The sequence below is a fragment of the Meiothermus sp. CFH 77666 genome (assembly GCF_017497985.1).
Classification (GTDB): Bacteria; Deinococcota; Deinococci; order Deinococcales; family Thermaceae; genus Meiothermus.
On the sequence record NZ_JAGDFV010000004.1, the window covers coordinates 1 to 55577 of the forward strand.

Here is a 55577-nt window from a genome sequence, read left to right on the forward strand (position 1 = left end):
TCGCCAGCAGGTTGGTGCGTCCACTCCCCAGCCCCATCAGCACCAGCATGAACAACAAGCGCCAATCGTAGGTGGTGTTGTGGGCTCGCAGATCGGGTACTTCCATCAGGTAGGGAATCGGGCTGGGGATCTGTATGGTCGTCTTCATGCAGAATTATGATAAAAGCCTGACCCTGCTGGTACTGGCTTGTTTCATGGCCTTATTATGCTGGAATATTGATTAACAGACCACTCAGCCAGTCCTGAGCCACTTTCCAACTGCTTCTTCGACAGTTCAGCCTCAAACTCCTGGCAGAAATCATCCACATCACAGAACAACTCGAGTAGAGATATGCTCATATTGACCTCCTCGTTGGCTTGGGCAGTTGCCAGATTGCACCCTTAGCCTACTTGGAGGTCTTTCTTTTCTCTACCTGCACGACTTTTTCTTCTCTTCTCTATCTCCGAACTGGCGCTATGATGAATGTATCTGTACCGGCATTTGTACAACTATGTGCTAATCCTGCGGCGCAATCACGAACGCCGAGGCGATTTCGTCTTTATCGCTCAGGTTCATCACCTTTACGCCACTGGTGGCCCGTCCGTACTGCGCGATGCTGGCAACATTGGTGCGGATGGCGATGCCCCGGCGTGAGAGCACCAGCAGGTCTTCGTTGCCCTGTACGCGCATGAGGGCTGCCAGTTGCCCCACTTTTTCGTTGGTGTTGAAGGTGATGACGCCCATACCACCCCGGCCTTGCAGGGGATATTCCGAGACCGGGGTGCGTTTGCCGTAGCCGTAGGTGCCCACCGCCAGCACCTCCCCTTCCTCGCCTTTGGGCAGAATGACCAGCGAAACCACGCGGTCGTCGCGGCCTTCTTTGAAGCGGATGCCCGTAACGCCCTGGCTGGCCCGCCCGGTAGCGCGCACATCGGAGAGCTCGAAACGGATGGCCTGGCCGCTTTGCGTGGCGAGCATAACCTGGTCGCCCTCCTGGGCTATGGCCACCCCCACCAGCGCGTCGTTTTCCACCAGATTTATGGCAATAAGCCCGGCGCTGCTCAGGTTCTGGTACTCCTTAATCTCGGTTTTCTTTACCAGGCCATCCCTGGTGGCAAACACAAAGTAGCCTTCCTGGGTCAGGTCGCGTACGTTTAGGAGAGCTGCCACCTCTTCGCCTTCTTGCAAGGGCAGCAGACTGACCACGTGGGTACCCCGGGCCTGGCGGCCGGCCTCGGGTAGCTCGTGAACTTTCTCGCCATAGACCCGGCCCCGGTTGGTAAAGATCAAGAGGGTGTCGTGCATGGAGGCCACAAACACCGAGATGGCCTCGTCTTCTTCCTTGGTTTTGCCGGCCTGGGCCCCCACCCCGCCACGCCCCTGCGCCCGGTAGGCCTCGAGGGGGGTGCGCTTCATAAAGCCCTGGCTGGTCAGGGTGATGACCATAGGCTCATCTTCGATCAGGTCTTCGATGCTGAAGCCCTCCTCGAACTCGGTGATCTGGGTGCGGCGCTGGTCACCGTACTTCTTCTTGATGTCCAGGAGCTCGCTCTTAACCACCCGCCACAGCCGTTTCTGATCGCCCAAAATGGCCTCGAGGCGGCCAATTTCCTCCATCAGCTCGCGGTACTCCTCTTGCAGCTTGTCGCGCTCCAGACCCACCAACCGTTGCAAGCGCATGTCCAGGATGGCCTGGGCTTGAATTTCGGTCAGACTGAACCGACTCATCAAGCCGCTGCGGGCCTCGGCGGCATCCTGCGAGGCGCGAATCAGGGCGATGACCTCGTCAATGTGGTCGAGGGCAATCAGCAGCCCTTCCAGGATGTGGGCGCGCTCTTTGGCTTTGCGCAGCTCGTACTCGGTGCGCTTGCGCACCACCTCGCCCCGGTGCTCGAGGTAGTAGCGCATCATCTCGAGCAAGGTCAGCACCTTGGGCTCGCCCTTCACGATGGCCAGCAGGTTTACGGTGAAGCTGGTTTGCAGCCGGGAGTGCTTGTACAGCTTGTTGAGCACCACCTGGGGGTTGCTACCCCGCTTCAGCTCGATAGCAATGCGCAAGCCCTGGCGGTCGGACTCATCGCGCAAAGCCGAGATTTCGTCAATCACCTTATTTCGTACCAGTCCTGCAATTTGTGCAATGAGGTCGGCTTTGTTGACCTGGTAAGGAATCTCGGTGAAGACCAGCATGGCCCGCCCGTTCTTGTCCTCGTTGCGAACCCTGGCCCGCACCTTGAGGCTACCGCGCCCGGTGGCGTAGGCTTCCTTGATGCCCCGGCGGGAGAGCTTGGCTCCGGTCGGAAAGTCCGGCCCCGGCAGCACCTTCATCACTTCCTCGAGCGAGACCTCGGGGTTGTCAATCATCAGCACCAGCGCATCCACCACTTCGTTCAGGTTGTGGGGGGGAAGGCTGGTGGCCATCCCGACTGCAATCCCGGCGGAGCCGTTTACCAGCAGGTTGGGCAGGGCAGCGGGGAGCACCTCGGGCTGTTCCTGGGTGCCGTCGTAGTTGGGTACGAACGGTACGGTCTCTTTGTCGAGGTCTTGCAAAAGCTCGAGGCCAATGTTTGAGAGTCGTGCTTCGGTGTAGCGCTGGGCTGCAGGGGGGTCTCCGTCGAGCGAGCCAAAGTTGCCCTGCCCATCAATCAGCGGGTAGCGCAGGTTCCAGGGCTGGGCCAGGCGCACCAGGGTGTCGTAGATAGCGGCGTCGCCGTGGGGGTGAAACTTACCCATCACCTCACCCACGATTTTGGCGCTCTTGACGTGTTTGCGGTTGGGGAGCACGCCGTCCTGGTAGGCCCCATACAGGATGCGCCGCTGCACCGGCTTGAGGCCATCGCGCACATCCGGCAGGGCCCGGTCTACGATGACCGACATGGCGTAGTTAATGAAGCTTTGTTTGACTTCGTCGGTGATTTCAATTGGTAGGACTTGGGACATTCAATATCTCCTGTTTCGTTTTCGGCACAAAAAAAGCGCCTTGGACGCGCTTTATATCCAACAAATTATTATACCCTATTGAGGCTGTTATGTCAAAAACATAATTTCTTGACCCAGGCTTTTATCATTTACCTGGGCATCGTCGCTTCAACCCCCCACACGGCGACACCGGGTTGCCGCCAGAACTGTTATATTCGGCAAAAGGAGCACCAAACTGGCTGACGGTGTCGCCACCCACTCCCGCAAAGGGAGAGGGAAAGGGGAAACGATAAAAGCCCGATTTCGTGGCCAAATGGGGCACTTTGCCCGGATAGCTGCGGAGAATGGCGCAATGAACGGCACATTTGTTGCTCTGATATCGTCCAATCCGTTTCCCTCCGCTCCTACCCTCTCACAGTGAGAGACGGTTTTCGCTGACCATTCTGGGTTATGTCCTGCGTGCCCCTCAAAGCTCTGCTACCCAGGTTCATATCAAGGCTACTGGACTAAAATCGCCTCCCAGCACCTGGCGCGGGTTGGCGGCAATCCACTGCAAGGCCGAGGCGTAGACGTTGCGGAAGTCGGTCTGGTATTTGAGCGCGTTCAGCTCGAGATCCTCGAGGTCGGGCTCGCTCCCGAACAGCCCACCCTTTACGCCCCCTCCGAGTACAAACATCAGCCCACCCTCCCCGTGATCGGTGCCATAGGAGGCATTCTCGGCGACTTGTCGCCCAAACTCGCTAAACACCATAATCATTACGTCTTTATCCCGATCGATGGCCTTCATATCCGCACGGAAGGCGGTGATGGCCTGGGCCACATAGCCCAGTAGCTCGGCCTGGCGGGGGGGCTGCCCGGCGTGCGTATCCCAGCCGCCGAGGGTGGTGTAGTAGACGCTGCTGCCCAGCCCCCCGGCAATCATGCGGGCGATGTCGCCCATGCTTCGGCCAAAGGCATTATCGGGGTACTGGGCGCGATTTTTCACCTCGCGCAGTCGCCCGATTTTGTCCAGGGCCCCCTTCAGCGAGAGCATGGCCTTTCGAACTTCCTCCGCGGTGCCGCTGCGGACTAAGCGGGCCTCCTGGTTAAAAGCCTCCTCGAACTGCCGGGGCAGCCGAATGCTGAAGGCATCAATGCTGCTGATGGCGGGTGCGCTGCGCCGTTCCCCTACCAGGGCCTGGGGGGTGGCTCCGCCCAGAAAGGTGTCGCAGAAAGGATCGTCCTGGAGGTCGCCCCAGCGGCCCAACCAGCCGGTTTCTTGCCTGCGGCTGGGGTCGGCGGTGTGCCAGATGGAGGTGGAAATAAAGTGGCTGCGGTTGGGGTTGGGGTAGCCTACTTGTGGGATGATGGCCAGTTCGCCGTTGTTCCACATCGGCATCAGCGGCCTTAGTTCGGGGTGAAGGCCCAGTTTTTGCCCATTGGCTCCCAAATCCAGCACTTCTTCGCGCTTGATGGCGATATTGGGGCGCAGGCGGTAGTAGAGTTCGTTGCGGTAGGGAATCAGGGTGTTGAGCTGGTCGTTGCCGCCGAACAGGTTGACGACTACCAGGATTTTGTCCCTGGACTGCGCTGCCAGAGCAGTTTTGGAAAGCAATGAGGGCGCACCCTGCCCCAGGGCCAGTGTCAACAGGGATTTTTGGATGAAATCGCGTCGGTTCATGGGAACCTCGTCTGGCTAGAGTAGCTGGGCCTCCGGCTTGACCAGGGCCAGCGCACCACTGCCGTTGTCCATAAAGACTTCAAGATCGAGCTTATACTCCCGGCCCGCAAAGCCCGCCAGCAGATTGAGGCGGTTCAGGAAGGGCGACTCGGCCAGCCAGGATAGGCCACCATCCCAGCCCGCTACGGTGGGGGGGTCGAAGGGGATTTGCCCCATAGCGGCCAGGGCCTGGTAAAGCCCACGCCCAGGCCGCCCCTCGAAATCCAACGCCGTAACCCCGGCGGCGTACCACAGCCCCACCAGGTATTCCAGGGGGCTTTTGATGATGGCGTTGCGGTATTGCGGGCTGTAGAACTCGTCGCGGGTGAAGAGCCAGCGCAAGAACTCGCGTGTGCCGCCGCTGTGGAAAACCCGTGCGGCTTCCTGTACCAGCGGCTCGGGCGGTTCGGGGCATAGATAGAACTTCAGCAGCTTTCGTCCGACAAACTCGTAGGTTTTGGGGTGGGCGATCAGGATTTCCAGCACCTCATCGCCGGTTTTGATGCGCTTACCCAGGAAGGTTTTCTCGCCCGGGTCGTGCCAGTTGCGGTTGAAAACAAACTCGAAGGCCACATTGGCGCTGGCCTCGCGGGGGCGCTGGCCGCCGGGTAGGCGCACCGTCCAGCCGGTGAAAGCCCGGGCCGCTTCCAGGATGTCCTGCTCGGTGTAGTGGCCGGGGCCGATGGTGTAGAGCTCGAGCAGCTCCCGCGCCCAGTTCTGGTTGGGGTGCTCCTTGCGGCTCTGGGCGTTGTTGAGATAAAGGAGCATGACCGGGTTTCTGGCGATGGCCTTCAGGAGTTCGCCATAGGGCCCGTAGCCCAGTTGCCGGAAGGTGGCAAACTGGTTCCAGAAGTCTATGCCCTGGGCACCCATGGTTTCGCGGAACTCCGAGGTCAGGTGGCCGTGCCAGAACAGCACCAGGCGCTCGGCGGCGGGGGTGGGGGTGGTGAGCCAGTGGTTCAGCCAGCGCTGGCTGATTTCGCGGTGCTGCTGGCCGCGCTCGTTGCGAGTGGCGGCGGTGGTGTAAGCAGGGGCGGGGGCCGGGTCGCGCAGCAAATAATCCACTGCGGCCTCGAGGCCCATCTCCACCAGCTGCTGGGCCTCCTGCTTTCGCCCTCTTGCGGCGGCCCGGCGCAGCAGGTGGGTGGCTTGGGGGTAGGTCAGTGCTCGAGCCATCATGAATTTCCTCTTGATTTGAAAATAGCCCGCCTACCTGAAACCAGCCTTAAGGAGGCACCGATGGCAAATGGTCACCGATGCCTACGGGACTGATTATCGTTACCGGGGGTATGGCGCCCTCGCCTTTGCGAGGCCCGCTTAATCTGGCATAGAATCGCCTGCAAAGGAGCGTTATGAAAAAGTATCGTGTTGAACCCGGTAACTCATTTCGCCTCGAGCATTTCGACCCCGATGACACCAGCGCCTTCAAAGGCGGCAAACAGGAAGCCCTGGTGGCGCTGGAAGGGCTGAACAAAAAGCTGGAAAAGCTGCAAGAGCTGCTCTTTGCCGAAGGCAAGCACAAGGTGCTGGTAGTGTTGCAGGCCATGGACGCGGGCGGCAAGGATGGCACCATCCGGGTGGTCTTCGACGGGGTAGACCCCAGCGGGGTGCGGGTGGCCAGCTTTGGCGTGCCCACCGAGCACGAGCTGGCCCGCGACTACCTCTGGCGGGTGCACCAGCAGGTGCCGCGCAAGGGTGAGCTGGTTATTTTCAATCGCTCGCACTACGAAGATGTGCTGGTCGTGCGGGTCAAGAACCTGGTACCCAAAGCGGTCTGGCAGAAGCGCTACCGCCACATCCGCGAGTTCGAACGAATGCTGGCCGACGAGGGTACTACCATCCTCAAGTTCTTCTTACACATCTCCAAAGACGAGCAGCGCGAACGCCTGCAAGAGCGGCTGGACAACCCCGAGAAACGCTGGAAGTTCCGCAAGGGCGACCTCGACGACCGCAAACTGTGGGATCAGTACCAGGAAGCCTTCGAGGATGCCATCCGCGAGACCAGTACCGAGTACGCCCCCTGGTACGTGATACCGGCCAATAAGAACTGGTATCGCAACTGGCTGGTGAGTAGCATCCTGGTCGAAACCCTGGAAAGCCTCGAGATGCAGTACCCCAGGCCGGAGATTGGCCTCGAGAAAATCGTGATCGAGTGAGCCCCTTACCAGGGGTTGGGGGCGCTCCAGACCCGCTTGCGCCACTGCTCCCGCGCTGCCTCGACCTGCGCGGGGTCGTCCTCGTCGAGCGGCATCAGGCCGGTCTTGCGCCAGTAGGTCAGGCGGCGGCGCACCGACGGGTCGAAATCGTCCTCGCTGACCGGGCCGATGGGCTGGTACTCGCGGCCATCGTAGCGCCACAGCCAGCCGTGCCAGTACACCGTGGCGTCGTAGGGGGACACTCCGTAGCGGCTGGCTGCCTCATTGGTCAGGGGGTCGTCCACCACCCAGTCGCGCCAGACGAATTTGGGGGGTTTGGGTTTTTGCATGGTTTTGACCTCCGTACAGGAAGGCTTCCGTGAATCCTGGTGCGGGTTCAGCAGCCCTCCTGAGCTGGAGATTAGGCGGGTTCAATTGTCCGTCGAACGGAAATCACTCGAGCGGCAAAATGAACCTGTATGCCAAAGGCTTATCAGGTTTACCAGAGGGTTTTAGAGGTGGGCCGGGACTATCTGGGCCGGCCCAAAGCCAGCGACCCGGAGACCGCAGCGACTCTGCTGGGGCTGGATCAGGCTTCCTTTGCGGCATTTACCCACCGGCTCGGGCTGGGCAGCGCCAAGCACCTGCGCTACACGGTGCTGCCCCTGGCCTGTGCAAAGCCGCCCCTGGGCCCCATCCTGCGCGAGATGCTGGCTGCCGGGGCCAGCTTTGCCGAGCTACAAAAGCTGCAAAGCCGCTACCGCAGGCGCGAACTGGAACTGGCCCAGCTCCAGGAAGCAGCCAAAGCGCGGGCCTGGCGCAGCCTGCTGGTCAAGCGGCGGGCGCTGCCCGACTGGGCGACCCGGCCGGTCTGGATTTTCCCTGCCGATGTGCGACTGCGTGAGCTCGAGGGTCTGAACCCCACAATTGCCGAGGTGCTGGTGGAGCGGTACAGCCAGCCGGGAGAGTGGGTGGTAGACCCCATGGCCGGCAAGGGAACGGTGGTGCAAAAAGCCCTCGAGCTGGGCCGCCGGGCCTGGGGCAGCGACCTGAAGGGCGATAATGATCTGGTTAAGCGGCTCGACATTGCCGACCTGGTCGAAGCCCTGGGTGAAGAAGTGGCCGATTTGCTGGTACTGCACCCCCCCACCTTTGCCTGGTTTGCGCAGAACGTCTTTGACCCGAAAACGCACGAGCACCCCGAGACCGATTACGCCAACTGGCTTTCGGGCCACCTCGAGCACGCCCTGCCCGTGCTCAAACCGGGGGGGCGGCTGGTGCTGATCGTGCGGCCCGACCACAAGCCGCGAGGGCTCATCCGCCAGGACGGGCTGCTTCGGTGGGCGTTTGTAGCCCCTGTGGAATATCTGCTGAGTGAGAAGGACCTCGAGCCCGTTCACTACCACCTGGCCGTTTCGGAAGATGGCGAGGAGGACTGGAGCATATTTGTAGGCAAAAAACCTGTGCTAGACGACTGACCCCAAGCCCTCGCGATCGAACCAAGAAACTGAACCCCCAGAATTCCGCCGGACGAAAAAGTGGATATCGGGATACTGCCTTTGGAGGTAAACATGACGCAGATTCATACACAGCGGGCTTTGATAGATGGCCAGGATCTCTTGCGGGTGGAAATTAAGGCTCCCCAGGAAGGGGTGCAGGCCCGCCGGCTCGACCTGGCGCTGGTGATAGACCGCTCAGGCAGCATGTCCGGCCTGCGCCTGCGGGCGGCCCGGGAAGCCGCCGAGGGAATCCTCAAAACCCTGGCCGGTCAGGAGGTGCGTCTGGGCCTGGTTGCCTTTAACGATGGGGTCTTACGCTCTGAGGGTTGGGCGGGGCCTGCGGAGGCCCGGTTTTTCCTGGATGCCCTGGTGGCCCAGGGGAGCACCGACCTTTTTCGAGGCTGGCAGGTGGGCCAGCAGATGCTGACCCCGCAAAAAGGGCGACTGCGGGCGGTGCTGCTGCTAACCGATGGACGGGCTAATCGAGGCCTGACCCAGCCCGAGGCCATTGCGGCCGAGGTGCTCCAGGCGGCACAACGAGGGGTGTACACCAGCACAGTTGGCATTGGGCTTGGCTACAACGAAGCCCTCCTCTCGAATATGGCCGAGGTAGGCGGCGGCACCCATCTGTTTTTGCCCGATGAGGCTGCTCCAGAGCTTACCCAGGCGCTCCTGGAAGAGTTGGCCTTTTTGCGGGGAACAGTGCTGGATGGGGTTGAACTGAAACTCCTGGGGGCCAGGGCGACCCCTTTGCTGGGGGTATGGGAAGGAGGGCAGGGCTACCTGGGCCCGATGGCGCCGGGCGAGGTGCGCACCCTGCTGCTTCAGCTCGAGCCCCTTTCGGACGTGGCCACCCTGGAAGCCGAGGTGCAACTGCCCGGGGGCCGCGAGAAGTATCGTTTGACCTTGCCCGAACCCGCGCCGACAGGCTCCGATTATCGGCAAGTGGCCTTTGAGCGAGCTGTGGCCCAGCTGCGGCTCCTGTATGCCAGGCTAAGCGATCTGGAGGGCCCCGGTCAGGCCCAGGTTCTGCTCGAGGCTGTCCAGCCAATCCGGGCTGCCTTGCAGGGTCACTCCGATGCCCGCACCCCCCAGTTGCTAGCTCAGCTTGAGCAGCTCGAGGCCCGCCTGAAGCGGCTCGCAACTTCCTTTGAGTTTCACGAAGCCCGCTGGTTTTCCAAGGCTTTTTTTACCGAGGCCGACAGCCTCAACTCCTCCAGCCGCAAACCCCGCAATTCTCGCACCGGTCGGTAGGAATGTGCCGAAAGTGCATGTGCTTGGGGCCGCCTGACCGCCACCCCCGAGGGCGTGCACTACGTCTCGCACGGCCTGAGCAAGCCCGGCCCGCGCCTGGTGATGACCCCCGACATCGCCCCCTGGATTCAATACTCAAAGGTAGCCGCTGATGATGTTTTCGACGCGGAATGATTGTTTGCTACGCTGAGGGTGTATGTTACGCGGTATCATCCCCCCTACGCCGAGCAACAGTAACGTTGCCTCGTCAGCGGGGTTTCCGGGGAAGGTTCGCCAAGACCAGCTCAAACGAGGGCTTTTGTGCGCTGGCATAGAACTGCTGCAAAACGGATCCCGTTTCCTGGAAACATAGGTGTTGAAGACGCACAGCTTTCCCAATCACTGTATCGAAGGATATGCTGCTACCATGCGACTTCCGATTGGTTTTCGTGCGGGTGCAACCCGGGCCGGTATTAAGCCCTCGGGCAAGCCTGACCTGGCTCTTTTGGTTTCCGGAACCCCTTGCAACTGGGCCTTTGTTGGAACCCTGAACAAGGCTGCCGCTCCTTGTGTGACTCGAGGCCGTGAGCTGCTGGCAAATGGTCAGCCTCTACAGGCCATTGTGGTCAATGCAGGCAATGCCAACTGCGCCACCGGCCCGCAGGGTTTCCGGGCCGACCGGCAGATGGCCGAACTGGCCGCAGCCCAGCAGCGCATCGCCCCCGAGGCCGTCCTGACTGCCTCCACGGGGGTCATCGGCCAGCCCTTGCCGGTAGAGAAAATCGAAGCAGGTCTGCCCAATATTCATCTGGGCCTGGACATTGACCCCTTTATGGAAGCCATCATGACCACCGACCTGGTGCCCAAAATGGCCGAGGCTACCCTATCGAGCGGGGCTCGAGTAGTCGGGGTTTGTAAGGGGAGTGGCATGATTGCGCCCAACATGGCCACCATGCTGGCCTACATCGTCTCTGATGCCGAGGTTTCCCAAACAGAGCTGCGGCGGGGCTGGCAGGGGGTGGTGGACAGAAGCTTCAACCAGGTCACGGTGGACACCGACACCTCTACCAACGATATGGCCGTTCTGATGACCAATGGCGCGGCAGGGCCGGTGGATCTGGGTGAGTTCTGGCAGGCCATTGAACAGGTCTGTGTGGAGCTGGCCCGCAAGCTGGCCCGCGACGGCGAGGGCGCTACCAAGCTGCTCACGGTGAAAGTAACCGGGGCCGCTAGCGACGCGGAAGCCCGCAAAGCCGCGCTCTCGGTGGCGGCCAGCCCTTTGTGGAAAAGCGCCGTCTACGGCAACGACCCCAACTGGGGTCGGGTCATGATGGCGCTGGGGAAAGCGGGGGTGGCACTTGAGGTAGACCGGGTTCGGATTGTCCTGCAAGGTATTCCCCTTTACGCCGGTCGGGTACTAGACTTCGACCGCACCGCAGCCAGCCAGGCCATGCAAACCGAAGAGGTGCTGGTAGAGGCCGACCTGGGACTGGGCGAGGGACAAGGAATGGCATGGGGATGCGACCTTACCGAAGGCTATGTGCGAATTAACGCGCTCTATACCACCTAATACCAACTCTACGACGATGTGACACATAACGCCTCTTGAATCCAGGGCCAAAAGCAAAGCTGCTTGACCCTGGTCGGGTCAGCCGCAAGCTGTGAGAAACTGCTCGGCAGCCAGGCGTTTGTGCTCCAGCGAAGGGTACACCTTGCCTTCAATAGCCCGCCTGACCTCCTCAAAAACCCGCTCGGCGGGGTTGAGCTCGGGCGAATAGGCCGGTTGAATGATCCGACGGCCCGAAAGCTCGGATAGGGTACGACCCCGGTGAACCCCCGCCCCATCCCAAACGTTGATCGCTAAGGCCCATTGCTCCAGCACCGGTTTGAGCTGTTCTTGTTTCATGCGCGGGATCCAATGCCACCTCAACTGGCCGATGGCCGGTATCACCGCCAGCAGCAGGTAGGCATACCGGTATGCCCGCTGTACCCTCTGAACCACCTTCACCCCACGAGGCGCCAGCACCCGTCGAACCTGACCCAGCAGTCCCAGCCGCATCTCATCGCTAGGGCCAGGGCCTCCCCCAGGTTCTGACCCAGTCGGTGAAGCGCTTCGCCTATCAGGGCTTTGAGCCCCCCTTTTTCCAGCGCCCTAGCGCTGCCGCATCGGCCTTGGCGGAACTCGGTCGCGGTGCTTTGGGGTGAACCTTCCAGCGAGCCATCAGCCCATACAGGCCTTTATAGCTGTACTGTACCCCAAAGCGTTGTTGCACCCACTGCTGCGCTTCTTCGTAGGTGCGAAAGCTTCCCTTGGCGCACTCATCTTTCAGTTCCAGCTGTTGGCCTTCATCCAGCCAGGCTCGACGGACTTTAACCCCCCAGCCCGGTACGCGCTTCAGAACCTCCCCCAATCCCCCGCCCGGTACCAGTCCAGCCACCTGCTGAGGGTTTTACGTCCAATCCCCACCTCTTTGGCCGCCTCCTGCGCCGCTTTGCCCCGACGTACCAACCACATCGCCTGCAGCCGTTTGCGTCGTTCCAGGTGCTTCTCTCTTCTGTACAGCTCCTCCAACTCCTCTGCGCTTTCGACCCAATCGATTGGGGCAATCCTTCGACTCATTCCCCAATCCTACCTTAGGGGTCATCTTCGGTGAGATTTGGTATTAGCAGCGGGCAGTACCAACGGTCCCTGACACCAGACACCCATACAGGGCGTCTTGCCCCGCCCAGATCCACGCTGAGACTACCAATCTATTGACTACTTCCGTAACGTCGGTCATGTTCCTATCTCATGGCAAAGCCGGTCTTTGCGACGGCAATACTGGCACAGGTGGGTCTGGCTCATAGCGAATACGGCTCGGCCAGTGGTTTTGTGCACGGTTGGATGCACCCATTGGGTGGTCTGGATCATTTGCTGGCCATGGTGGCCGTCGGGCTATGGGCGGCACAGCTTGCCAGCGGGGGCGATCGCCGGGCCTTGTGGGGCGTACCCCTGGCCTTTGTAGCAGTGATGGCGCTGGGTGGCCTGCTGGGGATGCTTGGCCTGGAAGTGCCCCTTGTCGAGACCGGGATTCTGCTGTCGGTGTTCTTGCTGGGGGGCCTGGTGCTATTTGCAGCCCGAATGCAGCTGGGTTTCGGTGCAGTGCTGGTGGGATTGTTCACGTTGTTCCATGGCCACGCCCACGGTGCAGAGATGCCCGCCAGCGTCTCGGGCCTCGAGTACGCACTGGGCTTTGTGCTGTCCACGGCCCTTTTACACCTGATGGGTATCGGAGCCGGACTGCTCTCCGGCCAGGCCACCACCCTGCCCGCTTTGCATAAACTGCCCTTGCTGCGGCTGCTGGGGGCACTGGTGGTGCTGGGCGGAGTGATGGTGATGCAAGCCTGACCTGAACCGCTCAAACCAGCGGTATCAGTGCTGGCTTCGCTTGGCTTTCAGGGCACCCTCGAGCCGCTCCAGCCAAGCCGCCATGCCGGTACCACGCTTGCCCGAAACCTCCAGGATCTCGATGCCCGGACGTATCTCACGCAGGTTCCGGTACATGGCTTCGTGGTCGAACTCCACTGCCTCGGCCAGGTCAATTTTGGTGATCAGGGCTATGTCGGCGGTGTTGATGAGGGTGGGGTACTTGAGCGGTTTGTCCTCGCCCTCGGTAGTGGAGAACAGTGCTACCCGCAGGTCTTCGCCCAGATCCCAGCTCGAGGGGCAGACCAGGTTGCCCACGTTCTCGATAAAGAGGAGGTCAATCTGGCGCAAGTCCCAGCCCTCTAGGTGTTCCTCAATCATGCGGGCCTCGAGGTGGCACAGGGTTTTGGTCTCGATCTGCCTTACCGGCGCGCCGCTCTCGGCCAGCCGTCGGGCATCGTTGTCGGTGGCCAGGTCGCCTACTAGGGCCGCAACCCGGTAGCGCGGGCTTAGCTCCAGCAGGGTCTGGCGCAGCAAAGTGGTCTTGCCCGAGCCAGGGCTGCTGACCAGGTTCAATACCAGCGTCCTGCTCTGGGCAAAGCGTTCGCGTAGTGAGCGGGCCAGCAGGTCATTGTCCTTGAGCACGTTGGCCCGCACCTCGAGGATTCGTGGCGTTTTGGTCATGGTCAGTCCTTTACCTCCAGGGCTACAATTTCCAGCTCCTTACCACGTCGGATCTCGCCCGAAAGCTCACCACAGCGAGGGCAGCGCAGGCTCTGGATGCCTGCCAACTCCACTTCGGCCTCGCAGGTGGGGCAGTAGATGGTCAGGGGCACCTCCTCGATCAGGAGACGGGTGCCCTCGAGGGGGGTGCCCTGGCTGGCTATCTCGAAGCCGAACAAGAGCGAGTCCACCACCACCCCCGAAAGTGCCCCTAATCGCAAGTGCACAGCCTCCACCTCTACCCCGCGTGCCGTTGCCTCCTCCTGGGCAACCGCAACGATATGGGTAGCGATTGAGAGCTCGTGCATAGGCTCCACCTAGGGTGTTAAGATGATAGGGCAAGTCCAGAAACCCTCTTAAGCCTGACCGAAATGCATGGGTACAGGTGTCCTGAGCTAGCTCATATAATCTAGGTAGCGTCGCCTATTTTTGAAAGGAGTCCAGAATGTGCCTTGCCATTCCTGGCCAGATTGTAGAGTTTGAAAGCGCCGATAAGCACATGGCGACCATTGATGTGTCGGGGGTCAAGCGGCAGGTCAACCTGGATTTGCTGCGCGGTTCCCCCTTGGAGGTGGGTGACTGGGTGCTGATTCACGTGGGCTTTGCCATGAGCAAGATCAGCGAGGCCCAGGCCCGCGAGCAGCTCCAGCTTTTGACCATGCTGGGCGAGGCCGAGGAAGCCCTGGAAGAACTCGAGGGCTACCAGTTTGCTGAGGAGCGAAGTCCCCATGCCCCATAACCTCGAGTTCTACGCTAGTTGCACCCTTGATGCCGACGGCTGCACCACCTGCGGCGACGTGGCGGTGCCCACTTTTGTGATTGAAGTGGTCGGCAGAGATGCAGTGGTACGAGACCGTCTCGGTCAGCAAGCGACCATCGCAGTGGACTTTTTTCCTGAGGTCAGAGTGGGTGATGTGCTCCTGGTGCACATGGGCGTTGCCATCGCAAAACTTCCTGCCCCTGCCGCGGGAGCGGGCCAGGAGGGGGTAGCGTGAAATACGTTGATGAGTTCCGCGATCCCAAGCTGATCGAAAAAGCCGCTGAGGAAATCCGTCGCCTGGCCGACCCCAAGCGCCACTACCGCATCATGGAGGTCTGCGGCGGGCATACCCACTCCATCTACCGCTTCGGTTTGCAAGACTTGCTGCCGGAGAACCTCGAGCTCGTTCACGGCCCCGGCTGCCCGGTCTGTGTGCTGCCTATGGGCCGGGTAGATGACGGCCTCCGGCTGGCCCAGAACCCCCAGGTAATCCTGACCGCCTTCGGCGACATGATGCGCGTACCGGGCCAGATGGGCACGCCTCTGGAGATGAAAGCCAGGGGTGTCGATATTCGTATGGTGTACTCGCCGCTGGACGCGCTCAAGCTGGCCGAGAAGAACCCCGCCCGCGAGGTGGTCTTCTTCGCCATCGGCTTCGAGACCACCGCTCCTTCTACGGCCCTCACGCTGCTGCGGGCTAAAAAGATGGGCATACCCAACTTCACCGTCTTCAGCAACCACGTCAACATCATTCCGGCCATGCGGGCCATCCTGGACTCGCCCGACATGCGCCTGGACGGCTTTGTGGGGCCGGGGCACGTCTCCACCGTAATCGGCTGCCGCCCCTACGAGTTCGTGGCCCGGGAGTATAGCAGGCCGGTGGTGGTCTCGGGCTTTGAGCCCTTGGATTTGCTGCAGAGCCTGGTGATGCTGCTGCGGCAGCTCAATGAAGGTCGGGCCGAAGTGGAAAACCAGTACGAGCGCGTCGTACCCTGGGACGGCAACCAGGCCGCACTGGCCGCCATGGCCGAGGTGTTTGAACTGCGCCCCTTCTTCGAGTGGCGCGGCCTGGGTTTCATCTCCCAGTCTGCGCTCAAACTGCGCCCGGAGTATGCCCCCTGGGATGCCGAGGCCCGTTTCGAGGTGGCCGGGGTGCGCGTGACCGATCCCAAGGCCGCGCAGTGTGGCGAGGTCTTGAAGGGGGTGCTCAAGCCCCCTCAGTGCAAACTATTCGGCAAGGAGTGCACCCCCGAAAAGCCCGTGGGCGCCCTGATGGTTTCTTCGGAAGGGGCCTGTGCCGCTTACTACAACTACGTCCACCGCGCCGAGCTGGTCTCGGGCGACTGAAAACCTATGGTCAAACCAACTGCCATCCGCTTCAAGGACACCCAGATCGAGCTGGCCCACGGCTCCGGCGGCAAGGCCAGCCGTCGTCTGGTGGAGGGGCTGATTGCGCCCATCCTGGGCAACCCTGCGCTGGACGATGCGGCCCTGCTGAGTCTGGGCAGTGCATCCCTGGCCTTTACCGCCGATAGCTTTGTGGTCAAGCCGCTGCGGTTTCCCGGCGGCTCCATTGGGGAGCTGGCCGTCAACGGTACGGTCAACGACCTCGCGGTCTCGGGGGCCAGACCGGTAGCCCTCCTTTCCACGCTGATTCTGGAGGCCGGTCTTTCGGTTCAGGTTTTGCAAGCCGAACTCGAGGCCCTTCAGCAAGCGGCCCAGCGGGCCGGGGTGCAGGTGGTGGGCGGCGATACCAAGGTGGTGGAGCACGGCAAGGCCGATGGGCTTTTCATCAGCACCAGTGGGATTGGGCTGGTAGACGCACGGGTTAAGCTGGCTGCTGCCTCGGTACGCCCCGGCGACCAGGTGCTGCTCTCGGGCCCTATTGGCGACCACGGCATCACCATTCTGCTGGCCCGTGGCGAGCTTGACCTCGAGGCCAGCCTCGAGTCCGACACCCGCTCGGTCTGGCCCTTGGTGGAGGCGCTGATTGAGGCCGCCGCGCCCGGCCTGCGCTGGATGCGCGACCCTACCCGGGGCGGGGTGGCCACCGCGCTCAACGAGCTGGCCAGGGATGCCCGGCTGGCCCTCAAGCTCTATGAAGAGCGCATTCCCATCCGCAACGAAGTGCGAGGGGCCTGTGAGATTCTGGGCCTCGACCCCCTGCACATTGCCAACGAAGGGCAGTTCATCGCCATTGTGGCCCCGGAGTACGCCGAAGCTGCGCTGGCGGCGGTGCAGGGTGTGGCCGGGGGTCGGGAAGCCAGGCTGGTTGGGGAGGTGGTGGAAACCCCCGCCGGCGTGGTCTACACCGTCAGTGGGTACGGCTCGAGCCGGGTGGTGGATATGCTGGTGGGCGACCCCCTGCCCCGCATCTGCTGACCCAGACCCAAAAATACGCCAATCAGCCATGAACCAGGCGGGGGCGATAGACCAGATCCAGGCCGCGATGCAGGCACGCAATACGCTGTCGAAGGCTTTTTTTGACCAGGAGGCAGCGCGTCTGGCCGAGGTCTGCCGACAGATGTCCGAACGGTTTCTGGCCGGGGGCCGCCTGCTGGCTTTCGGGCAGGGGCCCTACGCCACCGATGCACAACACGTTTCGGTGGAGTTTGTGCATCCGGTTATTGTGGGCAAGCGGGCCCTGCCGGCGCTCGACCTGTCCCTTTACTTCCGGCCCTGGTTAGAAGCCCTGCTCCGGCCCGAGGACATGGTCATGGGGTTTGCCCCTGCGTCGGGCGATGCCGAGGTCGAGGCAGCCCTGGCCTTCGCGCGGCAGAAAGGGGCCCTGACGTTTGCGCTCACGGGCCAGGGGGCCGACTACGCAGTGGAGGTCGCCACCCACCCTTTCATCCACCAGGAAATAGTAGAGATGCTCTATCACGTGCTGTGGGAGACCGTCCATGTTTTTTTCGAGCACCGCGAGAGCCGTCATGAACTGGGAGCGACCTCGTTTTTGTACCCATTCCTGGGCACAGAAAAGCAGGACACAGCAGCCCTGCTGGCCGAGGCCGCCGAATCCATTCGCCTGAAGGTGGCCGAAGACGCCCGCTTACGGCTGGTGGTAGCCGAGCAGCAGTCAGAGGCCATCGCCAGTGCCGCAAGCAGGATTGCCGAGCGGTTGGAGCGGGGTGGCAAGCTGATCCTCTTTGGCAACGGGGGTTCGGCCACCGACGCCAACGACCTTGCCCTGGACTGCGTGGCTCCACCGCTGGGCTGGAAGCCGATTCCGGCCATCTCGCTGGCCCTCGAGCCTGCCAACCTCTCGGCCATCGCCAACGATGTGGGCCCCGAGGTGGTTTTCCTCCGTCAACTGATTGCCCAGGCCCGCCCGGAGGATGTGGTGGTGGGCATCTCTACCAGTGGGGGCTCCAGAAACATTCTTCTGACCCTGGGGGAAGCCCGCAAACGAGGGCTCCTGACCCTTGCGCTGCTCGGCTACGATGGGGGAGAGGTGGTGCGGCAACACCTGGCCGACCTGGCCATTGTGGTACCTTCAGACCACATTCCGCGCATCCAGGAAGTGCAGGCCTCGGTCTATCACGTGATCCGCGAACAGTTGGGAGTGTTATGGCATTAGAGTTGTTTGGCACCCGGAGCTGCCCCTTTACCGCCGAGTTGCGGGAAGACCTCGAGTGGCGGGGAGTGACGTTTGTTGAGTATGACGTAGAGGTGGATGAACAGGCCCTCGAGCGGATGCTCGCCCTTACCCACGGCCAGCGCACCGTGCCCGTGCTGGTCGAGGGTGGGAAGGTCAAGCAAATCGGCTGGCAGGGGCGTGGCTGCGTGGTGGGGCAGGGGCCGTCGTAGAATACCCTCGTGCCCTGGAACCCCGATCAATACAACCAATTTCGAGCCGAGCGCTTGGCCCCTTTTTCGATCTGCTGTCGTTGATGAAGATACGCCCCAATCTCAAAGTGGTGGATCTGGGCTGTGGAACAGGAGAGCTAACCCGCAAACTGGCAGACAATCTGCCTGGCTCCGAGGCCTTGGGTTTGGATTACTCGACAGATATACTGTCTAAATCGGCAACCTTTGTCAGATCGTGGCTGTACTTTGAACAAGGCGATACCCGGGCGCTGAAGAGTGGGTGAGATTTGATTTTTTCTAATGCTGCCCTGAAATGTCTGGAAGACCATGCCCGACTGATCCCAACGCTCTGGAGTCGTCTCAAACCGGATTGTCAACTAGTGATGCAGATGCCTGACAACCACGACCATCCTTCCTGCCGGCTGACCAGCGAACTGGTCGAGATGGAGCCATTCTGTACTTTTTCACTGGGGCTGCGACCTTACAGAAGGCTATGTGCGAATTAATGCGCTCTATACCACCTAAAGTAACGCAAAAATAACGCAAAGGTGCTAGACTACGTTTGGAGGTGAGCAAAAGATGAAACGTTTAGCGCCCTTGATCGTCTTGTTTGCGTTGATGTTTGGCTCTCTAGGCAAAGCTCAGTCGGAAGGTTTTGGCCTCTACTCGGGCTTCCCGACCTGGATCGGTGTGCAATACCAGGTCAGCAGCTTCCGTGTAGGCGCTGGTCTTGCATTCGCTGGGCTGGGGGCGGGAGCCGATTACATTATTTTGGAGCAAGCCATCCCTGCTGCCCCGGGCTTTGATCTGAGCTGGTATGCAGGCGCAGGAGCTTCGCTGGGCCTGTGGTCCTTCAGCGGTGTGGGCGGCATCTACATCTTCCCCCACGGCCTGGCTGGGATCGAGTATGCCTTCCCCGGACAACCCTTCAGTGTATATGGTGAACTCCAGGTGGGCTTTGGTATTTTCACGGGTAACGTGCCTGGGGTAGGTGGTCTGGACTTCAACGCGCGGGCTGGCCTAATTTTCAGACCCTGAGCAACTGCTAGGATGAAGGGGTGCGTTTCATGCCCCTTCTTTTTTTGTTGCTGCTTTCGGCTTGCCAGCGGCCTGGCGATACCCAGCCGCCGCTGATTGGCATTACCCAGCCCAAAAGCGGGGTGCTTTCGCAGCGTTCGTTGCAGGTACAGGGGTATGCCCTGGATGACGTGGGGGTTCAGAGCGTGAAGGCAGGCGGAAAAGAGCTGCTTTCAGAGGCCAACCGGGGGCAGAAGCTGGTGCGCTTTAGCTTCCGGGTGCAGGCCCCCCAGTCGGGGCAGGTGGAAATCAGGGTAGATGCCACCGACATGAGCGGCCAGATCCGCACAGTTCGCTTGCCGATGGTGCTGGATGCGCGTCCCCCGCAGGTTGTGATTGAACGGGCCGAGCGGGTGGTGACGGTGGTGCAACCGGCCCGCAAACGTACCCTGCCCGATGGCACCGAGGAGGAAATCCCCGCCCGTACCGAGTCTACCCTGCAAATTTCCGGGCGCGTTCTAGACGATACCGGGGTGGATCGGGTGACCTTGCAATACGACCGAACCTTCAACCCCCTGTCGCTGCCCAAGGGCAAGGAAGTTAATTTCTACGTGGAGGTTCCGGTGCGCCGCGTGACCCTCATTGCGGTGGATGCGGCAGGCAACCGTACCAGCGTGGAGGTCAGTCGCTGAGCGACACCGGCAAATGAAGCCAAGCTAGCGTAAATCCTGTGCAGAACGGGTTTTGCTGGTGGCAAGGCCGCTTGGGGTGGGGCGCAAGCCGTCCCTCAAGACCTCGAGCCAGCCCTCCCGCAGGGCTTTATTCCTGGCCTGACGCAGAAAGGCTGGTTTCCAGCCAAACTCCGCTAGCACCTCCTGCTCGGAAACCGGTTGGTCGTGGTGGGCCAGGTGGGCCACCAGGAGGCGAGCGGCGACCTCGAGGCGCTCTCGTTCACGGCGCAGCCGGGTGGTCAGGTAGCCCCCCAGGGGCGAGAAAAGGAAGGCCAGCGCAAAGCAGATTCCGGCTACCGTGGCCATCATGCCGGCAATCGAAGCATCGAGCCAGATGGCCAGCCCGTAGCCCGCCAGGCTGGACACCACACCCACCCCCACCGCCAGGCCGATCATGACCGGCAGGCGCTGGGTAAGCAAGTAAGCCGTGGCGGGGGGAATGATCAGGAAGGCTACAATCAAAATGGCCCCTACCGACTGGAAAGCCCCCACCGAAGTGAAGGAAACCAGGGTCATGAGCGCATAGTGCAGTACGCCGGGTGCAAAGCCCAGGGTGGCGGCCAGGCCTGCATCGAAGGTGGAGAGCTTGAGTTCTTTGTAAAACAGCAGCACGAAGAGCAGGTTGAGCAGGGTCAGCGAACCCATCACCAGCCACGACTCGGGAATTTCACGGCCCCACAGGGCCAGGGTGTTGAAAGGCGCATAGGCAATTTCACCGTAGAGCACCGCGTCCATGTCCAGGTGCACATGGCGGAAATAAAGCGATACCGCCAGCACCCCCAGGCTAAACAGGGCCGGGAATACGATGCCGATGGCGGCGTCGTTCTTGACCCTGCCGGTGCGGGTGAGCCACTCCACCAGGGTTACGGTGACCAGGCCCGCTGCGGCGGCCCCCAACAAGGCGGGCAGGGAAGCCCGCTCGCCCCCCGAGAGCCAGTAGGCCAGCACAATCCCCGGCAGCACCGCATGGGCGATGGCATCGGACAGAAGGGCCATGCGCCGCAGCACCAGAAAGGTGCCTACCAGGGCCGAGGCCACCGAAACCAGGATGGCCGTGACGATGATGACCAGGTCGGCGTTCATATCACCCCACCTCAAGCGTTTTCGGCAGAACCCGCATGGCCTGTTCTAGTTCGTGGGCTTTTTCATGGCCTGCCGGTGTCAGCGCGTAGCCTTCTCGGCTTGACTGTACCCAGCCTCGAGCCTGCAACATCTCCAGATGCCGCTGGGCGGCTGCCGGCGACTCGCGGCGACGATGGGCCAGGGTTTGGGGGGTCAGGACATCGTGGTTGTGCAGCACATGGGCGTCCAGCAAGAGGCGCTCGAGGAAAATCCGGCGGCGGTTTTGCCCGGTACGAACCCAGTCCCACACCAGCCCGCGTAAAGGGGCCAGGAACAGCGAAACCAGCAGAATTACGCTGATAGAGAGAATCACCAAGGGGCCCGTGGGCAGGTTCTCGCGGCTGGCCGAGACCAGAGCCCCGCTCACCCCGGCCAACGCACCAAACAGCGCCGCAAGCCCAATCATGGCGCTGAGCCGATCCGTCCACTGACGGGCTGCCGCTGCTGGCGCAATCAGCATGGCCGCCATCAAGACCACCCCCACGGTTTGCAGCCCCACCATCACGGCCAGTACCGTGAGCGAGGTGAGCAGGGTGCCCAGGCCGCGCACCGGCAGGCCCAGGCTATGGGCATAATCGGGGTCGAAGGAGAGCAGCTTGAACTCTTTGTAGAAAAGGCCTACGGTGAAGAGGGCAATCCCCCCCAGCACGGTAAAGTTCAACACATCCGAGGCCACGATGGTAGCGGCCTGCCCGAAGATGAACTGATCCAGCCCCGCCTGGTTGGCGTTGTTGCCGTGCTGGATGAAGGTTAGGAGGGCAATGCCAAACCCAAAAAAGCTGCTGAGTATCACGCCCAGGGCCGAGTCTTCAGGTAGCCGGGTATGGCGTAACACGGCCAGCACCCCCAAAGAAGCCAGCCAACCGGCCAGGCCCCCACCCAGGAGCAAAATGAGGGGTACTTTGGAGCCCGTGAGGATGAAGGCCAGGCAGATGCCCGGCAGCGCCGCATGGGCCAGCACATCGCCCAGCAAACTTTGCCGACGCAGCATGGCAAAAGCCCCCAGCACCCCCCCAATCACGCCCAGCAGAGCCGAACCCAGGGCTACGTTTCGCAGGGTGTAGTCGGTAAAAACCTGGGATATGAGTTCCATCTCGAGCATTCGGTGTTTAGCTTCAAGCGCAGGGACTGTTTTACTGCTCTGGATTTTCTAGCTCCAGGCAGTTGGCGTTTGGCTATCTATTCTGGACTACCGGCAAAGAAGCCCCCACCATCCGTTCGCCATACGTTCGTTTCAGGTTCTCAGCGGTGAAGGTCTCGTCCATCGGCCCGCTAGTAATGACCTGTACGTTGAGCAGGGTCAGGTGGTCGAAGTAGGCCCGCACGGTTTCCAGATCGTGATGTACGACCACCACGGTTTTGCCATGCCGTTTAAGCTCATGCAGCACCTTCAAAATGGCGTCTTCGGTGACGGCGTCTACCCCTGCAAAAGGCTCGTCCATGAAGTAGAGGTCGGCGTCCTGGGCCAGAGCACGGGCCAGAAAGACCCGTTGCTGCTGTCCGCCCGAAAGCTGGGAGATTTGCCGATTGGCGAAGGCCTGCATCGAGACCTGCTCTAAGCAGCGCAAGGCTGCCTGGCGCTCTGGCCTGCCGGGCCGCCTGAACCAGCCCAGCTTGCCGTAGAGGCCCATCATTACCACATCCAGCACACTGGCAGGGAAATCCCAGTCTACTGTGCCCCGCTGGGGTACGTAGCCAATGCGGGCTCGAGCCTCAGCCAGGCTTTGTCCGAAGAGCCAAACCTGCCCGGAGGCTCTGGGTACCAGCCCCAGCACGGCCTTGAGGAGCGTTGATTTGCCCGCTCCATTAGGGCCGACGATGGCGCATAGCTGCCCGGCCGGCACCTCCCAGTCGATGTCCCACAGCACGGGTTTTTCACGGTAAACCACGGTCAGGTCGCGCACGACCAGGGGGGGTGGGCCGTGTGGGGTAGGGGAGGGGGTCATAGCGACCTCCCCAAGAGCCCGCTCACAATGGTACGGGTATTGTGTTCCATCATGCCCACATAGGTTCCTTCGGGGGTACCGGGGTTGCCGGCGGCATCGGAGAAAAGTTCGCCTCCCACCGCAACCGTCCAGCCCCGGGCCCGCACGGCGGCCACCACTGCCTCTATGGCCCGCCGGGGCACGCTGGACTCCACAAAGACGGCCCGAATCCGTCGCTGGACAATAAAATCGGCCAACTGCTGCACGTCGCGGGTGCCGGCTTCGGAGAGGGTGGAGATGCCCTGCAGCCCCCGCACCTCGAGGCCATAGCGCCGCCCAAAGTAGGCAAACGCATCATGGGCCGTGATCAGTACCCGTTGCTGGGCAGGAACTCGCGCGATTTGCTGGCGAATGAAGGCATCGAGTTGCTCGAGGCGCCGGCTATAAGCCTGGGCGTTGGCCCGGTAGTAGGCGGCCCCTGGCGGGTCTACTTTGCTCAGGGCATCGCGCACCCGGCCCACCGTCAGCTTCCAAAGGGTCACATCGAACCAGACGTGCGGGTCGTAGGTGTACTGGCCTCCGAACCCCCCCGGAGGCCGGATCAGCCGTTCGCGCGGGATGGCGTCGGTCACGGCGATGGCTTTGGGCAGGCGCTCCAGAAGTTCTACCATTTTGCCTTCCAGGTGAAGTCCCGCGTAAAAGACGAGATGGGCTCGTTGTAGCTTTCGCACATCCCCCGCCGAAGCCTTGTACAGGTGGGGGTCTACCCCGGCCCCCATCAAGCCCTCGACCTGCACGCGGTTGCCCCCAACCTGTTGCACCAGGTCGGTAACAAAGTTGACCGTGGTCACGATTTGCAACGGGCTTTGTTCGATGGGTTGGAGTCGGGCTATTTTGTCGGCCTGGGCGTGTGCCTGGAAGCCTGTCAGCAAAGCAAGTCCCAGCACGGCAAGGTGAGCCGCTCTACTCATTTTGGGCCTCCCTCGAGGTGGATCCACAACACCTGGGCCAGGCTCACGGGCAGCAGATAGCGCTCTTTTCCAACCTGGATGCGACTGCCCTCGGCTATGTGTTCTAGCAATTGAATGGAGACGCCGGGTTTGAGGCCCAGGTGGGCAAAGAGGTTGAGCGCGTCCTGATCCTGGGTGGCAACCCGGGCCACCCTGCCGAGAGCACCCCGCTCCAGGGCGGTCAAACGGCTGTTGGGGGTGCTTTGGGGCAGCTCGAGGGTTGCGCTGGGGATGGCGTCGCCGTGGGGGTCGTGGGAGGGGTGGCCCAGCCACTCGGCAATGCGCTCTTCGAAGGCTTCGGAGATGTGGTGCTCGAGCTTTTCCGCCTCGGCATGGACTTCTTCCCAGCCATAGCCCAGGGCCTGGTGCAAATAGGCCTCAATTAGCCGGTGGTGGCGGAGTACCTCGAGGGCTACCTTGTAGCCTGCCTCGGTGAGGCGCACACCCCGGTAGGCTTCGTAGTCCACCAGCCCCAGCTCAGCCAGTTTTTTCAGCATCCCGGTCACCGACGCGGGCTTGACCTGCATCTGGTCGGCCAGCGACTGAGTGGATACGGGGCGGGTATCTTCCAGTCTGCCCATGCCTTCGCCCCCGCTGCCCAGCAAAAGTATTTGTTTCAAATAGTCTTCCTGAGCTTCGGAAAGAGATGTTCGGACAGTCAATTGATTCACAGGCGTCACCCCGGCAGCTGGCAGTGGTATTGATCCACATCGTTGCCCTCTGGATATTTAGGCATACCTGCCCAAATAGGTTATTATTTTTAGGCTAAACTAAATATTTTGTCAAGTGGGAAGGGAAGTGACTTCGACATTGAGCCACAAGTCGGATGCCCAACTGGATACATCAACCCGAAGCAACCCTTGATTCGCAGTTTCCATGTCCCGCACTAAACCGTGTCCGCATCGAACTGTGAAAGAAGCGAAGGGGCTTCCAATGGGGGATACGCTGATTTTATGGCTGCCTTAGGAGGTGGCGGGCGATGAAATCAACCCCGTAAGCCTAGATGAGGTTGCTGGTGGGTTACTGCTTTCGATTTTCTGCGAAGCGCCAGGCGGTCTCAACGATCTGGTTGAGCTCCCGGTACTGCGCCTCCCAGCCCAGTATTCTGTGGGCCTTGCTTGGGTCGGCGACTAAAGCGGGGGGGTCTCCGGCCCGGCGGGGGGCCTCCTCGGCGGGAACCTTGCGGCCCCCTACCCGTTCGACGGCGGCGATGACTTCGCGCACGCTGTGGCCGTGGCCGGTACCCAGGTTGAAGGCGGTAGATTCGCCGCCCTCGAGCAAATACTGCAAGGCCCGTACGTGGGCATCGGCCAGATCCATCACGTGAATGTAGTCGCGGATGGCGGTGCCATCGGGGGTGGGGTAATCGGTGCCGAAAATCCTGACCGGAGGCCGCTTGCCCAAAGCGGCATCTATTACCAGGGGGATGAGGTGGGTCTCGGGGTCGTGGACTTCGCCAATCTCACCCTCGGGGTCGGCCCCGCTGGCGTTGAAGTAGCGCAGGGCCACCCAGCCCAAGCCATAACACTCGCCAAACCATTTGAGCATCTTTTCTCCCATCAGCTTGGACTCGCCATAGGGGCTGATGGCCGACTGGGGGAAGTCTTCACTGATGGGAACGCGCTCGGGGATGCCATAGGTGGTACACGAGGAGGAGAACACAATGCGCTTGACGCCTGACTCGTGCTGGGCCTCGAGCAGGTTGAGCATGTTGGCCACGTTGTTGCGAAAGTACTTGGCCGGGTTCTGCATGGACTCGCCCACATAGGCGTTGGCGGCAAAGTGGATCACCGCCTCGATCTGGTGGTCGCGTATGGCCTGCAGAATGGCCTTTTTATCGGCTAGGTCGGCCTCGACCAGCGGCCCCCAGCGCACCGCCCAGCGGTGGCCGGTGCTGAGGTTGTCAAGCACCACAGGGTTATGACCGGCTCTCTTCAGGGTTTTGGCGGTGTGGCTGCCGATATAGCCCGCCCCCCCCACAACCAGAACGTTCATCTGAGCACCTCGATCATGGCAGAATCAAACAATCTTCCCACAGCCCATTCCTATCGCGAAGCTGCGGCCTGGAGGCTTCTGAAGTACGCGATGGTGCGGGCCAGTCCCTCACGCACCGCCACCCGGGGCTCCCAGCCCAGGAGCGCTTTGGCCCGGCTGATGTCAGGGCGGCGCTGACGGGGGTCGTCCTGGGGGAGTGGCCTGTACTCGAGGGGCATCTTGGAACCGACCAGCTCCTGGATAAGCTCGGCCAACTGGAGCATGGTGTACTCCTCCGGGTTGCCCAGGTTCACCGGCTGGTGATACTCCACGTCCATCAGGCGGCGGATGCCCTCGATCAGGTCGTCCACGTACTGAAAGCTACGGGTCTGACTACCATCGCCGTAGATGGTGAGGGGCTGGCCGCGCAGGGCCTGGTTGATGAAGTTGGTGACCACCCGCCCATCTTCGGCGTCCATACGCGGGCCGTAGGTATTGAAGATCCGAATGATGCGGGTGGAGACCCCCCTGGCCTGCCGGTAGGCCATGGTGAGGGTCTCGGCGTAACGCTTGGCTTCATCGTAGATGGAGCGCGGCCCCACCGGGTTCACGTTGCCCCAGTAGGTCTCGGGCTGCGGGTGTACCAGCGGGTCTCCGTAGATCTCGGAGGTGGAGGCCAAAAAGAACTTAGCGCCCTTTTCCAGAGCCATATCCAGCAGGTGGCGGGTGCCTTCGCCGTTGACCAGCAGGGTCTGGATGGGTAGTTTCAGGTAACGCGGAGGCGAGGCGGGCGAGGCAAAGTGCATCACCCAGTCCAGAGGCCCCGCTATCTCGAGGGGCTTGGAAGCATCGGCCTGGACAAAGTGAAACTGGGGGTGCTGGGCGAGCAGCTCAATGTTGCGCGGTTGGCCGCTGCTGAAATCGTCGACGCCCACCACTTCGTGACCCTCGAGCAAGAGCCGCTCCGAGAGGTGACTCCCCAGAAAACCCGCTGCGCCGGTAATGAGAATTCGCATTTTTACCCTTTCTTGCAAAGCCAGACCCGATTCTTTTTCTTTGGCTCAACCCCGTGTATGAATCGCATATCGCAGGTCTCGGGCAGGTATTTCTTTGTGCTTTTGGCTTTCGGCAAATCTGCAAGCACGCCCAGACCCGCCGTTGGCCCACCCCTAACCCTCCGCCGTGACCAGCTGTGGATTGCTGCCTGTGCCAACCCCTATGTGCTGGAAACCGGCTCTGGTCAGGCGCTGTTTGTCCAGGAAGTTGCGTCCGTCCACTACCAGGGGCTTCTTCATCAGCCTGGCCATGCCCTCCCAGTCGAGCTCGCGGTAGACTGCCCAGTCGGTGACCAGCACCACTGCGTCGGCGTCCTCGACCAGATCCATCACGCTCTCGCAGTACTCCACAGCCAGATCAGGGTTTTGTTGCTGGGCTAGTTTGAGCGCGATGGGGTCGTGGACGCGCACCTTGACCCCGTGCTTGATGAGTCGCTGGGCAATGTCCAGGGCGGGGGAGTCGCGCAGGTCGTCGGTGTTGGGTTTGAAGGTCAGGCCCAACAGACCAATAGTGCGGCCCTTGAGGATTTTGAGTTCACGCTGAAGTTTTTCTACCATGCGCTCTCGCTGGCGGTAATTCACCTCGCGGGCTGCCTGCACGATGGGCATTGAGAGGCCGTACTCTCTGGCAGTCGATACCAGCGCAGCGGTGTCCTTGCCAAAGCAGCTACCGCCCCAACCAACCCCAGCCTGCAGAAAACGCGGGCCAATACGACTGTCCAGTCCAATACCCCGGGCAATCTGGGTTACATCGGCCCCTACCCGCTCGGCCAGGCTGGCAATTTCGTTGATGAAGCTGATCTTGACCGATAAAAAGGCGTTGGCAGCGTATTTGATCAGTTCGGCTGAGGCCAGGTCGGCGGTGATGAGCGGAACCGCCTTCATGGCGTTAGGGCGGGGCTGGAAGGAGGGTTCGGGGAAGCTCTGCTCAATCAGGGGGCGGTACAGGTTGTAGAGGGTCTCGAGGGCTTCCTCCCGTTCGGCGCCCACCACAATACGGTCGGGGTAGAGCGAGTCGTAGATGGCTGAGCCCTCGCGCAGGAACTCGGGGTTCGAAGCTACCGCAAAGTTGCCTTTGGCCTTCTTACCGTGCTTGGCCTCGTAGGCGGTTTGTACCAGCGACTCCACCCAGTTGCCCGAGCCAATGGGCACAGTGGATTTGTTCACGATCACTGCGAACTTGCTATTCAGGTGCTGGCCGATGCCCTCGGCAGCCGCCTGCACATAGCGCAGGTCGGGGCTGCCATCGGGGGCCGAGGGAGTGCCCACTGCGACAAAGATCACGTCGGCGTCCGGCACGGCTTCGGCGTAGGAGTCGGTGAACTTCAGGCGTTCGCGGGAAAGGTGCATGAGTTCCTCGAGGCCCGGCTCGTAGATGTGCGCCTTGCCTGACCGCAAAAGGGCCAGCTTTTGCTGATCCACATCCACACAGGTGACCTGATGACCGATGTAAGCCAGCGTGACCCCGGTGGTAATGCCCACATATCCAGTACCGATGACAGCGACCTTCATGGCTTTCATGCGTTACTCCTCGAGTTGTGATCCATCCAGATGAGCGGTGGACTATTCCAAACCATGGCTCAGTGTACAAGGGCTGTTGCCAGATCCAACCGCTAAATATCACAGCACAGGTAGAAAAGCTGCCTCACAGGCGTCATTTTTACGCTGTAGCGTTACAGTAAAGTGAAAGTGGGAGGCAAAGTTCACGCTTTCCAGCTCACACATGGCTTTCCAGTCGCTTGACATCGTCTTCACCAAGATATTCGCCGGTTTGTACCTCGATCAAGACCAGATCCAGCAGTCCAGGGTTGATGAGCTGGTGGGCTACGCCGGCCAGGGCGCTGGCCGATTCGTTGGGTCTCAGGATCTGCACCCGGCCATCCAGCCAGACCTGGGCCGTGCCTCGCAACACCGTCCAGTGTTCGCTGCGGTGGTGGTGCAGGTGGTTGGAGAGAGCCCGGCCCGGCTTGACCACTACCCGGCGTATTTTGAACCCACCTGTTTCTTCCAGGGTCAGGTAGCTCCCCCAGGGGCGCTGGATGATGCGGTGGCGGCGCACGGTGTCGTGCTTGGAGTGGGTGAGTTGCTCCACCACTTTCTTTACGTCCTGCACTTTGTCGCGCTGGGCCACCAGCAAAGCATCGCGGGTGTCCACAATGACCAGATCGCTGGCCCCTATCACCGCTACAACGCGATCCTCGGTCTGTACGAAGGTATTTGTGGTGTCCAGCAACACCGCTTCCCCCAGTACCCGGTTGCCTGCCGCATCTGGCGGCACCATCAGAGCGGCGGCGTCCCACGAACCCAGATCGCTCCAGCCCAGATCAGCGGGCACGACCGCTACCTGCGCGGCTTTTTCCATGACCGCATAGTCCACCGACTCACTGGGAACCTGCTTGAAGAGGGCTGCATCCAGGTAGGTCACATCCCCCTTCTCGCTGCCCTGCCAGCAGTCCAGCACTGCCCTGTACATCTCGGGCTGGAGGTGCTCCAGGGCTTGCAGATAGGTGGTCGCCTTGAAGCAGAAAATGCCTGCGTTCCAGAGGTAGCGCCCGGTTTGCAGATAAGCCTCGGCGGTTTGCTGGTCGGGCTTTTCCACGAAGCGCGCGACCCTGTACGCCCCGTCCTGTAAGGGTAGACCTTGCTCGAGGTAACCAAAATTGGTGGCCGGGTAGGTGGGTTGGATGCCAAACGTCACCAGATAGCCCTGCTCGGCGATGGCCTGGGCCTGGGCTACGGCCTGGGCAAAGGCTTCCTCCCGCAAAATGAGATGGTCGGCAGAAAGAACCAGCATGACCTGATCGGGGCTGTGCTCGACAACCCACAAAGCGGCCATGGCGATGGCGGGAGCGGTGTTGCGGCGCAGCGGTTCAATCACAAACGAGGTCTGCACTTCGGGCAGCCCCAGGGCCTCGTACTCGCTGGCGGTGCTGAAGTAATATTCCTGGCCTGTAACTGTGAGCACCTGCCGGGCTCCTACCCGCGCGGCCCGCAAAAAAGCCTTTTGTAGAAGGCTTTGCCCATCGGGTAGCTTCATGAAAGGTTTGGGGTATTGTTCCCTCGAGACCGGCCACAAGCGCGTACCGGCCCCCCCGGAAAGAATGACTGCAACCATGCCTCACCTCCAATGCCGTGGGGTTAGTAGACGCCGCACTAAAGCATACTGTACGGGCTAGCGCGGCAGAGCCGGGGTCATTTGAATAAACCTGCTCGAGCGTCCTTGGAGCTTCTAGCCTTCAGCTTTCGGCTTCTTTCAAACCCTGGTACCTTCGCTCCCCCAGCTCGAGTACGCATAGAAGCGGCCCCGCTCACCCCGCAGGTAGTCCATCAGGGGCTCCAGCAGGGGGCGGTGCTCATCGAGTTTGACGGCCACCTCTTCGGCAGTAAAGAAGCGGGCCTCCACGATGTGCCCATCGGGGTCTTTGGGGTTGAGCAGGCCCTCGTAATCGGCACGGAAGGCCATGGCGATGGTGCGCTCGCTTTTACGCGAATCTTCCACCTGAATGACATAAGCCAGGTGTTGAATGCCCTTGACCCGGAGGCCCGTTTCTTCCTGCACCTCCCGCGCGATGGCCGCCAGGATGGTCTCCCCAGCCTCGACCACGCCGCCTGGCAGGGTATAGCGCACCTTGCCCCGGCGGCTCCAGTCGTTGGCGACCAGCAAAACCCTCCCTTGCTTGTCCATCAGGATAGCCGCCGCTACCAATAGGTCACGTCGCAACCCATGCATACAGCCCGCCTTTCGTGTCCTAGGCGGACTTGGGGGCGCCGGAGAGGGCCTCGAGCTGGCGTTCTTGATCGGCTTTGCGCAGGGCTTCGTGCAGCTTGGACAGATCGCCCGAGAGCACCCCTTCCAGGTCGTGGGTGGTGAAGCCGATGCGGTGGTCGGTTACGCGCGACTGGGGGAAGTTGTAGGTGCGGATTTTCTCCGAGCGCTCGCCCGCGCCAATCTGGGCCAGGCGATCCTCGCGGCGGCGGGCGGCCTCCTCGGCCCGTTTGATCTCCAGGAGCCTCGAGCGCAGGATAGAGAGCGCCTTTTCCTTATTTTTGATCTGGCTGCGCGACTCCATACAGGAGACGATCATGCCGGTGGGCTTGTGCAGAACCTGCACCGCCGAGTCGGTGGTATTGACCCCCTGGCCCCCCGGCCCCGAGGCCCTCGAGACGGTTATTTCCAGATCGGCGGGGTCGAGCTGTACGTCCACTTCCTCGGCCTCGGGCATCACCGCCACGGTCGCGGTGGAGGTGTGGATGCGGCCCTGGGTCTCGGTGGCGGGCACCCGCTGAACCCGGTGTACCCCCGCCTCGTACTTCAAGTAGCCATAGGCCCCCGGCCCCGTCACCTCAAAAGAGACCTTGGAAACCCCCCCCAGGTCGGTGAGGGAGGTGTCCAGGAGCTCGACCCGGTAGCCGCCCCGCCGGGCGTACTCCATGATCATGTCGCGCAGCTCGGCTGCAAAGAGGGCGGCCTCCTCCCCCCCGGTACCGGCGCGAATCTCCACAATCACGTTCTTTTCGTCTATGGGGTCGCGGGGCAGGAGCAGGAGCTCGAGCTCGGCCTCGAGTTCCCGCACCCGAGGTTCCAGGGCCTCGATGTCGGCCTGGGCCATCTCGCCCAGCTCGGGGTCGAACTGTAACTCGCGGGCTTCCTCGAGGTGGGCCAAGGCTTCTTTGTAGGCGCGAATGGTTTCAACGAGATGCCCCATCTCGGCATAACGCTTGCTGATGCGCTGATACTCCGATGGGTTGGTGAGCACCGCCGGGTCGGCCAGTTGCCGCTCGAGCGTCTGGTACTCGGCTTCTAGGGATGCAAGTTTCTCTAGCATACACGGTCACTGTCTACCAGGATAACGCGGATGTCCCCTGTCCGATAGGTGATGCCTTACCGTAGCACTACCAAGTGGCCGCCAGCTCCATGCCCAGCTTTCAGCACCGGGCTTTTCGCCTCCTGCCCGTTGCCATCGGCCATAGACTATGGACTATAGACCATCAGCTATCAGCTATCGGCCCCATCTTTTGGCTTCAACCGGATAGGGCTTTGCTTGCTGGGGTCGCGGCCCACTTTGTCCTGGTAAAAGGTTTTTATTTGCTCGAAGTCGGCCTCAATGTTCCCGCTGGGGGTGAGGTATCCCCCAATACCCACCTCCTTGCGGCTGTAGTCAATGTAGGCCAGCGCGATGGGCACTTTAGCCTCCAGGGCCATGTAGTAGAAACCGCTCTTCCAGTAAGGGGCGCGGCTGCGGGTGCCCTCGGCAGCCACCACCACCCAGAGGTTATCGTGCTGCTCGAAGATGCGGGCTACCTGCTTGACAAAATCGCCGCCTGCCCTGGAGCGGTCTACCGGAATGCCACCCAGCCACCGCATCACCACCCCCAGCACTGGGGGGAAAAGCTCTTTCTTGCCCACCCACCGAAAGCGCGTGCCCGAAGCCATGCCCCACAAGAGCGCATACAAAAAGTCCCAGTTGGAGGTGTGGGGATAACCCACCAACACGAACTTCTTTCCGGGAGGCGGAGCCATCACCGCCGTCCAGCCCAGCATTCGCAAGGCCCAAACCCCAAAACGCTGCCAGGGCGTCTGGGGGCGGATCGCATACGGATGTGCCATTTACTACTGGTATACCACATCGGGTTGGGGTATCTTGCAGTATGAACGATGACCTGCGGGTTTTTTATGGTTGGGTGCGGCGTTCCCGCGAAATCCTCTTTGACTACTGCGCCTCGCTGCCACCGGAAATCTATACCCAGGAGCACCCCGATTTTGCCTTTGGGAGCATTCGCAACCTGCATGCCCATGTGGCCGACTGCTACCTGTGGTGGGTGGGCACGGTGGGTTTGGGCAAGCCTCAGGCCCCAATCCAGGGGGCGGAGACGCCCGATGTGGCGGCCATGCGGGCGGTATTTGCTCAGGCCGATGCAGTGGTGGAAGAGGCCCTGCAAACTTTTAACCAGCTCGACCAGGTATACGAGTGGACGCATCCGGTTCGGGGCTGGAAGGCCAGGGTGAGCCAGCGCTGGCTGCTGCTGCACCCCATTACCCATGAATTCCATCACAAAGGCCAGATTACGGCCCTGGGGCGGGTGCTGGGGTATCCGGCAGTGCTTTCGCCAGGGGTGGATACTGATCTGGTCAATCCCGAGTTTTGACCAGCGCCTCGAGCATTCCCTGGGCCTCGCGCAGCCTGGCCTGTACCTCTTGTAACTGCTCCAGGCTTCCGGGTGGGGGAAGCCGGGTTTCTTGCAGGCTTTTTCGCATCTCGTCCATGCTGTTGACCACAATGCCCACCAGCAGATTCAAAAACACCAGCGTACCCAGCAGTACAAAGGAGACCATGTAAACCACCGCCAGCAGGGGCTGGGCTGTTGGCTGGGTACACAGGGCAGGGTCGGGCAGCTCGAAGCGATCGCAGCCGAAATACTGGATGCGGAGTATATCCACCCAGCCTTCCAGGGTCAGGATGCTGAAGAGGGTGAGCAGGGCGGTGTGCAGGTTGCCGAAGTGGAAGGGGTCGCCCTGGCCGAACAAAAACACCCCGGCCACCGCGTAGATGTAGAGCAGGAGCAGCATCAAGACCAGCACCCAGCCAATGGAGGGGATGCTTTTGAGCAGGGCTCCCAAAATAATCTGCAGGTCGGGCAGGGTACGGATCAGCCGCAGCACGCGCAAGAGCCGTAGCAGGCGGGCCGCCACTGCATACGTTCCCAGCCCTGGCAGCAGGCTAAAGGCCACAATGGCGAAATCGAATACATTCCAGCCACTCTGAAAATAACGCAGGGGCCGGGGCCAGAGGGCCGCCATGCGGAGCAGTACCTCGAGGGCAAACAGGGCCAGCACCAGGTTGTTGAGCAGGTGGAGGGCAGGGCCGTAGCGCTCCATCAGGGCGGGATAGGTCTCGAGGCCCACCAGCACCGCCGCGAACAGGATGATGGCGGTCACGAAGCGATTGAACGGTGCCGATTCCACCAGGCGGGAGAGGGTATTGGGTACAGAACGGCTCACACCTGAAGAGTATAGGCTGTTCGGTCAGGTGATGGCATTCAATGCGGGCTTTACGCAAACACTGTGCATAGCGTAGGGGGTGGGGGGTAGGGGGCAGGGGATAGATGTTAGAGTCCTACCTCCTACCGCTCACTGCCCACCCCCATCACATGCGTCGGTAAAAGCTGGTTATATGCCTTAAGACGGTGCAACCCGGCCTGCTAAGGCATTTTTGCTGTATCAACGCCGGTCAAATTCCGCAAACCCTGGAGTCGAAATCCAGGAACGGGGTCACTGGCGACTCGAGACGTGCATCACCAGCAGGGGGTGGTATACGCGCTGGTTTGGCTATACAAGGCATTTCATCCCTGTCCCTGGTAGACCACCTCGGTCTTCCACCTGCCGGGCGGCTGGGTGTGCAGCTCCCAGAATTTTTCGGCAATCAGGTCGGGGTCGAAGGAGGTGTTGCGCTTCACCTGGCCCACAATGGTCACCGTGGCCGCATGGATGCCTTCGTGGTAGAGCTCCTTGCTGAGTGCGCCCACCAGGGCGCGTAGCGAGGCTTTGCCAATGGAGAGCGCAGCCAGGTCGGGCGCGGGGTTCAGGGCCAGGCCGCCCCCGGTAAAGAGGAGGGTGCCTTTGCGGCGCGAGAGCATGCCCGGGATCACCAGTTGGGCCGCCACCAGCGCCCCGTACAGGTTGACCTTGAGGGTGTCCTCGAGGGCCTCCAGGCTGAGTTCCGAGGCGCGGCTGCCCGCCGAGGCATAGGCGTTGTAAATCAAGACCTCGATGGGCCCGAGCTGCTTTTCGGTTTCTCTCACCGCCGAAATCAGTTGGGGGGTGCGGGTGATGTCGGCAGGAAAGGTTTTGACCGTGCAGCCATCGAGCTCGAGGGCGCTGGCGTAGTCTTCCAGACGGGCTTCACTGCGGGCAATCAGGCTCAGGCGATACCCCTCCCGACCAAAGCGCCGGGCCACGCTCAGCCCGATGCCCCGCCCCATGCCCACCACCAGACAGACCTTGGGTTTCATACCTCGAGCGCATGGTAACATCAAGGATGCTGTTTGTGGATTCAGGTAACGCTGCCCCACCAACCCCTACCCTGCGCCTGAAGCCCCCTCACCCGGCGACACTTCCCCTGTTTTGCGTGGCAGAGCCTGAATCGAGAACAAGACGGTGTTGCCACCCTCTCCTTCAGTGGAGAGTGGGAAGGTGGCAAAGGATAAGGGCCAGTACTGACCGAGGCCGTCCTTGAAGCGAATGCGAGTGGAACTATGTACCGAGTGGTGATTGTGGGTCGCCCCAATGTGGGCAAGTCGAGCCTGTTCAACAAACTATTGGGGTTGCGGGCCGCACCCGAGAAGTACGCCAAGGCCGGGAGCCAGTTTGCAGTGGTGGCCGATGTGCCGGGGGTTACCCGCGACCTCAAAGAGGGTGTGGTGGAGAGCGAGCAAGGCCGCTTCAAGCTGGTGGATACCGGGGGCTTGTGGTCGGGGGACGTGTGGGAAAAGAAAATCAAGCAAAAGGTGGAACGGGCCATTCAGGACGCCGACCTGGTGCTGTTTGCGGTGGATGGACGCAGCGACATTGTGACCGCCGACCTCGAGGTTGCCGACTTCTTGCGCCGCCAGGGCAAGCCGGTGCTGCTGGTAGCCACCAAGATAGACGACCCCAAGCACCAGGCCTACCTGGGCGACTTTTACGCCCTGGGCTTTGGCGAAGCGGTTCCTACCAGTGCGGCCCACAGCCGGGGTTTTGACGAGCTCCTGGAGCGCATCTGGGCCATGCTGCCGGTGCGCCAGGGCGAGAGTGAGCCCGAGGTGGTGCCCATCCGCCTGGCCATCGTGGGCCGCCCCAACGCGGGCAAGTCCAGCCTGCTCAATGCCATTCTGGGCGAGGAGCGGGTGATTGTCTCGGAAATCCCCGGCACCACCCGCGACACCATTGACGTGGAGTTCAACTACGGGGGCAGCCGGTTCTTGCTGGTAGACACCGCCGGTATCCGCAAGCGCCCCGAGACCGGGGTCGAAGAACAGGCCATTGGACGCGCCCACCAGGCCATCCTGGATGCCGACGTGGTTTTGCTGGTTGTAGACCCCAGGGAACTTGGCGACCACGAGCTCAAGCTGGCCAACGAGGCCCTGGACGCCGGTAAACCGGTAATCGTGACCATTACCAAGTGGGACTTGATTGAAAGTAAAGAAGAAGCCAAGCGGGTGCGGGCCGACCTGGCCCTCAAACTGTCGCACATCCAGCACCTGCCCATTCTCTACGTTTCGTCCGTCACCAAGCAGAACCTGCACAAGCTGCTCTCGGAAGCGGCCCGGCTTTACGAGCTGGCTCGAGTGCGCTTCGAGACCGCCGAGCTCAACCGCTGGCTCTCGGTCTGGAGCACCCAGACCATGCTCCCCAACTTCAAGGGCAAGCCCCTCAAGCTCTTTTTCCTGACCCAGCCCGAGGTGGCCCCCCCGACCTTTGTCTTTTTTTGCAACCACCCCGAGTTCGTGACGCGGGCTTTCGAGGGCTTCTTGCGCAACCGCATCGGCGAAGACCTGGGCCTGCGCGAAATTCCCTTCCGGATGGTTTTTAGGGGCCGCAGGGATTCGAAGGGTAGGGGAGACGCTTCGTAAGGGTCGGGAGCCGCTCGAGGGCTTCCCGTGTGTAGTGTGGTCTCACCTCCTGGACGGTTGGCGGTTTGAACCAAGGGATGTGGGGATCGCAGACTGTTTGTGCATGCTATCGGAAGTGGGAGATGGGGGAGTCGGGGGTAGACGTCCGAAGCCCACCACCTACCCCCCACGTTCTAACAGGCTGGCGCCTGGACAGGGTTCTCTCTGCCTGGGACGGCGCTAGCCCAGGCTTCAATTGCCTGCGCTCGCCAGCACCCGCCCGCTTGGATCCACAAACTCCACCCGCGTAAAGCGCCCCGGCACTTCCAGCAGCACAAAGGGACTGGTGAGGGCCTGGGTCAGAATGGCCCCCGGCGCTGGGCTGTTCAGGCGCAAAGTGACCCGCAGGGTATTGTCCGAAAGCTGGCTGCTTACATACTGCACGCTGTAGCCACCGGTGGGTTTTTGGCCCCAGAAGAAGGCCACCACCCGGCTCAGATTGAAGTCCACTGCCGGCGTGGCCGGCTGGGGAATCTGGTTACCCGTAGCCAGGCGCCAGAGCGTTACCATCTGACTGGTGTTGCTGACCAGGTAGGCCGCCGGGTTCTGGGCGGTGTAGGCGGACTGGCCGCCTTGTTGCAGGATGCGCGGGGTGGGGTTGGGGGTAGGGGGCATAAGGGTTAGCTCCGTCTCGAGGCCATACTGCACGGCCAGAGCCGCTACCCGGCTCTGGTTGGGGGCGGGCTCATAGCGGTTGGGCACCAAAGGCGGCTCAATTTCATACACCACCACCGGACGCCCCCCCCGGCGGCCCAGGATTTCCCGCAGCACCGCCTCGTTTTCGGCTTCCGAGAGGGGAGCCAGTCGGGGTGCGCCAGGCCGGTTTTCGACCACCTGTGCGGCATTGCTGGCAAAGACATTGCCCAGCCGCGACCAGCTTCCATCAAACAGCCAGACGCTCTGCACGTTGCGGCTGGTACGCACCACGAACTGCAAACCGGGGAAGGTACGGGTGGTCTGGGCTACGCGGGGCAGGGCAGGGTTAATCTCCCGGTAGAGGGCCTCGCCATCCACCAGCAGGGCATCGGCCACGGCCAGAGGACTGGCCGACGGGCCACGGGTCAGGGCCAGGCTGCGCTCACCCAGCCGCACGGCCTGGGGTTCACCGTAAAAATACGTCCAGCGCTCGGTGTTCTCGGCGAAGAGCACCTGTATCTCACTCAGTTGATAGGGTTGCTGCCCCGGTTGTGGTACACAACTGGCCAGGAATAACATCGTTAGGCCCACCCATGGTTTCATGTCTCCATCTTAGCGGCTTTGGGTGAGCGAACGGCCTTGGGTGAATCTTTGCTCAAAAGCCTGGGGGCTGGGTTGGGTCGGGGTGAGAAGCGGATAAAGGTGTAGCGCGGAATCAGGGAGTGCAAAGGTGCTGAGAAAAACATTCTTTGGGAACAGCGTTTTGGAGTACTACAAGTAAAAACCCTTCTCCCAGTGGGAGGAGGTGAGGCAAAGCGGGGGTTGCTTGCATCGCGCGGGGTCAGTCGGCAGCTTGCCTATGGCGACCCTTACCGCACGGCCCGGGGGTCGAGCGCATCGCGCAGAGCATCGCCCAGCAGGTTGAAGCCCAGCGCCACGAACATGATGGCCAGCCCTGGAAAAGTGGCCACATGGGGGGCGGTGGCCAGGTACTCGCGGCCTCGAGCCAGCATCAGGCCCCACTCCGGCTCGGGGGGGCGGGCGCCCAGGCCCAGAAAGCCCAGCCCGGCGGCAAACAGGATGGCCACCGCCATCTGCAGGCTGGACTGCACGATGATGGGGGATAGGGCGTTAGGCAGGATGTGCCGCAGCATGATCTGCCGGTTACGGTTGCCCAGGGCCCGGCTGGCCTCCACATATTCCCGATCCCGCAGGGCCAGCACCGAACCCCGCACCAGTCGGGCATAGACCGGAATGGCGGCAATTCCCACTGCAATCATCACGTTGGTCAGGCCAGTGCCCAGGGTGGCCACCAGCACGATGGCCAGCAGGATGCCCGGAAACGAGAGCATGACCTCCACAATGCGCTGTGCGATCAGGTCGAAGGTGCCCCCGAAGTAGCCCGAGACCAGCCCCACCGGTACACCCACCGAGAGGCCAATGGCCACCGCGATCAGGCCAATCGAGAGGGAGATCCAGGCCCCGTGGGCCAGGCGGCTCAGGATATCACGGCCCTGCTCGTCCGAGCCCAGCAGGTAAAACTTGATGGGGCCGTCCACCCCGAACAGGTGCAGGTCGCTCTTCAGGAGACCCCCCCACCAGACCCAGGGCTCGCCCCGCACAAAGAACTTAATCGGATACAACTCCTGACCTAGCTCAATCTGGCCCAGCGGCGTGCGGGTGACCTCGCGCACCCACAGGCCCGACTGGCCTTCCGGGCCCCGGAACTCCACCCGCATGGGGGGTACATAGGTGCCGCGCAGGTTTTGTTCCACCGGGCTATAGGGCGAGATGAACGGAGCAAACGCCGCCACCAGGACAAAAACGCCAATGAAGATGAACCCGGCAATGGCCAGCGGACTGCGGAACAGGCGCCGCCGCCAGCGGGGAACCTCCCTTCTGGCAGGTGCAGTTGGAGCAGTTTGGATGGGCTTGGTCACGTGAAAACCTCTGAGAGGGTCAGTCGTAGCGAATCCTGGGGTCAATGGCCCCGTAGAGCAGGTCTACCACCAGGTTGATCAGGATAAAGGCCACCGCAATCAGGAGTACCGCGCCCTGGACGACAGGGTAGTCTCGAGCCAGAATCGAACCCACCAGCAACTGCCCGATGCCGGGCCAGGCAAACACCGTTTCGGTGATGACCGCGCCTTCCAGCAGGCCGCCAAACTGGAGGCCGGTGATGGTTACGACTGGTATCAGGGCGTTGCGCAGGGCATGTTTGAACACCACCACCCGCCCGGTGAGGCCCTTGGCCCGGGCGGTGCGGATGTAGTCCTGCGAGAGCACCTCGAGCATCGCGCTGCGGGTCATGCGGGCCAGGATGGCGGCGGTACCGGTGCCCAGGGTGATGGCGGGCAGAACCAGATGCCAGAGCGTGCCCGTACCGGCCACGGGAAACCACCCGAGCTGCACCGAGAAAATCAGAATGGCCATCAGACCAAACCAGAACACCGGCATCGAAACCCCAATCAGGGCCCCCAGCATGGCCAGCAAGTCAAACACGGTGCCGGGCCGGATGGCGGCGATGATGCCCGCCGGAATGCCAATGAGCAGCGCGACCAGCATGGCTCCCAGGGTGAGCCGAAGGGTGTTGGGAAAGTACTGGCTGAGCTCATAGGTCACCGGTTTGCGGGTGCGAACCGATTGTCCAAGGTCGCCCCGCAGTACGTTGACGGCATAGAGGCCCAACTGCACATGCCATGGCTGATCCAGACCAAAGCGCTGACGGATATCGGCCAGGGTTTCGGGTGTGGCGAACTCTCCGGCCAGCAACTGGGCGGGGTCGCCGGGGGCCAGCCGTACCATGAGAAACACGGCCAGCAAAACCCCCAGCAGGGTGGGGATCACGGTCAGCAAGCGGCGGGCGATGTAGGTGGTCATGGAGTGGGTCTCGAGCTGCGGGCGGTTTCGTGCGGCCCAATGTATGGCGTGGGTTGAACTCGCAGGACAGTCTGCCAGGTTGCATGTTGCGGGTGAAGTACCCAAGGATATGTGGAGCCGGGTGTGAGAATAAACATACCTTTAGAAGCTCTTAAGCCGCGCAGGACATCCTACCCAAGATGGCCTGCTCCTGCAAGAAAAGCCCGCCACGCTTGCCCGTGGCGGGGCTTTAGGCCAGGGTCTAGCGTTCGGCAGAGGTGCGGAAGCTGGCTTCGGTGGCAATCAGGCGTTCGGTGGGGTGAACGATGAAGCCCTGTACCTCGCGGCGAATGGCCGTAACCTGCTGCTCTGCATGCAGGAAGACCCAGGGCGCATCGTTGTAGATAATCTGCATGGCCGAGCGGTAGAGCTGTTGCCGGGCCTGGGGGTTGGTGGCCACCCGAGCCTGCTCGAGGATGCGGTCCAGGCGGGGGTTGGAGTAGAAACCCCGGTTAAAGCCGTTGGGGGCTTGCTGGGAGGTGTGGAATAGCCCAAACAGGCCGTAGTCGGCATCGCCGGTCACGGTGCCCCAGCCCAGCATGGCCACCTGGAACTCGTTGCGCTCACGGGGCTGGTTGCTGGCGGCCAGGTAAGCGCCCCACTCGAGGGTCTGGATCTGGGCCTGTACCCCCACAGCGCGGAGCTGGCTCTGGATGGCCTCGGCTACGCGAATGTCTTGCAGATAGCGCCCGTTGGGGCTGGAAAGGGTGAAGCGCAGGGGGTTCTGGGCATTATAGCCTGCCTGGGCCAGTAGCTCACGGGCCAGGTTGGGGTTGTACTCGTAGCTGCCGATTTTGGTATAGCCAAAGATGCCCGGGCTGATGGGCGCATCGGAGGCCCGACCAAAACCGCCCAGCACAAACCGCACAATTTCTTCCTTGTTGATGGCGTGGTTGATGGCCTTGCGTACCCGTACATCGTCAAAGGGCTTCTTGGTCTGGTTGAAGTAGAGGAAGATGGTGCGCACGCTGGGGGTGGTTACCACGTTAATCTCGGGGCGGGCGCTGAGGCGCTGAACGTCCTGCGGCGGAACCCGCACCGCTACATGGGCCTGCCCGGTTTCAACCAGGGCCATTCGGGTGGTGGCTTCGGGCACCGCCAGGAAGCGCAGGCGCTCGATGGCAGGTTTTTTGCCCCAGTAGTCATCGTTGCGAACCAGCTCCACGAACTGCCCCTTCTGCCAGCGGTCGAACTTGTAGGGGCCGGTGCCTACGGGGTTGTCGCGGTAGCCAGCGCCCAGGCGGCGGATGGCGGCGGGGCTCTGGATGGCGGTGGAGCTATGGGTCAGGTGGGCCAGCACCGGGGCGAAAGGCTCGGGCATCCGCAGTCGTACGGTGAGCGGGTCGGGGGTTTCGATGGCGCTAACCCGTCCGCGCAGCAGGAAGGCGAAGGACGAAGCCAGTTCCTGGGAGACCAGGCGCTCGAGGTTGAACTTCACCGCCTCGGCATTGAGCTCAGTACCGTCGTGGAACTTGATGCCTTTGCGCAGCGTCAGGGTGAGCACTTTGCGGTCAGGGCTGAAGCTGTAGCGTTCCACCAGTTGAGGCACAATTTTGCCGTCCGGGGTGTAGTAAAAGAGAGTCTCTACCACGTGACTGGCCACCGTGGCCGAGGGGGAGTCGGTGGCCAGCGGGGCGTCCAGTGAGGTGGGGTCGGTACCCTGGGCAATAATCAGGGTACGGGTCTGGGCAAAGGCCACCGATAGGCCCAGTCCCAGTGCTAGTGCGGCCAACAGTTTGAATCGCATATTCTCCTCCGTTCGTAGCTTTTCCCCAGGGGCTTCTTTCCAGCTGACAGAATCACCGAGCGTGTGCTAGCTGCATACGTTTAGCCCAGTCAGGTGGCTCTACTGGAGTAAGAAGCCGCAGAAAGGGTTGTGATACATCTACCGAAGCCCCCGCACACACAGCATGCAGGGGAGCTTCTTGCTACGTGGCGTCAGAATACGCAAAAAAACGACCCCATTCTTGAAGCCCAGATTACACTTTGGGTTGCCTGGCCTTTACTCATGCAGGTTTCGGCTTTGCTGCTACCATGAACATTACACCCGGCGGTTTGGGGTGGAACATACGCTCTTTTGTTCGTCCAGCCTCTGGCGAAACGGGAGGGCCAACCGTGGCCAACGAGATTCAAAAAGTGGAAGTGATTGAGATTAACGCCACCGAGCGCTACAGCGATGCCGATTTTTGGCACAAGCTAAGCCGGTTTGCCCGCAAGGCGGGCCGCGAAGTGGTCGAAAAAGCCCTCTGGCTCTACTACGCCCTGCAGCGCCCGGAGACCCCGGCCTGGGCTAAGCGCACCATCATCGGTGCCCTGGTGTACTTTTTGCTGCCCTTCGATCTGGTAGCCGACCTGGCGCCATTGGTAGGTTTTACCGATGATCTGAGCGTTTTACTGGTAGCGGTGAGTACGGTAGCAGCCTACATTACCCCCGCTGTCAAGGAGCAGGCCCGCCGCAAAGCCAGCGAGTGGTTTGGCGAGCGTGAAATTGACCCTTCAGCTGCGTAGGCCAGCCAGCGTGAAGACGCTTTTTTCGCTCCCGCGAATACCCGCTCAGGCACCATCCCACAGACCTGGGGTCTGGTCGGGTATTTCCATTTTGGTGGTTTCGGCTTTGTAAAGCTGCATGCCCCTGGCCTGGTAGTTGGCGAGGGCCGCCGGGTGGTCCAGGGAGCAGGTATGCACCCAGACCCGCCTCGCCCCCAGCCGCCAGGCTTCCTCGAGCGCACACGTTAGCAAATGGCCTCCCAGTCCCATCCCGCTAAACTGTTGCATGAGGCCAAAATAGACAATCTCGACGTTTCCCTCGAGCTGCACCTCGAGCTGAAAGTAACCTGCCGGGGTGCCCTTCAGGTAAGCCACCCAGGTGTGCAGGTTGGGGTTCTGGGCGTATTCCCACCACTGCTGGTAGGTCCAGTGGGCCTTTTCGTACCAGTACCAGTTGCCCCCCACGCTTCGGTAGAGGAAGTGTTGCAACTCGGCGCAAGGAATTTCAGCTTTCATGACCAAAAGCCCCTCTATTTGGGCGTGCTTGGGACGCAGTTCGTTGGGGGAGAGCATCTCGAGGTAGTAGGTGGTCACTTGGGCTTGCATGGGCCGATTGTATCGGCTTTTCAGGGGCTCACTACCGTGATGGAGCCTTTCATGCCCTGCGCACTGTGGGCAGTACACTCGTATTCGTAGGTTCCTGCCGTGCTAAAGGTGTAGCTCTGGGTGGTGGTGGTGGGGGTAGCCGTGATGGGGTTGCCCGTTCCCAGACCCCGCAGGGGGTGGGTGGGGCTAGCCGCGATGGACACACTCTGCCCCACGCTGATTTTGCAACTGGAAGGATTATAGGCAAAGCCCTCGATGCCTATGGTGTTCGGGCAGGTTGGTAGCCCGGTGTTGGGGCCCGAGTTGTTCTGGCAAGCCGCGAAGATTCCCAACAACCCCAAAACCCCCAGGCCCGCCCACAAGAACCTACGCATGATGATACCTCCTAGCCTCGGGCGTACTTTACCAGCGCAACCCCCCCCGCAAAATGACAATGCCCAGGTACGGTCTTAACCCTTACTTGAGCTTGTCTAGCAAGTCCTGCCGTACCGGATGGAAGGCGTCAAACACCACGCTATCTTCGATAAAAAACGCCTCGTGCTCAACGCCCGAGGGTACGTGGGCAATATCGCCGGGGCCGAGCTCGAGCCACTCTGCCCCTATCCGCAGCCGCAGCCGCCCCGAGACCACCAGGGTAATCTGCTCGTGGGGGTGGGCATGGGGCGCTAAGGGCGAGCCCGCTTTACCTTCGGCCCGCATCAGCATCAGTTGTTTGCCTGCAAAGGGACGCAGCACCGCTCCGGGCACCTCGAGGCCCGGCAGGCTGGCCGTATGGGCAAATTTGGCTTTCATCGCCTGACTCCTCAGCTTTCAGCGGATGGCTTTGCGCTAATGCTCAATGCCCTCCCAGATAGGCTTCCTGAATCTCGGGCCGGGCTGCTAGCTCCTTGGCCGGGCCGCTCATGGTGAGGTGGCCGGTTTGCAAGACATAGCCCCGGTGGGCAATCTGCAGGGCCAGACGGGCGTTTTGTTCCACCAACAGAATGGTTTTGCCCTGCTGGTTGAGTTTCTGGATAATCTCGAAGATAAAATCCACCAGCACGGGGGCCAGCCCCATCGAGGGTTCGTCCATCAGCAGGAGCTTGGGGTCTTGCATCAAGGCCCGGCCAATGGCCAGCATCTGCTGTTCGCCACCAGAGAGAGTACCCCCTTTTTGATTTCGCCGTTCGGCCAGGCGGGGAAACAGGGTAAAGGCCTGCTCCTTGCGCTCCTGCACCACCTTGGGGTTGTTGATCAGAAAGCCCCCCATCTCGAGGTTCTCCTCCACCGTCATACGGGGGAAGATGCGCCGCCCTTCGGGTACGTGCCCGATGCCCAGCCCCACAATCTTGTCGGCAGGGATTTTGTGAATAGGGGAGCCCTTGTAAATAACCTCCCCCTTGCGGGGCTTGTTCATGCCGCTGATGGTGCGCAGGGTGGTGCTCTTGCCTGCGCCGTTGGCGCCGATCAGGGTGACGATCTCGCCCTCTTCCACCGTGAGCGAGATGCCCTTGAGTGCGTGGATGTGACCGTAATAGGTATGGATGTCCTTAACTTCAAGCAGAGGCATGGGTACCCCCTCCGGCCTGTCCTGCCGCGCCTTTGCCCAGATAGGCTTCGATGACCTTGGGGTTGTTGCGAATTTCGGCGGGCAGCCCCTCGGCAATCTTGGAGCCATACTCGAGCACCGCAATTCGATCCGAGATGCTCATCACCATGGCCATGTCGTGCTCAATCAGCACAATGGTCAGGCCCAGCTCGTCGCGTAGCTTGCGAACCCGCACCTTGAGGTCTTCGGTTTCCTGCTCGTTCATGCCGGCGGCGGGTTCGTCCAAAAACAGCAGTTTGGGTTCCAGGGCCATGGCGCGGGCAATCTCGAGCCTGCGCTGCTCCCCATACGAAAGCCCCGAGGCCAGCTCTTCCGCCCGCTTGTCCAGGTTCATGTAAGCGAGCAGCTCCATGGCCCGGGCCTTGGCTTTTTTTTCCGAGGCATGAAACCGGGGGGTGTAGAAAAGCGCATCGAAGTAGGTTTGGCGGGTCAGGCTGTGGTGCCCTACCAGCACGTTTTCCAGAACCGTCATGGCCTTAAACAGCCGGATGTTCTGAAAGGTGCGGCCAATGCCGGTGCGGGCTACCCTATCCGGCGAGTAACCGGTAATATCCTTGCCAAAAAACACCACCCGGCCCGTATCGGGTTTGTAGATGCCGGTGAGCAGGTTGAAAAAGGTGGTTTTGCCTGCGCCGTTGGGGCCGATGACCGAAAAAATCTCCTTGGGCCGTACCTGCAAACTCACATCATTAACCGCCACCAACCCACCGAACTTCTTGGTGGCCTTCTGCACATCCAGGGCCAGCTCGCTCATTTGCCACCCCCTTCCTGGGCTTCCTGACGGGCTTCCTGTAACTCCGCTTTATGCCGTTGCTCAGGAATTAGCCCTTCGGGCCGGAAGATCATCATCAAAATCAAGATCAAACCAAACACCAGACGTTCATACTTGGCAGGGTTAAGCTGGGGAGGCAGGTTGGCCATGTTATAGCCCAGGATGTTGACCCCGGTCTGCCGCCAGGTGTTGAGCAGGTCGGAGAAGTCCTTGAGGATGCCGAGGTTGAGTACGGTTACGGCAGCCGCTCCTACCACGGCTCCGCCAATCGAGCCCATTCCACCCAGAATCACAAAAGCCAGGATGTTAATCGAGGCTTGCAAGGTGAAGGACTCCGGGCTCACAAAGGTCTGCTTGGCTGCAAAGACTGCGCCCATGATGCCCGAGAAGGCGGCCCCTGTAGCAAAGGCGATCAGCTTGGTCGGGAGCAGGGGAATCCCCATGGCCTTGGCCGCAATCTCATCTTCGCGGATGGCCACCCAGGCCCGGCCAAAGCGGGAGTTGGCGAGCCGGACATTGACCAAAACCACGATGCCAATGACCACCAACACCAGCAAGTAGAAGAAGAAGGAATAGGTAATGGCATCGTCAATGGGCCGGCCATAGATGCGCTCGGCCCCGATGGCCCGGAGAAAGTCGGCCAGGATGCCCACATCGGGGCGATTGACCGGGGTGATACCCTGGGGGCCGTTGGTGATGTTGAGGGGTTTATCGAGGTTGTTGGCAAAGACCCGCACCACTTCGCCCAGTCCCAGCGTTACGATGGCCAGATAATCGCCCCGCAGCCGCAAAGCAGGCAACCCAATCAGCACCCCGGTGATGGCCGCGGTAATGATGGCCAGGGCCATGAACAAGAAAAGGTAGTTGCCAGGGAGCCCCTGGGCGGGAAAGCCATCAATAAACTGGGCGGCTTGTGGAGAACCGAAAATACCCCAGGTATAGGCCCCAATGGCAAAAAAGGCGGCAAACCCTAAATCCAGCAGACCGGCCTGACCCACCACCACGTTCAGCCCCAGGGCCAGGGCCGCAAAAATGCCAATCTGGATACCCAGCTCGAACAAAAACGAATTGGAAAGACCGGCAATGGGTACTGCAATCAGCAGAATGGACGTGCCCAGCGCGATCCGCACCAACTGCGTCAGATTGGGTAGCAAAAAAGAGGCAATCAAGACGGCCAGCAGCAGGTAAAACGCAATTTTGTCATCGGTGTTGGTGCGCAGCAGGATGGTTAGGGCCAGGGCCAGTACGGCCAGCAGACCTGAGCGCCAGCCGGTAGGCAGGCGCAGCCCCATCACCGAGGCAACGCCCAGTACCAGCAGCACATTGAGCAGTCCGCTCGATACAACAGGTTGGCCCAGCAGGGAGAGTAGCACCCCGGCGGCAGATAGGGCGGTCAGGCCGATGGAGAGGGGAAGCGCAAAGCGATGGAGGGCACTCATACTTTCTCACTCACATTCTGCCCAAACAAACCCTGGGGCCGGAACAAAAGCAGCAGCACCAGCGTCAGGAACGCGAATACGTCCTTATACTCGGTACCGAAGTTGCCATTGGTCAGGAAAGGCAGGTAGGTGCCCGAGAGGGTCTCGAGCTGCCCCAGTACCAGTCCTCCGACCATGGCCCCGGGGATGTTGCCAATACCTCCGAGTACTGCAGAGGTGAAGGCCTTCAGCCCAGGTAAGACGCCCGAATAGGGGGTCACATTGGTGTATAGCAAGCCGAACAAGACCCCGGCCACCCCACCCAGCGAACCCCCAATCAAAAAAGTGCGCGAGATGATGACATCGGGGTTGATGCCCATCAGGGCGGCGGTCTGCATATCTTGCGAAACTGCCCGAATAGCCTTGCCGAGCTTGGTTCGGTTGACCAGATAGGTTAGTCCAACCAGCATGAGCACAGAGACCACGATGATGATGATGCCCTTGACCTGAATGGTGGTCTGGAGCGGTAGCATCAGGGTGGTGTTCAGGGCATCAAAGGTGCGGTACTGCATATTGAACTCGTTGTGCCTTAGTGCGGCATAGATGCGGGTGAGGTCTTGCAGCAAAAACGAGACCCCGATGGCCGTAATCATGGGAACCAGAATGTTTTTGCTGCCCCGCTTGCGCAGTGGACGATAGGCAAACCGCTCCACCAGCACTGCCATGGTGCCCGAGCCTACCGCCGCAAAAACCAACGCCACAAAAAGCAGCAGGAAGGGATTGGAGATGACCGGCGCATCGGGGTTGCCCCAGAAGCGGAAGACCTCGAGGCCAATCACCGCCCCGATCATGAAGACCTCGGAATGGGCAAAGTTTATCAGCCCCAACACCCCGTAGACCATGGTGTAGCCCAGGGCTACCATGGCATACACAAAGCCTAGCAAGAGCCCCTCGAGGAGCGTTTGCGGCATGATCGCGAATAGGTCGGCAACCGTCAAGAAAAACCTCCTGGCCTGAGATTATACGAATGCACGCATATAGTTTCATGGGTGCATTCTTTTCCGCTTTAGCCTGCCAGAGTATATAGGTTGCTGCGCGAGCTGACAATGGGGATTTATTGGTGTGCTGAGCGCAACCTTGACCCTGCGAACAAATTTTGATTGAGCCCAGCCCACACAAAAAGATGACTCCCGCAAGAGCAGGAGTCATCTGTAAAGGGCTTAGCTTACTGGCGAGCTGCCGGGGGTGCAAACTGAATCACCCGCAACACTTCACCGGGGTATTTGGCTTCCTTCATGCCCACAACATAGTAGTCCGAGAGCTTGCGGTCGCCCTTGCTGTCAAACTCGATACGTCCGGTCAAGCCGTCCAGCTTGACTTCGCGTACCGCACGGGCTACCTGTTCGCGGGTTGGCTTCTTACCGGCATTGGCTTTGATGGCTGCCTCGATAGCAGTCAGAATCACGTTGGCAGCGTCGAAGGCATACACTGCATAGGCTTCGGGGTCTTTACCGAATTTAGCCTTGTAGCGTTGGGCGAAAGCTGCCGCCTTGGGCAAGGTGCTGATGGGGCCGGCAGTGGTGGTGAAGAGCACGCCTTTCGAGGCGCTGCCCGCTATCTTCACCAGGTCGGAAGCATCCAGACCATCGCCGCCCATGAAGGTAGCGGTAATACCCCGTTCGCGCATTTGCTTGACCAGCACACCACCCTTATCGTAGATGCCGCCGTAGTAGACCAGATCGGGGCGCTGGGCGCGCATCTGGAGGATCAGGGGCTGGAAGTTAGAGGCTTCCTCGGTGCCCACCAGGGCCACTACGTTGGCTCCCAGCTCCTTGGCGCGGTTTGCGAAGGCTTCCGCCAGGCCCTGGCCGTAGGGGGTCTTGTCGTGGATTACAAAGAGGCGGGTGCGCTTGAGCACCTTTACGGCGTATTCGGCTCCTACAGGCCCTTGCACATCATCACGCCCGCAGATGCGGTTGACGTTAAGGTAGCCACGGTCGGTGACGCGGGGGTTGGTGTTGGCCGGGGAGACCATGACCAGGTTGGTATCCTTGTAAATTTCTGAGGAGGGAATGGCCACACCCGAGTTCAGGTGGCCCACAATTCCCAGCAGGTCGGGGTCGTTGACAATACGACGGGCAACTGCCACGCCCACATCAGGAGTTGCCTGGTCGTCCTGGGGGGCAAACTGGAGCTGGAAGCCAAGCTGCTGGAAGCGGGCCTGGGCATCTTCAATGGCCATCTGGGTGCCCTGCGAAATGGCGGTACCCAGACCCGACTGGGGCCCTGACAAAGGCGAGACCGAAGCGATCTTGATGACGTTGGACTGGGCTGCAGCCACACCCAGGGCCAACGCGCCTAGCGCTAGAATTGCGATTTTCCTCATGCCGAATCCTCCTGTACTTTTCTTTAGCCAAAGAACGGCTGGTTCATTCTACCCAACCTATGCCGACATGTGTCAACGTCGGACGTTGTATTTGTTTTCCAGCCATTTAGAGGGTACACAATTTTTGCGAGACTGCAAACCTTCTTCAAATCACAATTGCATCCCCATCTCTGCTGAGGAGTTGAGACCAACAGCGACGACTGATTGATTTTTGCCTGGCCATCCACTGACAGGCGGAGAGGGGTCGGGAGAATGGGGGTTCGTACCATTCTCGGCTATGGGTCAGTACTCGGCAAGGTACTGGTTCAGCTCCCACTCGTGCACCGCAATGCGGTATGAGTCCCACTCCACCCGCTTGGCGTTGAGAAAATCTTTGTAGACCTGTTCGCCCAGGGCATTGCGTACAACGCGGTTCTTTTGCAGGGCTTCCAGGGCTTCACGCAAGGTTCCAGGCATCTCGCTGACCCGGTATTTGCGCCTATCACGAACCGAAAGTTCGTACACATCGCGTTCGATGGGGGGCGGGGGGGTCAGGTTGCTCTCGATACCCTCGAGCCCCGCGCCCAGAATCACCGCCAGGGCCAGGTAGGGGTTGCAGGAGGGGTCGGGAAAGCGGAATTCCGCCCGAGTGCCTACTCCACGCCGTTTGGGAACTCGAATCATGGCGCTGCGATGCGAAACCGACCAGGCCACGCTGGTTGGGGCCTCGTAGCCGGGGGTCAGCCGTTTGTAGGAATTGACCAGGGGGTTGGTGATGGCGGCCATGCCCTCGGCGTGCTCAAAGAGGCCCGCGATAAACTGCAAGGCAGTCTTGGAGAGCTGGTGCGGCCAGACATCCAGCTTGCCCTTAGGTTCATAAAATGCGTTTTGCCCATTTTTGAAAAGCGAAAGGTGGAAGTGCAGACCCGAGCCATTGATGCCCGCAACGGGCTTGGGCATGAAGGTGGCGTGCAGGCCGTGGTTGATGGCCACACGCTTAACCACAAACTTGAGCGTGGTCAGGTGGTCGGCAGCCTGAAGAGCATCGGTATATTTGAGGTCAATTTCGTGCTGGCCGGGGGCGCCCTCGTGATGGGCGGCCTCGAGGGGCAACCCTAACCGAACCAGCATATCTACCATATCGCGCCGGGCTTCCTCGCCCTTATCGGTGGGGGCCAGGTCGAAGTAACCTGCTCGGTCGTAAGTGTGGGTGGTGGGGCTGCCTTCGGGACTGCGGTTGAACAGGAAGAATTCCACCTCGCTGCCCACGTAAAGGTTGTCGAAGCCTTTTTTCTGGGCCCGCTCGATCTGTCGCTTGAGCACCTGCCGGGGGTCGCCCTCAAAGGGCTTGCCATCGGGGAAGGCGATATCGCAGATCAGGCGGGCTACGGCGCCTTTGGTGGTGGGCTCGAGCTCCCTAGGATATACCACAAAGGTGTCGTAATCCGGCTTCAGCAGCATGTCCGACTCTTCAACCTCGGTGCGACCAAAGCCCTCGATAGAGGAGCCATCGAACATAATTTCGCCATCCAGCGCTTTCTCGAACTGGTTGACGGGTAGTTCCACTACCTTGTTGATGCCTAAAATATCGGTGAACTGCAAACGCAAAAAGCGCACCTGCTGGTCTTTCAACTCATGCAAAATGTCCTGCTTGGTTCGTGCCATGTGTACAGCATACCGGTACCGCCAGGGCTTTTGACAGACGTTTTGCTTAAGCCAGGTGCATGGGGGCGATTTGTAGAACCCTTGCTCAAATCCCAAAACTCGATTGCAGGAGATGCTCAACAGCGGCCACTACAAAGCCTGTGAGTTGTGGCACTGGCTTAGTGTGTATTGGCGTCAGATTAAGGGAATTTGTGACATGTCTCAGTTAGGCGGTGTGTGAAGCCACTATTATTGGGCCGTTTGTGACGTTGTGTGTGACTGAAAATTTAGGAGGAAGCATGAAAAAAATCTGGTTGGCAGTAATGGCTTCGTTGGGAATCGGCAGCATGGCCCTGGCGGATGGCTTTTCTATCACCGGCAACCTCCAATTTTTACCCGACTTTGGACTGGTGGGCGGGCAGTTCATCACGCCCTACCGCAGCTACCGGGGAACGGCCGTCAACTTCACCCTTAACCTGACCGAAAACATTGTGGCCGGGGCTAGCTTGCGGCCTGGCTTTTTTGCCGGGCAGTTTGTACTGGCCAGCCGCGCCGGGTTGGTGGGGGTTGCTAAGCTCAACGAATCCAATGCGGGCTATGTGGAAGGGGCAATTCGCTTTGGTTCGAACCAGATTGTCCTGCCCGGTCCTTTCAGCTTCGACTTCGATGCAGGTGGGGAAATCTTCATCACCCAGCGCATTGCCGATGCAGCCGTGCTGTATGGGGGCGCGGGCCTGGACGCAACCCTGGTGGTCGTGCCGACCGTAACGCTGAACGCAGCGGCCAATGCCTATGCAGGCCTGAAGCTGGAATTGACCCGCGACCTCAATGCCTATCTGGAAGGGGGTCTTCGCTATCCGTTTGGCTTAAGCCTGGGCTATGACATAACCGCTTCCCTGTATTACACCGTTGTGCGGGGTGTGCGCCTCGGCATATATGGGGGCTACACCAACGCCAGCGGAGCCGCAGGCGCCTGGAAACTGGGCATTGCCGGCGAATGGACGGAAAAACCCGAAACCCTGGGTACGCCGGGCAACTACCTGCCTTGAAGTAAGCTCGATAAACTATTAGCCTCCCGAGCGGGAGGCTTTTTTGATGCTTACCGCTGGGCCATGCGGTAGACGGTGCCCCGGTGGTCAATCACATACAGCTCGCCAGCGGCATCTTCGCCAAAGGAGCTGATGTTCAGGTCGGTTCGGAGAATTTCCCGGCTCTGCCAGCGGTCACCCTGCGGGGTGGCGGCCCAGATGCGGCCACTCACGTAGTCGGCGTAGAAGTAGGCCCCGCGAAAGGCGGGCATGGCGCTGCCGCGGTAGCGGTAGCCCCCGGTGATGGAGCGACCTTGATCGTGGGTATAGGTTAGTACGGGCATGACCAGCCCCTCGCGGTTGCAGTTTTGGGGAGGGTTGAAGCAGCGGTCGCCCTCCATGATGCGCCAGCCGTAGTTCTCGCCCCCCTTGCTGCTGGCAGGCTGGAAGTGTACCTCTTCCACGGCGTTCTGGCCCACATCGGCAATCCACATATCGCCGGTCTGGCGGTCGAAGCTGAAGCGCCAGGGGTTGCGCCAGCCATACGACCAGATTTCGCTCTTGCGTCCAGCCAGGGTGGGGTTATCGGCGGGAATGGCATAGGCCCGGTTGCCTTCGCTGCGGTTGACGTCTATTCGAAGAATCTTGCCCAGCAGGGTGTCGAGCCGCTGGCCCGCGTTGATGGGGTCGCCCCCTGCGCCGCCGTCGCCCATGCCGATGTAGAGCATGTTATCCGGGCCAAAGGCGATCATACCCCCGTTGTGGTTGGCGTAGGGCTGTTCGATAGTCAGGATTATCTGGGCTGAAGCGGCATCGGCGCGGTTGCCGCTCGCGCGGTAGCGGGCCACTACGGTATTACCCTGGCGGTTGGTGTAGTTGATGAAGAACAGGTTGTTCTGGCGAAAGTTGGGGTGGAAGGCCAGGCCCAACAAACCCCGCTCACCGCAGCAGGAAACCAGACTGCTGACATCCAGGAAAGGCTCGGCCAGCAGCCGCCCTTCCTGCAGAATGCGGATGGTGCCGCCCTGCTCCACGATGAACAGCCGTCCGGTGTCGTCGGGGGAATAGGTTAGAAACAACGGGCGGCTGAGGTTATTTGTTACTGGAACCAGATTGATGGTTTGGGCGGACGCCAGACCGAACACCAACAGGGCAAAACACACCATGGCTCGCATGGCTCCAGTCTAGCCAAGCGCAGCCTGAGGCCGATGTGTGTGGGCTACAAGTTGGGTTTCAAGCTCAGAATCTGCCCATTATCGGTGGAAATGTAAATAAAACCATCCGGCCCCACTGCAAGGTCGCGCAGGCGGCCATACTGGTTGTTGATGAGGATTTCTTCCCTGGCGATTTGTTCCCCCCGAAGCTCCAACCGATACAGCCGTCCGGTTTTGAGGGTCACGAAGAGCAAATTCCCTTTCCACTGCGGAAAGGCATTGCCCGAGTAAAAGATTAGATTGCTGGGGGCGATGGTGGGTTCGTTGCCACCTGCGTACTCGCGCACGGCAGGCTGGTAGCTCTCGCGTAGGTCTTCGCCAGTGCAGTTGAAAGTGATGTTGTCGGCAGCCACGGTCAGGATCGTGCCAAAAGGCTGGGTGCCGCTGCATCGGGGCCAGCCGTAGTTCTTGCCCCTTTTGATGATATTGAGTTCGTCGCGGGTGTTGGGGCCGTGCTCGGTAGACCACAAGAGTCCGGTACCCGGCTGGAAGGCAAGCCCCTGGGGGTTGCGATGACCCAAAGTCCAGATGGCCCTGGCGGCTCCGCTGGTCTGGTTGTAAAACGGGTTGTCGGTTGGAATGCTGCCATCGGGGTTGATGCGGAATATTTTCCCTGCCAGTAGTTTCAAGCTCTGAGCCTTGGCTGCAAAGCCGAACTCACCCGGAATATTCGAGGGTGCATCGCCAGCGTCACCCATCGAAACATACAATTTGTTATCAGAACCCCACACCACCCGGCAGCCGTTGTGGTTCCACCAGCCCAGCATCTCATCGAGCAAGACTTTTTCTTGGGTAAGGCGGCCTGCGGAGAGGACGAAGCTCGAGAGCCGGTTGCGGCGGTTATTGTCGCTCTGAAGGCCGTCCTTCCAGTAGGAGTAGCAGATATAGAGCTTGCTGTTGCGGGCAAAGCCAGGATCGAGCTCGAGGCCCATCACCCCGCCCTCGCCTTCGTCGCGCACGGCAGCCTCGCCCTCGTAAGTGGTGATTCTGCCGGTACGCAAATCCAGCGCACTTACCCCGATGGTAGCTCTGTCGCGTTGGGTAAAAAACAGGCGCCCGTCGGGAGCGAACTTCAGGCTCCAGGGCACCCCCAGGTTGCGGGCTACCTCCTCGACCCGAAAGTTGGGGTTGTTTTGTGGCAGAGCATAGCTGGAAAGCAGGAGTAGGAGCAGTGTTAACCAAGGCATAGCTCTTAGTGTAGAAGTCATCCATGAACGGCTTATGGAAAAAGCCCGTGTCCAGTGGGCACAGGCTTCAGACGTTTTTGAGTTTACGCAAGGTTATGACTGCTTCACGGACACCGTTGAGGCCATCAGGGTTGGTCTTCCAGTCTCCGTCTAAACCTGGCTAACATAATCCAGGCTGGATCATTTTTGCGGAACCAGGCGCAAAATTCGCCCCGAATCTGTAGATAGGTATATCAAACCATCTGGCCCGGTGACGATATCGCGCAAGCGACCAAGACCAGGATGGGGGCCGCTGTTGGTATCAATCAAGATCTCCTCCTGTGCGACCGACTCTCCGTTCAAAACCAGTCGGTACAGCCGCCCGGTTCTGAGGGTGACAAAAAAGAGGTTGTTGCGCCAGGCGGTAAAGACGTTGCCGGTATAAAACATCATGTCGCTGGGTGCGATGGTGTCGCTGGCGGTGTAGTGCTTAATGGCAGGTTCGTAGTTGGTGATGCCGGGGCAGGGGTCGGTGCCCATGCAGTTGGGCCAGCCGTAGTTCTTGCCCTTTTTGATGACATTGAGCTCATCCTTCTTGTCAGGCCCATGCTCGGTAGACCACAGGATACCAGTGCCCGGTTGGAAGGCCAGCCCCTGGGCGTTGCGGTGCCCTAGCGTCCAGACCGGACTACCTGGAAACGGGTTATCGGTGGGAATCGTGCCGTCGGGGTTGATGCGGAAAATTTTGCCGGCCAGCGCAGAGGGATCTTGTGCGGCGGGTTGATCCTGGGCATCCCCCATCGAGAAGTAGAGCTTGCCATCGGGGCCCCACACCACCCGGCAGCCGTTATGGGTGGAAGCGCCGCGCATGTTATCCAGCAAAATCAACTCGTTGGTTAGAGAATTGCCGGAAATCTTGAAGCGCGAGAGCCGGTTGCGCGAACCGCCGTTGGAAATCGAATAGCAGATATAGACCTGATTGTTGCTGGCGAAGCTGGGGTCGAGTTCCATACCCAGAATGCCACCTTCGCCGTCGTCTCGAACCGCCGAGGTGCCGTTGTAGTGGGTTATGGCGCCGGTGCTTATATTCA

General features: G+C 60.8%; 55 protein-coding genes (1 of these 55 running past the window's edge). 17 read left to right on the forward strand and 38 right to left on the reverse strand.

Annotated features, from left to right (window positions below; translation table 11 throughout):
* Positions 1–496 precede the first annotated feature (496 nt).
* The 3 genes from gyrA to J3L12_RS03120 all read right to left on the reverse strand — a co-directional run bounded on the left by gyrA (position 497) and on the right by J3L12_RS03120 (position 5774).
* The gene (gene gyrA / locus J3L12_RS03110; RefSeq protein WP_208013587.1) at positions 497–2917 is read right to left on the reverse strand and encodes a DNA gyrase subunit A; all 2421 of its coding nucleotides are present in this window, start codon (positions 2915–2917) and stop codon (positions 497–499) included.
* Between the two features lie 466 nt (positions 2918–3383).
* Positions 3384–4556, reverse strand: coding sequence for a DUF1501 domain-containing protein (locus J3L12_RS03115; protein WP_208013588.1), 1173 nt, complete (start codon positions 4554–4556; stop codon positions 3384–3386).
* A 15-nt stretch (positions 4557–4571) separates the two neighbouring features.
* A complete protein-coding gene (locus tag J3L12_RS03120) occupies positions 4572–5774 on the reverse strand; it encodes a DUF1800 domain-containing protein (RefSeq protein ID WP_243454879.1) in 1203 nt (400 codons plus the stop codon).
* Positions 5775–5947: 173 nt separating this feature from the next.
* Here J3L12_RS03120 and J3L12_RS03125 point away from each other — a divergent pair, with 173 nt between their 5' ends.
* Positions 5948–6751 (forward strand): AMP/ADP-polyphosphate phosphotransferase, encoded by an 804-nt coding sequence (locus tag J3L12_RS03125; protein ID WP_208013589.1) that lies wholly within the window; start codon positions 5948–5950, stop codon positions 6749–6751.
* 5 nt (positions 6752–6756) lie between these two features.
* Here the strand turns inward: J3L12_RS03125 and J3L12_RS03130 are convergent, their stop codons facing one another.
* Entirely contained in the window at positions 6757–7080 is a 324-nt protein-coding gene (locus tag J3L12_RS03130; RefSeq protein ID WP_208013590.1) for a hypothetical protein, read from the reverse strand.
* 129 nt (positions 7081–7209) lie between these two features.
* Here J3L12_RS03130 and J3L12_RS03135 point away from each other — a divergent pair, with 129 nt between their 5' ends.
* From J3L12_RS03135 to argJ, 3 genes are all read left to right on the forward strand, one after another.
* The gene (locus J3L12_RS03135) at positions 7210–8208 is read left to right on the forward strand and encodes a site-specific DNA-methyltransferase (RefSeq protein WP_208013591.1); all 999 of its coding nucleotides are present in this window, start codon (positions 7210–7212) and stop codon (positions 8206–8208) included.
* Positions 8209–8301: 93 nt separating this feature from the next.
* Positions 8302–9483: a VWA domain-containing protein gene (locus tag J3L12_RS03140; protein WP_208013592.1), complete on the forward strand. Its 1182-nt coding sequence runs from the start codon at positions 8302–8304 to the stop codon at positions 9481–9483.
* Positions 9484–9889: 406 nt separating this feature from the next.
* Positions 9890–11032 (forward strand): bifunctional glutamate N-acetyltransferase/amino-acid acetyltransferase ArgJ, encoded by a 1143-nt coding sequence (gene argJ / locus J3L12_RS03145; protein WP_208013593.1) that lies wholly within the window; start codon positions 9890–9892, stop codon positions 11030–11032.
* Between the two features lie 78 nt (positions 11033–11110).
* Here argJ and J3L12_RS03150 read toward each other — a convergent pair whose 3' ends face one another.
* On the reverse strand, positions 11111–11521 hold the full coding sequence (locus tag J3L12_RS03150) for a hypothetical protein (protein WP_208013594.1): 411 nt from the start codon (positions 11519–11521) through the stop codon (positions 11111–11113).
* A 61-nt stretch (positions 11522–11582) separates the two neighbouring features.
* Positions 11583–11900, reverse strand: coding sequence for a winged helix-turn-helix domain-containing protein (locus J3L12_RS03155; protein WP_208013595.1), 318 nt, complete (start codon positions 11898–11900; stop codon positions 11583–11585).
* Positions 11901–12253: 353 nt separating this feature from the next.
* Between J3L12_RS03155 and J3L12_RS03165 the strand changes: the two genes are divergently transcribed.
* Positions 12254–12850 carry a HupE/UreJ family protein gene (locus J3L12_RS03165; RefSeq protein WP_208013597.1) on the forward strand — a complete coding sequence of 199 codons (597 nt, stop codon included), beginning with the start codon at positions 12254–12256 and terminating at the stop codon, positions 12848–12850.
* Between the two features lie 24 nt (positions 12851–12874).
* Here the strand turns inward: J3L12_RS03165 and hypB are convergent, their stop codons facing one another.
* Both hypB and hypA read right to left on the reverse strand, forming a co-directional pair.
* Positions 12875–13552 carry a hydrogenase nickel incorporation protein HypB gene (hypB, locus tag J3L12_RS03170; RefSeq protein WP_208013598.1) on the reverse strand — a complete coding sequence of 226 codons (678 nt, stop codon included), beginning with the start codon at positions 13550–13552 and terminating at the stop codon, positions 12875–12877.
* A 2-nt stretch (positions 13553–13554) separates the two neighbouring features.
* The gene (gene hypA, locus J3L12_RS03175) at positions 13555–13899 is read right to left on the reverse strand and encodes a hydrogenase maturation nickel metallochaperone HypA (protein ID WP_208013599.1); all 345 of its coding nucleotides are present in this window, start codon (positions 13897–13899) and stop codon (positions 13555–13557) included.
* A 137-nt stretch (positions 13900–14036) separates the two neighbouring features.
* Here hypA and J3L12_RS03180 point away from each other — a divergent pair, with 137 nt between their 5' ends.
* From J3L12_RS03180 to J3L12_RS03220, 8 genes are all read left to right on the forward strand, one after another.
* Entirely contained in the window at positions 14037–14330 is a 294-nt protein-coding gene (locus J3L12_RS03180; protein ID WP_208013600.1) for a HypC/HybG/HupF family hydrogenase formation chaperone, read from the forward strand.
* Entirely contained in the window at positions 14320–14586 is a 267-nt protein-coding gene (locus tag J3L12_RS03185; protein ID WP_208013601.1) for a HypC/HybG/HupF family hydrogenase formation chaperone, read from the forward strand. The genes J3L12_RS03180 and J3L12_RS03185 overlap by 11 nt, the downstream gene beginning before the upstream one ends.
* On the forward strand, positions 14583–15698 hold the full coding sequence (gene hypD / locus J3L12_RS03190; RefSeq protein ID WP_208013602.1) for a hydrogenase formation protein HypD: 1116 nt from the start codon (positions 14583–14585) through the stop codon (positions 15696–15698). The genes J3L12_RS03185 and hypD overlap by 4 nt, the downstream gene beginning before the upstream one ends.
* Before the next feature lie 6 nt (positions 15699–15704).
* Complete coding sequence (gene hypE, locus J3L12_RS03195; RefSeq protein WP_208013603.1) at positions 15705–16733, forward strand: hydrogenase expression/formation protein HypE; 1029 nt, start codon at positions 15705–15707, stop codon at positions 16731–16733.
* A gap of 28 nt (positions 16734–16761) precedes the next feature.
* Positions 16762–17931, forward strand: coding sequence for an SIS domain-containing protein (locus J3L12_RS03200; RefSeq protein WP_208013604.1), 1170 nt, complete (start codon positions 16762–16764; stop codon positions 17929–17931).
* The gene (locus J3L12_RS03205) at positions 17922–18161 is read left to right on the forward strand and encodes a Uxx-star family glutaredoxin-like (seleno)protein (protein ID WP_208013605.1); all 240 of its coding nucleotides are present in this window, start codon (positions 17922–17924) and stop codon (positions 18159–18161) included. Before J3L12_RS03200 ends, J3L12_RS03205 begins: the two co-directional genes overlap by 10 nt.
* Before the next feature lie 579 nt (positions 18162–18740).
* Positions 18741–19199 (forward strand): hypothetical protein, encoded by a 459-nt coding sequence (locus J3L12_RS03215; RefSeq protein ID WP_208013607.1) that lies wholly within the window; start codon positions 18741–18743, stop codon positions 19197–19199.
* Positions 19200–19219: 20 nt separating this feature from the next.
* The gene (locus J3L12_RS03220) at positions 19220–19870 is read left to right on the forward strand and encodes a hypothetical protein (protein ID WP_208013608.1); all 651 of its coding nucleotides are present in this window, start codon (positions 19220–19222) and stop codon (positions 19868–19870) included.
* A 24-nt stretch (positions 19871–19894) separates the two neighbouring features.
* On the opposite strand, the gene J3L12_RS03225 is transcribed toward J3L12_RS03220, so the two are convergent.
* The 12 genes from J3L12_RS03225 to J3L12_RS03280 all read right to left on the reverse strand — a co-directional run bounded on the left by J3L12_RS03225 (position 19895) and on the right by J3L12_RS03280 (position 32603).
* Positions 19895–20992, reverse strand: a complete 1098-nt coding sequence (locus J3L12_RS03225; protein WP_208013609.1) for a metal ABC transporter permease — start codon at positions 20990–20992, stop codon at positions 19895–19897.
* 1 nt (position 20993) lies between these two features.
* Entirely contained in the window at positions 20994–22124 is a 1131-nt protein-coding gene (locus tag J3L12_RS03230) for an iron chelate uptake ABC transporter family permease subunit (RefSeq protein ID WP_208013610.1), read from the reverse strand.
* 82 nt (positions 22125–22206) lie between these two features.
* Entirely contained in the window at positions 22207–22977 is a 771-nt protein-coding gene (locus J3L12_RS03235) for a metal ABC transporter ATP-binding protein (protein ID WP_208013611.1), read from the reverse strand.
* Positions 22974–23927: a zinc ABC transporter substrate-binding protein gene (locus J3L12_RS03240; protein ID WP_208013612.1), complete on the reverse strand. Its 954-nt coding sequence runs from the start codon at positions 23925–23927 to the stop codon at positions 22974–22976. Before J3L12_RS03240 ends, J3L12_RS03235 begins: the two co-directional genes overlap by 4 nt.
* Complete coding sequence (locus tag J3L12_RS03245) at positions 23924–24637, reverse strand: metal-dependent transcriptional regulator (protein ID WP_208013613.1); 714 nt, start codon at positions 24635–24637, stop codon at positions 23924–23926. Before J3L12_RS03245 ends, J3L12_RS03240 begins: the two co-directional genes overlap by 4 nt.
* Positions 24638–24986: 349 nt before the next feature.
* Positions 24987–25961: a UDP-glucose 4-epimerase GalE gene (galE, locus tag J3L12_RS03250; protein ID WP_208013614.1), complete on the reverse strand. Its 975-nt coding sequence runs from the start codon at positions 25959–25961 to the stop codon at positions 24987–24989.
* 50 nt (positions 25962–26011) lie between these two features.
* Positions 26012–26956 (reverse strand): UDP-glucuronic acid decarboxylase family protein, encoded by a 945-nt coding sequence (locus tag J3L12_RS03255; protein ID WP_208013615.1) that lies wholly within the window; start codon positions 26954–26956, stop codon positions 26012–26014.
* 153 nt (positions 26957–27109) lie between these two features.
* Positions 27110–28516: a UDP-glucose/GDP-mannose dehydrogenase family protein gene (locus J3L12_RS03260; RefSeq protein ID WP_243454882.1), complete on the reverse strand. Its 1407-nt coding sequence runs from the start codon at positions 28514–28516 to the stop codon at positions 27110–27112.
* A 196-nt stretch (positions 28517–28712) separates the two neighbouring features.
* On the reverse strand, positions 28713–30110 hold the full coding sequence (locus tag J3L12_RS03265) for a mannose-1-phosphate guanylyltransferase/mannose-6-phosphate isomerase (protein ID WP_208013616.1): 1398 nt from the start codon (positions 30108–30110) through the stop codon (positions 28713–28715).
* A gap of 138 nt (positions 30111–30248) precedes the next feature.
* Positions 30249–30716 (reverse strand): NUDIX hydrolase, encoded by a 468-nt coding sequence (locus J3L12_RS03270; RefSeq protein WP_208013725.1) that lies wholly within the window; start codon positions 30714–30716, stop codon positions 30249–30251.
* Positions 30717–30744: 28 nt separating this feature from the next.
* Entirely contained in the window at positions 30745–31821 is a 1077-nt protein-coding gene (gene prfA / locus J3L12_RS03275) for a peptide chain release factor 1 (RefSeq protein WP_208013617.1), read from the reverse strand.
* Between the two features lie 170 nt (positions 31822–31991).
* Positions 31992–32603 (reverse strand): lysophospholipid acyltransferase family protein, encoded by a 612-nt coding sequence (locus J3L12_RS03280; RefSeq protein WP_208013618.1) that lies wholly within the window; start codon positions 32601–32603, stop codon positions 31992–31994.
* Positions 32604–32644: 41 nt separating this feature from the next.
* On the opposite strand from J3L12_RS03280, the gene J3L12_RS03285 reads away from it, so the two are divergent.
* Positions 32645–33142, forward strand: a complete 498-nt coding sequence (locus J3L12_RS03285; RefSeq protein WP_208013619.1) for a DinB family protein — start codon at positions 32645–32647, stop codon at positions 33140–33142.
* On the opposite strand, the gene J3L12_RS03290 is transcribed toward J3L12_RS03285, so the two are convergent.
* The gene (locus J3L12_RS03290) at positions 33126–33995 is read right to left on the reverse strand and encodes an ion transporter (protein WP_208013620.1); all 870 of its coding nucleotides are present in this window, start codon (positions 33993–33995) and stop codon (positions 33126–33128) included. The genes J3L12_RS03285 and J3L12_RS03290 overlap by 17 nt on opposite strands.
* Before the next feature lie 341 nt (positions 33996–34336).
* A complete protein-coding gene (locus J3L12_RS03295) occupies positions 34337–35005 on the reverse strand; it encodes an SDR family NAD(P)-dependent oxidoreductase (protein WP_208013621.1) in 669 nt (222 codons plus the stop codon).
* 243 nt (positions 35006–35248) lie between these two features.
* On the opposite strand from J3L12_RS03295, the gene der reads away from it, so the two are divergent.
* Entirely contained in the window at positions 35249–36604 is a 1356-nt protein-coding gene (gene der / locus J3L12_RS03300; RefSeq protein ID WP_208013622.1) for a ribosome biogenesis GTPase Der, read from the forward strand.
* A gap of 231 nt (positions 36605–36835) precedes the next feature.
* Here der and J3L12_RS03305 read toward each other — a convergent pair whose 3' ends face one another.
* The 4 genes from J3L12_RS03305 to J3L12_RS03320 all read right to left on the reverse strand — a co-directional run bounded on the left by J3L12_RS03305 (position 36836) and on the right by J3L12_RS03320 (position 41945).
* Positions 36836–37882 carry a protease complex subunit PrcB family protein gene (locus J3L12_RS03305; protein WP_208013623.1) on the reverse strand — a complete coding sequence of 349 codons (1047 nt, stop codon included), beginning with the start codon at positions 37880–37882 and terminating at the stop codon, positions 36836–36838.
* Positions 37883–38148: 266 nt separating this feature from the next.
* A complete protein-coding gene (locus J3L12_RS03310) occupies positions 38149–39219 on the reverse strand; it encodes an ABC transporter permease (protein WP_347708824.1) in 1071 nt (356 codons plus the stop codon).
* A gap of 19 nt (positions 39220–39238) precedes the next feature.
* The gene (gene nikB / locus J3L12_RS03315) at positions 39239–40159 is read right to left on the reverse strand and encodes a nickel ABC transporter permease (RefSeq protein WP_208013624.1); all 921 of its coding nucleotides are present in this window, start codon (positions 40157–40159) and stop codon (positions 39239–39241) included.
* 241 nt (positions 40160–40400) lie between these two features.
* Positions 40401–41945 carry a glutathione ABC transporter substrate-binding protein gene (locus J3L12_RS03320; protein WP_208013625.1) on the reverse strand — a complete coding sequence of 515 codons (1545 nt, stop codon included), beginning with the start codon at positions 41943–41945 and terminating at the stop codon, positions 40401–40403.
* Between the two features lie 368 nt (positions 41946–42313).
* Between J3L12_RS03320 and J3L12_RS03325 the strand changes: the two genes are divergently transcribed.
* A complete protein-coding gene (locus J3L12_RS03325) occupies positions 42314–42706 on the forward strand; it encodes a YkvA family protein (protein ID WP_208013626.1) in 393 nt (130 codons plus the stop codon).
* 45 nt (positions 42707–42751) lie between these two features.
* On the opposite strand, the gene J3L12_RS03330 is transcribed toward J3L12_RS03325, so the two are convergent.
* The 9 genes from J3L12_RS03330 to glnA all read right to left on the reverse strand — a co-directional run bounded on the left by J3L12_RS03330 (position 42752) and on the right by glnA (position 51099).
* Complete coding sequence (locus J3L12_RS03330; RefSeq protein ID WP_208013627.1) at positions 42752–43291, reverse strand: GNAT family N-acetyltransferase; 540 nt, start codon at positions 43289–43291, stop codon at positions 42752–42754.
* A gap of 20 nt (positions 43292–43311) precedes the next feature.
* The gene (locus J3L12_RS03335; protein WP_208013628.1) at positions 43312–43665 is read right to left on the reverse strand and encodes a plastocyanin/azurin family copper-binding protein; all 354 of its coding nucleotides are present in this window, start codon (positions 43663–43665) and stop codon (positions 43312–43314) included.
* 82 nt (positions 43666–43747) lie between these two features.
* Positions 43748–44083 (reverse strand): cupin domain-containing protein, encoded by a 336-nt coding sequence (locus J3L12_RS03340; protein WP_208013629.1) that lies wholly within the window; start codon positions 44081–44083, stop codon positions 43748–43750.
* 43 nt (positions 44084–44126) lie between these two features.
* Positions 44127–44840 carry an ABC transporter ATP-binding protein gene (locus J3L12_RS03345; RefSeq protein WP_208013630.1) on the reverse strand — a complete coding sequence of 238 codons (714 nt, stop codon included), beginning with the start codon at positions 44838–44840 and terminating at the stop codon, positions 44127–44129.
* Positions 44827–45633, reverse strand: a complete 807-nt coding sequence (locus J3L12_RS03350; protein ID WP_208013631.1) for an ABC transporter ATP-binding protein — start codon at positions 45631–45633, stop codon at positions 44827–44829. The genes J3L12_RS03345 and J3L12_RS03350 overlap by 14 nt, the downstream gene beginning before the upstream one ends.
* Positions 45630–47090: a branched-chain amino acid ABC transporter permease gene (locus tag J3L12_RS03355; protein ID WP_208013632.1), complete on the reverse strand. Its 1461-nt coding sequence runs from the start codon at positions 47088–47090 to the stop codon at positions 45630–45632. Before J3L12_RS03355 ends, J3L12_RS03350 begins: the two co-directional genes overlap by 4 nt.
* Positions 47087–48040, reverse strand: coding sequence for a branched-chain amino acid ABC transporter permease (locus J3L12_RS03360; RefSeq protein ID WP_208013727.1), 954 nt, complete (start codon positions 48038–48040; stop codon positions 47087–47089). Before J3L12_RS03360 ends, J3L12_RS03355 begins: the two co-directional genes overlap by 4 nt.
* 254 nt (positions 48041–48294) lie before the next feature.
* Complete coding sequence (locus J3L12_RS03365) at positions 48295–49455, reverse strand: branched-chain amino acid ABC transporter substrate-binding protein (RefSeq protein ID WP_208013633.1); 1161 nt, start codon at positions 49453–49455, stop codon at positions 48295–48297.
* Positions 49456–49737: 282 nt separating this feature from the next.
* Positions 49738–51099 carry a type I glutamate--ammonia ligase gene (glnA, locus tag J3L12_RS03370; protein WP_208013634.1) on the reverse strand — a complete coding sequence of 454 codons (1362 nt, stop codon included), beginning with the start codon at positions 51097–51099 and terminating at the stop codon, positions 49738–49740.
* Between the two features lie 278 nt (positions 51100–51377).
* Between glnA and J3L12_RS03375 the strand changes: the two genes are divergently transcribed.
* Positions 51378–52127: a hypothetical protein gene (locus tag J3L12_RS03375; protein WP_208013635.1), complete on the forward strand. Its 750-nt coding sequence runs from the start codon at positions 51378–51380 to the stop codon at positions 52125–52127.
* A gap of 50 nt (positions 52128–52177) precedes the next feature.
* Here J3L12_RS03375 and J3L12_RS03380 read toward each other — a convergent pair whose 3' ends face one another.
* From J3L12_RS03380 to J3L12_RS03390, 3 genes are all read right to left on the reverse strand, one after another.
* Positions 52178–53281 (reverse strand): PQQ-dependent sugar dehydrogenase, encoded by a 1104-nt coding sequence (locus J3L12_RS03380; RefSeq protein ID WP_208013636.1) that lies wholly within the window; start codon positions 53279–53281, stop codon positions 52178–52180.
* A 44-nt stretch (positions 53282–53325) separates the two neighbouring features.
* Entirely contained in the window at positions 53326–54507 is a 1182-nt protein-coding gene (locus J3L12_RS03385) for a PQQ-dependent sugar dehydrogenase (protein WP_208013637.1), read from the reverse strand.
* A 180-nt stretch (positions 54508–54687) separates the two neighbouring features.
* Positions 54688–55577: the 3' portion of a PQQ-dependent sugar dehydrogenase gene (locus J3L12_RS03390; RefSeq protein WP_208013638.1), read on the reverse strand. Its footprint extends 202 nt past the window's final position; the window shows 890 of its 1092 coding nt (coding positions 203–1092); its start codon lies off the right edge, out of view; it ends in the stop codon at positions 54688–54690.

Excerpts from the sequence above, each read along its gene's own strand:
- gyrA (WP_208013587.1), bottom strand. The coding sequence starts at position 2,917 with ATGTCCCAAGTCCTACCAATTGAAATCACCGACGAAGTCAAACAAAGC.
- J3L12_RS03115 (WP_208013588.1), bottom strand. The coding sequence starts at position 4,556 with ATGAACCGACGCGATTTCATCCAAAAATCCCTGTTGACACTGGCCCTG.
- J3L12_RS03120 (WP_243454879.1), bottom strand. The coding sequence starts at position 5,774 with ATGATGGCTCGAGCACTGACCTACCCCCAAGCCACCCACCTGCTGCGC.
- J3L12_RS03125 (WP_208013589.1), top strand. The coding sequence starts at position 5,948 with ATGAAAAAGTATCGTGTTGAACCCGGTAACTCATTTCGCCTCGAGCAT.
- J3L12_RS03130 (WP_208013590.1), bottom strand. The coding sequence starts at position 7,080 with ATGCAAAAACCCAAACCCCCCAAATTCGTCTGGCGCGACTGGGTGGTG.
- J3L12_RS03135 (WP_208013591.1), top strand. The coding sequence starts at position 7,210 with ATGCCAAAGGCTTATCAGGTTTACCAGAGGGTTTTAGAGGTGGGCCGG.
- J3L12_RS03140 (WP_208013592.1), top strand. The coding sequence starts at position 8,302 with ATGACGCAGATTCATACACAGCGGGCTTTGATAGATGGCCAGGATCTC.
- argJ (WP_208013593.1), top strand. The coding sequence starts at position 9,890 with ATGCGACTTCCGATTGGTTTTCGTGCGGGTGCAACCCGGGCCGGTATT.
- J3L12_RS03150 (WP_208013594.1), bottom strand. The coding sequence starts at position 11,521 with ATGCGGCTGGGACTGCTGGGTCAGGTTCGACGGGTGCTGGCGCCTCGT.
- J3L12_RS03165 (WP_208013597.1), top strand. The coding sequence starts at position 12,254 with ATGGCAAAGCCGGTCTTTGCGACGGCAATACTGGCACAGGTGGGTCTG.
- hypB (WP_208013598.1), bottom strand. The coding sequence starts at position 13,552 with ATGACCAAAACGCCACGAATCCTCGAGGTGCGGGCCAACGTGCTCAAG.
- hypA (WP_208013599.1), bottom strand. The coding sequence starts at position 13,899 with ATGCACGAGCTCTCAATCGCTACCCATATCGTTGCGGTTGCCCAGGAG.
- J3L12_RS03180 (WP_208013600.1), top strand. The coding sequence starts at position 14,037 with ATGTGCCTTGCCATTCCTGGCCAGATTGTAGAGTTTGAAAGCGCCGAT.
- J3L12_RS03185 (WP_208013601.1), top strand. The coding sequence starts at position 14,320 with ATGCCCCATAACCTCGAGTTCTACGCTAGTTGCACCCTTGATGCCGAC.
- hypE (WP_208013603.1), top strand. The coding sequence starts at position 15,705 with ATGGTCAAACCAACTGCCATCCGCTTCAAGGACACCCAGATCGAGCTG.
- J3L12_RS03200 (WP_208013604.1), top strand. The coding sequence starts at position 16,762 with ATGAACCAGGCGGGGGCGATAGACCAGATCCAGGCCGCGATGCAGGCA.
- J3L12_RS03205 (WP_208013605.1), top strand. The coding sequence starts at position 17,922 with ATGGCATTAGAGTTGTTTGGCACCCGGAGCTGCCCCTTTACCGCCGAG.
- J3L12_RS03215 (WP_208013607.1), top strand. The coding sequence starts at position 18,741 with ATGAAACGTTTAGCGCCCTTGATCGTCTTGTTTGCGTTGATGTTTGGC.
- J3L12_RS03225 (WP_208013609.1), bottom strand. The coding sequence starts at position 20,992 with ATGAACGCCGACCTGGTCATCATCGTCACGGCCATCCTGGTTTCGGTG.
- J3L12_RS03230 (WP_208013610.1), bottom strand. The coding sequence starts at position 22,124 with ATGGAACTCATATCCCAGGTTTTTACCGACTACACCCTGCGAAACGTA.
- J3L12_RS03235 (WP_208013611.1), bottom strand. The coding sequence starts at position 22,977 with ATGACCCCCTCCCCTACCCCACACGGCCCACCCCCCCTGGTCGTGCGC.
- J3L12_RS03240 (WP_208013612.1), bottom strand. The coding sequence starts at position 23,927 with ATGAGTAGAGCGGCTCACCTTGCCGTGCTGGGACTTGCTTTGCTGACA.
- galE (WP_208013614.1), bottom strand. The coding sequence starts at position 25,961 with ATGAACGTTCTGGTTGTGGGGGGGGCGGGCTATATCGGCAGCCACACC.
- J3L12_RS03255 (WP_208013615.1), bottom strand. The coding sequence starts at position 26,956 with ATGCGAATTCTCATTACCGGCGCAGCGGGTTTTCTGGGGAGTCACCTC.
- J3L12_RS03260 (WP_243454882.1), bottom strand. The coding sequence starts at position 28,516 with ATGAAAGCCATGAAGGTCGCTGTCATCGGTACTGGATATGTGGGCATT.
- J3L12_RS03265 (WP_208013616.1), bottom strand. The coding sequence starts at position 30,110 with ATGGTTGCAGTCATTCTTTCCGGGGGGGCCGGTACGCGCTTGTGGCCG.
- prfA (WP_208013617.1), bottom strand. The coding sequence starts at position 31,821 with ATGCTAGAGAAACTTGCATCCCTAGAAGCCGAGTACCAGACGCTCGAG.
- J3L12_RS03280 (WP_208013618.1), bottom strand. The coding sequence starts at position 32,603 with ATGGCACATCCGTATGCGATCCGCCCCCAGACGCCCTGGCAGCGTTTT.
- J3L12_RS03285 (WP_208013619.1), top strand. The coding sequence starts at position 32,645 with ATGAACGATGACCTGCGGGTTTTTTATGGTTGGGTGCGGCGTTCCCGC.
- J3L12_RS03295 (WP_208013621.1), bottom strand. The coding sequence starts at position 35,005 with ATGAAACCCAAGGTCTGTCTGGTGGTGGGCATGGGGCGGGGCATCGGG.
- der (WP_208013622.1), top strand. The coding sequence starts at position 35,249 with ATGTACCGAGTGGTGATTGTGGGTCGCCCCAATGTGGGCAAGTCGAGC.
- J3L12_RS03305 (WP_208013623.1), bottom strand. The coding sequence starts at position 37,882 with ATGAAACCATGGGTGGGCCTAACGATGTTATTCCTGGCCAGTTGTGTA.
- nikB (WP_208013624.1), bottom strand. The coding sequence starts at position 40,159 with ATGACCACCTACATCGCCCGCCGCTTGCTGACCGTGATCCCCACCCTG.
- J3L12_RS03320 (WP_208013625.1), bottom strand. The coding sequence starts at position 41,945 with ATGCGATTCAAACTGTTGGCCGCACTAGCACTGGGACTGGGCCTATCG.
- J3L12_RS03330 (WP_208013627.1), bottom strand. The coding sequence starts at position 43,291 with ATGCAAGCCCAAGTGACCACCTACTACCTCGAGATGCTCTCCCCCAAC.
- J3L12_RS03335 (WP_208013628.1), bottom strand. The coding sequence starts at position 43,665 with ATGCGTAGGTTCTTGTGGGCGGGCCTGGGGGTTTTGGGGTTGTTGGGA.
- J3L12_RS03340 (WP_208013629.1), bottom strand. The coding sequence starts at position 44,083 with ATGAAAGCCAAATTTGCCCATACGGCCAGCCTGCCGGGCCTCGAGGTG.
- J3L12_RS03345 (WP_208013630.1), bottom strand. The coding sequence starts at position 44,840 with ATGCCTCTGCTTGAAGTTAAGGACATCCATACCTATTACGGTCACATC.
- J3L12_RS03350 (WP_208013631.1), bottom strand. The coding sequence starts at position 45,633 with ATGAGCGAGCTGGCCCTGGATGTGCAGAAGGCCACCAAGAAGTTCGGT.
- J3L12_RS03355 (WP_208013632.1), bottom strand. The coding sequence starts at position 47,090 with ATGAGTGCCCTCCATCGCTTTGCGCTTCCCCTCTCCATCGGCCTGACC.
- J3L12_RS03360 (WP_208013727.1), bottom strand. The coding sequence starts at position 48,040 with ATGCCGCAAACGCTCCTCGAGGGGCTCTTGCTAGGCTTTGTGTATGCC.
- J3L12_RS03365 (WP_208013633.1), bottom strand. The coding sequence starts at position 49,455 with ATGAGGAAAATCGCAATTCTAGCGCTAGGCGCGTTGGCCCTGGGTGTG.
- glnA (WP_208013634.1), bottom strand. The coding sequence starts at position 51,099 with ATGGCACGAACCAAGCAGGACATTTTGCATGAGTTGAAAGACCAGCAG.
- J3L12_RS03375 (WP_208013635.1), top strand. The coding sequence starts at position 51,378 with ATGAAAAAAATCTGGTTGGCAGTAATGGCTTCGTTGGGAATCGGCAGC.
- J3L12_RS03380 (WP_208013636.1), bottom strand. The coding sequence starts at position 53,281 with ATGCGAGCCATGGTGTGTTTTGCCCTGTTGGTGTTCGGTCTGGCGTCC.
- J3L12_RS03385 (WP_208013637.1), bottom strand. The coding sequence starts at position 54,507 with ATGCCTTGGTTAACACTGCTCCTACTCCTGCTTTCCAGCTATGCTCTG.